The sequence below is a fragment of the Nonomuraea sp. NPDC001699 genome (genome assembly GCF_053596455.1).
Genome location: NZ_JBSFGF010000002.1, coordinates 845,104 through 900,190 on the forward strand (window position 1 = coordinate 845,104; position 55,087 = coordinate 900,190).

Sequence of the window (55,087 nt, forward strand, 5' to 3'; positions counted from 1 at the left end):
AAGACGGCTGCCGCGATGCCGAGCCAGCGCCCGTAGGACAGGCCGCCGAGCGCGCCGTCGACGAGATCCTTGACGGCCCTGGCGATCGCGCCCGCGATCACGATGATCACGATGGCGACCACGGCCTTGGGCAGCCAGCCGACCACCCCGTTGAGCAGCGCCGAGATCGGGTTGGGCCCGAAGACGCTGAAGGCGATCTGCAGGGTGATCAGCAGGATCGCGTAGTAGACGAGCTTGGCGAGCAGGCCGCTGGCGTCGTACCGGCTGCTTTCGAGCCAGCGCTGCACGCCGCTGCGCTGCACGGCCCGCTCGAACCCCACGCGGTCGAGGAGCTTGTCCACGAGCTTCTGCAGCGCCTTCGCCACGATCCACCCGATGATCAGAATCACCAGGAACGCGACCAGCCTGGGCACGAACGTCGCCACCTGTCGCCAGGCGTCCGTCAGGCCTTGGCCAATATTGATGTCCACGGTTTCCTCCAGGACGAGGAGCCAATGGAGTCGCGCTACCCGCCTGAACTGGGACTATGCACTCAAAGCAACCGAATTTTGCAGACTGTTACATTTGTACAAGTGTGCGCGGGCGTCAGCGGAGCCGGCGCAGGTCCATCTGGAAGTTCTGGTGCCAGGTCTGCCCGCCGTCCACGGTGGTCTCGCCGATCTCGTGCCAGGTCGTGGCGGTGAACGTCAGCGTGTAGCGGCTGGTGTAGGCGGGTGTCTGGAGGCTCCACCGGAAGGTGTTGTCGCCGACCTCCGGCACGACCGTGGTGACGTAGCCGCGGGAGAACGCCTCCCACCGGTACTGGCCGGTCGCCTCGTTGTAGTTGATCACGGCCAGGGCGCTGTCCGCGATCGTACGCGGGTCGGCCTTGTCGCGGCCCTGCCCTTCGACCGAGATCACCAGGTCGCCCGCCTGCCAACGCACCCGCTCGGTCTGCAGGAACTCCTGCCGCGTCCCGGACGGGGTGACGGTCCAGCCCGGCCCCGCCCAGGTCCCGATCATGAACGAGAGCCGCCGCATGGCCTCCGCCTGCCCGACGAGTGCCTGCCCGACGGATGCCTGCCCGCTGAGCGCCGGGGAGGGCGTCCGGGCGGCCGTCGCCGGGCCGGGGGAGAGCAGGGCCGCGAGCAGGGCGAGCGGCAGGAGCAGGCGGACCAGTGACTTCATCAAGGCGTCCTCGTCAGTGAGCGGCTGATGCCGAGCCGGGGGTGAGCGGTCAGGTAGAGGCCGGTGGCGGCGTCGTACAGGTCGTTGGCGTCCATGCGCATGGGGGCCATGGTGCTGCCGGCGGGCGTGACGTTGCGCAGGGCGCGCAGCCCCGCGTCGTGGGCGGCGGTCACCAGCTCGCTCATCGGCGCGGTGCCGCCGGCGGTGGTGGCGTCGGTCAGGTCCGACAGCCCGGCCGTGATCGCGGCGAACGCGTGGTCGGACCTCTCGCCCCTGACCAGGTGCTGGGCCAGCCAGAAGTAGCTGGCCCGGCCGCGGTACTGCCGGTAGACCGAGGAGACCATGGTCAGCAGCCGCTGGTAGGCGTTGCGGTAGAGCGACTCGTAGAACCCCTGGGCCTCCTGCTCGCTCACCTCGCCGCGGTCGGTGGCGGTGATCGAGGCCGCGGCCAGCAGGGCGCTGTACATGGCCAGGTGCACGCCGGTCGACAGCAGCGGGTCGAGGAAGCAGGCGGCGTCCCCGGCGATGTGGTAGCCGGGGCCGCAGAAGGAGTCGGCCACGTACGAGAAGTCCTGTTCGATCCGGACCGGACCGGTGAACCTGCCGACCAGCCCCGCCACGGTCGGCGAGTCGGCCACCACCGCGTGGAACATCTCCTCCGGCGACCCGTAGTGGGGACGCCGCTCCAGGAAGCGCGTCTGGTGGGTGACGAAGCCGACGCTGAACACCTCGCCGCGCAACGGGATCACCCAGTACCACCCTTCCGGCGAGGAGATGACGTTGATGCCGCCGCCCGGCGTGTCCGGAAGCAGGTCGCCGCCCTGGTAGTAGCCCCAGATCGCGACGTTCCTGAAGACGTCGTGCGGTCGTCGGTCACGGAAGTGCCGCGCCGACAGTACCCCGGCGCGTCCGGAGGCGTCGACCAGGTGATCGAAGCGCTCGACGCCGCGGTCCCACTCGGCGGCGCACGCGCGGCCGTCCTCGAACAGCACGCGCCGGACCCTGGCCTGCTGGATCACCTCGACGCCCTGGGAGGCGGCGTGGTCCAGCAGCACCTGGTCGAAGTCGTCCCGGTCGACCTGCCAGGAGCGCACGTCGGGGCCGAACGTGGCCGCCCAGTTCACCGTCCAGTCGCGTTCGGCGCCCCAGCGCAGCAGCAGGCCCTCCTTGACCGGGTAGCCGCGTTCCTCGACCTTGTCGTGCGCCCCGGCGTAGTCGATGATCGTCCGGCACGACGGGGACACCGACTCGCCGATGTGGTAACGCGGGAAACGTTCGCGTTCCAGCAGCCTCACGTCCATTCCGTTGCGGGCCAGCAGCGTGGCGGCGATCGAGCCCGCCGGGCCGCCGCCGATCACTAATACCTTGGTCATCGCGAGCCCTTCCGATAATCGATGCGTATTACGCAGTCGCGGGCCCGGCAAGCGGGGCCCAATACGTAGGCCGATACGTATATTCCGGCGTTATTCTGGACCGCCGGCCCGGCCTGGTCGATGATGCGTCTGAGTTCCGTTCCGTCTTTCTTCAAGGAGCGCGCATGGGATTGAACCTCCGGCTGGTCGTTCCCCTGGTCTACGCCGTCGCGGTGGTCGTGGCCTTTCTGATCGGCAAGACGGTCGGCTCGGTGGTCGTCATCGCCGGCGCCGTCCTCGTGGCCCTGTTCTTCGTCCTGTCCGGCCGGTCACGTCAGCGCGAATAGGGCCCCCCACGGGTCGCGCACGATCGTCGCCCGGGGATGCCCGGGGGCGGTCGTGGCGCCCAGCCGGGCCGCCGTCGCCGCCGCCGCGGCGCGGTCCGCGGTCGCGAAGAACGTCATCCACTGCGGGCGAGCCCCCGTCCCCTCGCGGGCCACGGGCGCGGCGCCGAGCAGGTCCCGGTAGAACGCGGTCCCGGCCGACCACAGCTCGTGCCCGCACCACGTCCCCGGCTCGCCGGCCAGCACGATCCCGGCCGGACGGTGTCCCTCCCAGAAGCCGACCGCCGCCCCCGCCGGGTCGGTCGCGAACAGCACGCGCCCGTCCTGGCCGGCCGCCATCGGGCCGAAGACGACGCCGCCGCCCAGCTCCTTCACCCCCACGGCCACCGCGTCCACGTCCGGAGCCGCCAGGTAGGTGTTCCAGGAGGCGGGCAGGCCCGGCGGCACCCGGCCGAAACCGGCCACGACCTGGCCGCCGAGCTCGACGAAGGAGTAGCCGCCCTCCTCGCGGAAGGTCCAGCCGAACAGCTCTCCGTAGAAGGCCCGCGCGCCGGCTGGGTCGAGCGCCCCGTAGTCCACCCAGCACGGCTCGCCCGGCTCATAGTGCTCGTGAATCGGCACGCCCGGCCTCCTCGTCCGCTTCGAGGGCCGACAGCCGCAGGTGCCCGGCGATGAGCGGCGCCACGACCTCGGGCCGTTCGATCATGCACAGGTGCCCGGCGCCGGGTACGGTGACCGTACGGCACAGCGGGACCGAGCCGCCCAGCAGCGCGGCGCCGGCCCGGAACGTCGGCATGTCCCGGTCGCCCACGACGACCAGCGTGCGCGCCCGGATGCCGCGGAGGTCCTCGACCGTGTGGACGTGCCTGCTCAGCCCGTGCATCGCGCCGTCGCGCAGCTCCCGCCACGAATGCCCGGCCACGATCGCGCGCAGCCTGGCGCGCAGCTCGGGGTGGTCCTCGGTGCCGCGGAAGATGTCCGGCGGCGAGGACATCCACAGGTCGGCGAGCTGCTCGCCCCCCGCGCCCATCCGAGCCAGCCCGGCCAGCGCCCGGTACCGCCCGGCGGTGCCCGGCTCGGGGGGCGCGCCCGCGATGGTCGGGGAGCCGACGATCAGCCCGCGCACGTCACGCGGATGGTCGATGGCCAGTTGCAGGGCGATCATCGAGCCGATCGACTCGGCCACCACCAGCGCGGCCGACTCGGCCCCGGCCAGCCCGGCCAGCTCGGCCGCCAGCGCGGGCAGCGACGTGCCCGGCCGCAGCGGCCCGGAACGCCCGTGGCCCGGCAGGTCCACGCCGACGTGCCGCCAGCCGGGCAGCAGGTTCCACAGCGGTTCCCACACCGAGGCGTCCATCGTGTAGCCGTGGATCCACAACACGGCCCGGCCCTGGCCGGTCGAGCGCACGTACAGGCTCATGAGGACGCTCCGGGGACGGCGGCGAAACCCTGACAGAAGCGGCGGAAGGCGATGACCGGGGTGTCGCCGGCGTCCAGCCGCTGCGGGGCGTCCGTGTCGAGGTGGTCCCAGACGACGCGGTCCTGGTCGAAGGCGTAGCGGGCGCCGTGCACGAGGGCGGGCAGCGAGTCCGTCCGGTCCGGCCGCACACCGATGGCCACCCGTCCCACGCAGCCCGTCCCGTCCGGCACCGCGCCGGTGACGATCGTGTACGGCGCCTCCGGCGTGCCCAGCTCGGTCACCACGAGATGCGGGCTGTAGGCGCGGGCCACGAAGCGGGAGGCGAAGTCGAGCCGCCGCTCCTTCTCCCACGGCGGCGCCTTGGTACGGAACTCGCCCTCGATCACCAGCTCGTCGTGCTCGCCCATCCTGACCCGCATGCCGCGCACCGAGGGCACCAGGTGGACGGTGCTGAAGTGCTGGGCGTCGAAGGCGTTCTCGACGACGTACTCGGCCGGGACCGTCACCGGCCGGTTCACCGCCGCCACGATCACCAGGTCCTCGGCCGCCTGCTTGATCGCCTGCTCGAAGCCCCGGTCGTCGCCGGGGTCGCCGGCCAGCCGGGCGAACAGCGCCGCCCCGGCGCGCAGCGTGCGCAGCTCGTCCACCGCCCAGCGGCGGCCGGACCCGCCCAGCGAGATGCGTTTGCCGTGGAAGGGGCAGATCACGCAGTCGCCGTCCAGCTTGCCGCCGTAGGCCAGGTGGGCGCCCCGGTGCGGGCAGGTGGCCTCGAACACCCGGATCCGCTCGCCGTCGCGCACGGCCATCAGGCGCGTACCGCCCAGCCGCAGCGGCGTGATCCCCGGGCCGATCTCGTCGTCGAGGGCGAGCAGGAACCACCCGCCGTGGAGCTCCCCGTTGCCAGCCGTCATCTCTCCAGCGCCCCAATCACCTCTGTGGCCGCGCGCTCCCCGCTGGCCATCGCCATGTGCGCCATGGGCGGGCCGGACAGGCCGACGGTGGCCTCCCCGGCGAAGAAGACCGTCCCGCCCAGCGGCTCGGCCCAGGCCGGGGACGCCCACAGCGCCCCCACGCCCGGGTACGTGTAGGCCCCGCCCGTCCACGGGTCGGCGCCCCAGTCGCACACCACCACCTCCGCCGGGTTCAGCCCTCGCGTCCACGGCAGGGCCCCGGCCAGCAGCGCGACCAGCCCGCCCGGCTCGGCCCAGGCGCTCCTGGCCGCCGCGGCGGCGCGGGCCTTGGCCATCACCAGCACCTCGGGCCGCCCGGCCGTCGTGCTGACGAACCCCAGACGGCCCCCGGCGTCGAAGACCACGACGGACTCGGGCGCCTGTTCGGGATAGGCGACCAGCCCGCACCAGGCGTCCCCGGGCCGCAGCTCGTACGCCGCCGCCTGCTTGCGCACGGGCAGGTCGTCCACCACGAGCCGCCCCTCGGCGACCACCGGCGGCGGCACGGTGACCACGGCGGCGGCGGCGCTCTCCACGTGCCCGGCGGCGGTCAGCACCCGCACCTGGCCGCGCGTCCAGGACAGGCGGACGACCGCGTCGCCGAGCCGCACCCGCAGCCCCTCGGCCAGCCGCGCGGGCAGCCGGTCGAAGCCGCCGGGCAGCGCGAACTCGCCCCGTCCCGCCGGGTCGGCGCGCCGCAGCGCGGCCAGCGCGGGCGCGCTCAGCGCCTCGGGCTCGGCCGCCCAGTTCTGCCTGAACCACTCCGCGGCCGGCTCCAGCGCCTGCGGGCTGTCGGCGGTCTCCTCCTTGAGCCACGCCGCGACCGGTACGTCCCAGGGGCTCGCCCCCGCCAGGCGGCGCAGCGGCTCCCGGGCCGCGCCCGACGTCAGCCGATCCTCCAGCAGCGGCGGCGTGGGCCGCAGCGCGATCAGTGGACGCGGCCCGCCGGGCAGCAGCACCCGCGCCGCGCGCCGCGGCACCGGCACCGGCGCCTCCAGACCGGGCAGCGCCGCGATCGGGTTGCGGTCACCGTGGATCACCTGCGCGCCCAGCTCCAGCAGGGACGGCCGGTGGGTGCGGATCCGGCCGCCCACCCGCTCCCCGGCCTCCAGCACCGCGACCGCCAGGCCCGCGCCGGCCAGGCGCGCGGCCGCCGCCAGCCCGCTCACCCCGGCGCCGATCACGACGACGTCAAGCTCTGCCACCGGCACATCCTCTGTAGTAGTTTGTCCTCGGCCTGATCACGAGGAGACGCGATGACGGCACCCCGCACGCTGCCCGGCCACTTAGCGCACCCGTTCTCTCCTCGCGGGCGGCTCGACCCGTATCCGGCGTACCGCTGGCTGCGCGAGAACGACCCCGTGCACTTCGACGTCACCTCGCGCATGTGGCTGCTGACCACGCACGCCGACTGCGCGCTCGCGCTGCGCGACCCGCGCTTCTCGGCCGCGCTCGGGCAGCGGGAACGGGTCAGGGACGACGAGCTGCCGCCGTCGATGCTGACCACCGATCCCCCCGAGCACCAGCGCCTGCGCTCGCCCGGCGCGCTGCTGATGGGCCCGGCCGCCATCCGCGGCGTCGCGGGCGACATCGAGGCCGGGATCGGCGCGGTGCTCGACGCGCTGGCCGGCCGCGACGAGATCGAGGCCACCGCCGACATCGGCGAGCCGCTGGCCACCGGCGTGCTGGCCAGGCTGTTCGGGCTGCCGGCCGCCGCCGTGCCGGTCTTCGCCGGGCTGGCCGCCCGCGTGTCGGTCAACCTCGACCCGCTGGCCGGGCCCCAGGCCGCCGCGGCCGGGCGGGCCGCGATGGGCGAGCTCACCCGCTTCCTCGGCGAGCGCGCCGACGCCGCCACCGCCGCCGCCGGGAACGGGCCGGGCGGCTCGCCCTTCGGCCGGCTGGCCGCCGACGACCGGCTGACCAGGGCCGAGATGCTCGGCATCGCCGCGCTCACGGTCGTCGGCGGATGGAAGCCGCTGGCCGAGATGGTGGGCAACGCGCTCCACTGGCTGCTGCCGCGCCACGAGGCCGCCGACCGGATCAGGAACGGCGGCCGGGAGGTGGCCGAGTCGGCCGTGGACGAGCTGCTGCGGCTGGAATCGCCGATCCCGTTCACCGCCAGGGTGACCACCGAGGCGGTCCCGCTGGACGGCGGCGTGATCCCGGCGGGGGCGAGGGTGCTGGCCCTGGTCGGGGCGGCCAATCGCGATCCGGCCGTGTTCGACCGGCCCGACGAGCTGCTGGTCACCCGCTCGCCCAACCCCCATCTGGCCTTCGGCGCGGGCACCCACCTCTGCCTGGGCGCGCCGCTGGTCAGGCAGGCCGGCGGGCTGCTGCTGAGCGGGCTGCTGGAGCGGTATCCCGGGCTGCGCCGGACGGGGAAGCCGCCCGCGTGGGCCCCGGGCCTGGTGCCCAGGAGGCTGACCGGCTTCACCCTCGCCATCTGAGCCCCTCCCCGGCTAGCGGACGTTGGCGCCGCGCCAGCGGAAGGTCAGCAGGCTCAGCAGCAGCGCCGCCACGCACCAGGCGCCCAGCACCGCGGCCGTCCTGCCCAGCTCCCACGTGCCGGCGGGCTCCACCACCGCGAAGTCGGCCGGCAGGAACACCGAGCGCAGGCCCTGTGTCATCCACTTCAGCGGGAAGAACGCCGCCAGGCTCTGCATCCAGGCGGGCAGCTCGCTGTAGGGGAAGAACACCCCGGAGATGAACTGCAGCACCAGGAACGGCAGCGTGACGATCGCCGCGGCCGAGCGGGCGTTCGGGATGATCGCGCTGAAGGCCACCGCCAGCAGCGAGCAGGACGTCGCCCCGAGCAGCAGCACCCAGGCGAACGTGAGCCAGTGGGCGGCGTCCGGCGGCATCGGCAGGCGGAACAGCGCGACGCCGACGGCCAGCAGGATCGCCGCCTCCAGCAAGCCGGTCACCACCACCCGGACGATCTTGCCGACGAAGTACGCCGTCTTCGGCATCGGCGAGGAGGCCAGGCGGCGGATCATGCCGTTGTCCCGCTCGATCGCGATGTTGATCGCCAGGCCGTTGAAGCTGACGCTCATGATGCCGCAGGCGATGATCCCGGCCACGAACATCTGCTTGAAGTCGGTGTGCGTGCCGGGGACCGTGCCGGAGAAGATCGAGCCGAGCACCAGCAGCAGCACGATCGGCAGCAGCAGCGTGAAGAACAGCGACTGGCGGTTGCGGAAGAACGACTTCAGCTCCACCGACGAACGGGCCGCCGACGCCCGCCAGAGCCCCGACCCGCCGCCCCGCGCGCGCACGGGACGGCCCTGCTCGGCCACGATCGCGTTCGAGCTGGTCATGACTGGGCCCCCTGGTTCTCGCGGATCAGCTTGAGGTAGACGTCCTCCAGCGTCGGCCGGTGGACGCGCAGGTCGGGCAGCTCGTCGGCGCCCGCGCGCGCGGCCCAGGGCAGCAGCGCGGCCAGGGCCCGCGTGGGCGTGTGGGTGAGCAGCGTGAGCGTGCCGCCGGGCACGCCGGGCGCGCAGGACGGGTCGAGCGCGGTGCCCGGAGGCAGGTCCGGCAGTTCGGCCGCGCTCAGCTCGGGCGTGAGGGTGAAGCTCACCGCGGCGGGCGTGTCACGCCGGCCGCCCAGCTCGCTCACCGGCCCGGTCTCGACGATCCGGCCGGCCACGATCACCGCCGCGCGTTGCGCCAGCGCCTCCACCTCGTCGAGGTAGTGGGTGGTCAGCACGGTCGTCTTGCCCTGGTCGGCGAAGAAGCGGACCAGGTCCCACGCCTCCATCCGGGCCTCCGGGTCCAGCCCGGTGGTCGGCTCGTCCAGGAAGATCAGGTCGGGGTCGCCGACGACGCCGACGGCCACGTCCAGGCGGCGCAGCTGGCCGCCCGAGAGCGTCTGGGCCTGCTTGCGCTCCTTCGCGCCGAGGCCCACCATGTCGATGACCTGCGCCGCGGGCAGCGGCGCGGGGTAGAAGGCGGCGAAGTGCTCGACGACCTCGCGGACGGTCAGGTCCGCGTAGGCGCCCGTCGTCTGCGGCACGATGCCGAGCCGCGCCCGCCACTGCGGGGCGTCCTCGGCCGGGTCGCGGCCGAGGACACGCACGTCGCCGCCCGAACGCCGGCGCACGCCTTCGAGGATCTCGACCGTGGTCGTCTTGCCCGCGCCGTTGGGGCCGAGTAAGGCGAACACCTCTCCGGGACGAACATCCAGGTCCACACCCTGCAGGATGAGAGCGGGACCGTACTGCTTGCGCAGCCCCCGTACGTGGATGGGGTTCGCCTGGTCGTCGGACATGATCTCCTCTTCCTCCTCTTGGCGTGCGTGGCTCCCGGCGTCAGGTGCAGCAGCAGCAGGGGCAGCAGCAGCAGTTGACGTCGACGCCGGCCGCGATCGAGTCGAGGTCGCCCTCGCTCAGCTCGGCCATGTCGATCTGCGGCGTCTCGGGGATGTGGAACTCGAACGTCCCCGTCTCCAGACCGCGCTCCCACAGCGAGACCTGCACGTCGAGGTTCGTGTCGTGGTGGCCGTCGGGCACGTTGCGCACGAGGGTGATCTGGGCGCCCGCGGGAACCTCGAGGCCGGCCTCGGCCAGCGCCTCGCGCGGGTTGCTGTCCAGCTTCGCCGAGAATTCCTCGCTCGACCACGCGGTGATCAGGACTCGGGTGTAGGCGTTGACGAATTCGGTCCGCTCTCTGGGGTTCAGGGCCATTGCGTCCTCCTGGAGCTTTTCCCCTTCGGCGCGGTGCGCCGTCTCGGAACGGAGTCTTACACAGCCGAATTCGAGGTGCCTAGACTTAATTTCCGGGGCTCCGGATTAAGTATTGAGAGCCCTCTGCTTAAAAGGTACTCTGCAAATACGCCGACCGGAACAATACGAAGCGATATACGTATTCGGTGGCCGGAAATGCGTATCGGAATATTCGTTTGCGTAAGCCATCGGGAGAACCCATGTCCGGGACGTACGTATCCCCCCGGGTGCCGCCGGGACCGGCCGGAACCCAGAGCCTGAGGGCCATGCGCGACGCGCCGCTGGAGTTCGTCACCGCCATGGCGGCCCTCGGCGACGTCACCCGCCACGACGCGGACGGCGAGCCGGTCTACATGCTCAACCGCCCCGACCTGGCCAGGCACGTGCTGAAGGAGAACGGCGCCGCCTACACCAAGGAACGCACGCCGGACGACGACATGCTCCGCCCCCTGCTCGGCAACGGCCTGCTGACCAGCGACGGCGCCGAGTGGGCGGCCCAGCGCAGGATGTGCGCGCCCGCGTTCAGGCCCGCCGAGGTGGGCCGGTTCGACCAGGTCATCGTCGAGGCCGCCGAGCACCTGGTGACGCACTGGGCCGGCGACCGGCCCGTACGCGTCGACCACGACCTGACCTCGCTCACCCTCGGCGTGATCGTCAAGGCCATGCTGGGCACCGACATCGGCGTCGCCGGCGAGGGCTTCGGCCGCGCCGTGGACGCCGTCAACCGCTTCATCGGCCACTACGTACCCAGCGACGACCCCGACCCGGCCGACACCGCCGCGCGGCACGCCGGCTTCCTGCGGGCGCGGGCCTTCCTGGACCGGGTCACCAGGCTCATCATCGCCGCCCGCCGGGCCGGCGGCGCGGGCGACGACCTGCTCGGCGCGATGCTGGCCGAAGGGCACGCGATGTCCGACGCCGACCTGCGCGACCAGGTGCTGACCATCGTCATGGCCGGGCACGAGACCACCGCCAAGTCGCTGACCTGGACGCTCTACCTGCTCGACCGGCACCCGGAGGCGGCCGAGGCCGTGCACGCCGAAATCGACGAGGTGCTGGCCGGCCGGTCGCCCACCGCCGCCGACCTGCCCAGGCTGCGCCGCTGCCGGCAGGCCGTCCAGGAGGCCATGCGGCTCTACCCGCCGGTCTGGCTGATCTCCCGCCGCGGCACGGCCGACGACGTGCTGGACGGCTACGACGTACCGGCCGGGTCGCTGGTGTGCGTCAGCCCGTGGGTGCTGCACCGCGACCCGAGGTACTGGGAGGAGCCGGATGCGTACCGGCCGGAGAGGTTCGACCCCGACCGGGCCGCCCGGCTGCTCAGCCACCAGTACCTGCCCTTCGGCGGCGGCCCGCGCATCTGCGTCGGACGGCACTTCGCGCTGGCGGAGGCCACGCTCGTGCTCGCGGTGATCCTGCGCGGGCTGCGCATGGAACTGGTGGAGGGCTTCCCCGTCGAGCCCGAGGCGCTGGTCACGCTGCGGCCCAGGCACGGTCTGATGATGACCCCGAGGCCCCGATGAGCGCGGCGCCGGCGGCCCCACGTGGTGGTGGCGGCTCCTACGACGCCGCCACCACCACGTGGGGCGGCGTGACCGGCGAGCTGGCCCGGCTGGAGGCCCAGGCGGCGCTCTCCTTCGAGGAGGAGCTGCGCATCATGCGCGACCTCGGGCTGACCCGCGAGGGCCCGCTGCTGGAGCTGGGCGCCGGCTCGGGCGCGGTCACCCGCCGGCTGCGCGCCGCCGAGCCGGGGCTGCCCGTCATCGCGCTCGACGTGGACGCCTCCCTGCTGCGCAACGCGGGCGGCTGCGGCGCCCCGCTGGTCACCGCCGACGGCGCCCGGCTGCCGTTGCGTACCGGCAGCGTGGGCGGCGTACTGCTGCGGTACGTACTGCAGCACGTGGGCGATCCGGCGCCGATGCTGGCCGAGGCGCTGCGCGTGCTGCGTCCCGGCGGCCGGATCGTGGTCGTCGAGGTGGACAGCATGTTGTGGGGGCTGGCCGACCCGATGTACCCCGAGCTGGCCTCCGTCCACGCCACGATGGCCCAGGCCCAGCGCGGCGCCGGAGGGGACCGGCAGATCGGCAGGAAGCTCACCCGGCTGCTGCGCGGCGGCGGGTTCGCCGACGTGGTGCTGCGCCCGTTCGCCACCACCAACGACACCCATCCCACCGCGGCCTTCGCCCCGCACCTGGGGCCCGAACGCCTGGCGCCGCTCGTCGCCTCGGGCGCGCTGCCGATGGCGGGGCTCGCCCTGGCCGCCGACCGCTGGCGGCGTTTCCTGGCCGACCCGGACGCCTGGGTCATGCTGCTCGGCTTCGTCGTCGCCGGGACCGCACCGTACGGACCGGCTCAGCACTCATCGGAAGGAAGCACGTCATGAGTCCGTTCTGGAAGATCTTCATCGCGATCTTCAGCTACATCAGCGCGATCGTCGGCCTCGGGCTGGCCGTCGTGAACGCCAGCGAGAAGCCACCCGCGACCTCGCTGGCCATCGTGTACGGCGCCGCCGGCCTGCTGTTCCTGGCCGTGGGCGTGCTGCTCAGCCGCAGAGCCCGCTACTGAGGGCGCTCCCGGGGCCCGGCCGTCAGGAGGCCGGGTCGCAGGGGCGCACCTCGACGATGTCACCGGGCGCGTAGGGCATCTTGCGCGCCCACGACTCGGCCTCCTCGGCCGACTGGACCTCGATGACCCAGATGCCGCCGATCTGCTCCCGCCCGACCGCGTACGGGCCGTCGACGGCGGGCCCGTCGGGTCTGACCAGTTTGCCCTCCCCGGACCTGGTCAGCCCCGCGCCGTACTTGACCTTGACCCCCGCCATCGCCATCGCCCGGCCGAACTGGCGGTGGGCCTCGGCCATCCGCTCCCGCTCGCTCTCGCTGAAGGCGTCCCAGAGCATCTCGTCGCCGTGGATCAGCAGCACGAAGTCCATGAGTCGTCTACCTCCCTGTGGGTTCTGCCCCAAAGGCGTGGTGGGGCGCGGGCAGAGCCCCGGTTGGCACTATCGTGACATCCTTCCACGGTCGCAGCGCCGTAACTCGACCCGGTCGCCCGGCCCGGACGGCAGGCGCCCGGCCCACTCCAGGGCCGCCTCCTCCGACGGCAGGTCGAGGATCCACATGCCGCCCAGCTCCGGACGGCCGTCCTCGCGCGGCTCCCCCTCGGCCGCGTCCGGGCGGGCCAGCCGGGCGCCGAACACCACCGTGACGCCCGCCTCCCGCAGCTCCCGCCCGAAGGCGAGGTAGGCGGAGAACAGCGCGGAGCGGTCCTGCTCCGACAGCTCCGCCCAGGCCCGTTCCGGCCCGTGGATCAGCAGCGCGAACTCCATGACGGCTCCTTCCGTGCGCTCACATCTGCCGCCGCGCCAGCCGCGCGAACAGCCCCTGCTCCTCGGTGAGCAACTCGTCGTAGGTGCCCTGCTGGACGATGCGGCCGCCGTCGAGCACCAGGATCTTGTCGGCGTCCCGGACGGTGGACAGCCGGTGGGCGATGACCACCCGGGTGGCGTTGAGCCGGCGGGTGCTCTCGGCGATGACGTTCTGGGCGGGGTTGTCCAGGGCGCTGGTCGCCTCGTCGAAGAAGACGATGCGGGGCCGCGAGACCAGCGCCCTGGCGATCATGATGCGCTGCCGCTGGCCGCCGGAGAGCGTGTTCGTGCCCTCCGACAGGACGGTGTTCATGCCCATCGGCATGGCCGTGATGTCGTCGGAGATGCCGGCCATCGCCGCCGCCTCCCAGGCGTCGTCGACGGTGTGGTTCGTGCTGCCGACGATGTTCTGCCGGATGTCGCCGGCCAGCAGGGCGCCGTTCTGCAGTACCACGCCGCACTGCCGGCGCACCGCGCCGAGGTCCAGCTCGCCCAGGTCCTGGCCGTCGTACAGGACCGAGCCGACGTCGGGCTGCTCGAAGCCGAGCAGCAGGCGCAGGATCGTGGACTTGCCGCTGCCGGTCGGGCCCACGATCGCGACGAACTCGCCGGGCTCGATCGACAGGTCGATGTCGGTGAGCACCGCGGGGCCGTCCCCGCCGTAGCGGAAGGAGACCCGGGACAGGCTGACGCGGCCCGACAGGTCGCCCGGGTCGGCCTTGCCCGCGTGGTCCTCCGGCTCGGCCTCCAGCACCGGGGCCAGCTTCTCCAGCATCGGCACCACGCCCATGGCGGTGATGGCCGCGCCGGTGAACTGCAGCACCGAGGCGATGAGCAGGTTGAACGCGGCGAAGAAGGCCAGGAACGCGCTGATCGGCAACTGCCCGCGCAGCGGCCCGGCCGCCACGGCGAAGATCACCACCGAGCAGACCAGCGGGAACCCGGCGTTGAAGGTGGTGACCACGTTCTGCAGCCGCCGGGCGGCGGCCGAGGTGGTCCTGGTCGCCATGAAGTCGCGCGTCCACACGCCGAACGCCTGGTCCTCCGCGGCCGCCACGCGCAGCTTGGGCACCGCCGACAGGAGCTGGAACACCCGCGACGACAGCCGCTGCTCCTGCTCGTACAGGCGGCGTTGCAGGCGTACCTCGAAGAAGCCGGCGACCGCGCACACCAGCACGCCGGCCAGCACCAGCAGGGTCGCCAGCAGCGCCAGGCCGACGTCGTAGACGTACACCAGCGCCAGGTTGGCCAGCCCGCCGAACAGCCCGAGCGTCGCGGTCGCCATCACGCCCGACAACGTCTCCTGCGCCGCGCTCACGCCCAGCACGGTCGTGCCCAGCTCGCCGGTGGAGTAGCGGCCGAAGAACGTGACGGGCAGCGACAGCAGCCGCGTCCACGCGCCCGCCTGCACCCGGGCCGACGAGCGGCCCTCGATGCGCAGGGCCGCGACGTTCTGCACGATCGACAGCGCCCCCGCCACCAGCGCGCCGCCGATCACCAGCGCCGCGCCCTGCACGATGAGGTCGCGCTCGGCCCGCTGCACGAACGTCCCCAGCACCAGCCCGGTCATCGCGGGCACCAGCAGGCCGATGACCGCCACCAGCGTGCCCAGGGAGGCCAGCACCCAGAGGTCGCGGCCGTTGCGGGCCAGGCCGAAGCGCAGCAGCCCGGCCACGGTCCGCACCTCGCGCGGCAGCGGCTGGTACAGCACCTCGGCCTTGCCGGTCAGCGTGGCGGCCACCGCCTTGGTGACGGGCGTGACCCGGCTGTGGCCGGGCTGGGCGACCACGTACCGCGAGCCGATCGGCAGCAGGGCCACCGGCGTCCCGTCGTCGGCCCGGTAGCCCACCATGGGCCCGATGTCGTGTTTCCACCAGCCGTCGTCCAGCCGGACCGACCGGGTGCGCACCCCGGAGGCCAGCGCGACGGCCTGGAGCGGGTCGGCCCCGCGGGCCTGGCCCGGCGGCGGCGCGGTCACGGTGAACCCGCCGTGCGAGGCCACCAGCCTGGCCGCGGCCAGCGCCGGCGGGTCGGCGGTGACGTCGGCCACGCGCACCTTGGCCTCGGTGTCGCTGACCAGCGTGTCGAAGCCGCGGCGGGCCGCCCGCGTCGTGCCGGCCTCGCGCTCCCTGCGCCGCCGCAGCGCCTCCAGCTCCTGCGCCCGCCGCCGCTCGACCCGGCGGTCCACCGTGTAGAGGAAGCGGATGGCGTGCTCGACCCAGCGGGCCCAGATCGTCTCGTCGGCCAGCAACTGCCACGTCGAACGGGCGCGCAGCCGGGCGGGGGCGTCGGCGACCATCCAGTCCCGCTCGGTCACGGCCAGCTCGGCGCCCGCGGTTAGCACGCCGGCCACGCCGTCGGGCATCTCGACCGCGCCCTCCTCGACGGTCATCCACCGCACGCCGTCCACCGACCGGGCGGCGCGGCCGGCCGGCAGCTCGGTCACCGCGTCGGGCAGCAGCGGGACGAACTCGCGCGGCGGCAACGCGTCGCGCAGCGCGGTGGCCAGCGCGATCATCCCGCCCTCCAGCCCGCGGACGAACTGCCGCACGGCCAGCCCGTACTCGGCGGTGGACATCGTGGCCGACCGGTTGGTGCCCGACAGCTCGCCCAGCCTGGCCAGCGGCAGGCGCGAGACCCGCGTGCCGAGCACCGGACGGCCCACGATGCCATGCCTGGGCCCCTTGGGCGAGCCCGGCAGCAACGTGCCCTGCCGGACCCGGCACAGGTAGTGCCACCGGCCGACCGGACGGCCGCCCTCCAGGCGCACCGCGAACAGGTCGACCGCGCCCTCCTCCACCAGCAGCACCTCGCGCACGCCCGACAGCACGAACAGGTTCTCCGCCGAGTAGTCCACCGGCGTGGCGGCGTCGGTGAAGAACGGGGAGAAACCAGCCACTTTCAGCACTGCGTCATCCTCCGTCGCCGTTCTTGCGTGAGCTCCTGAGCAGCGCGGCGTAGTGACCGTCGAGCGCCAGCAACTCGGCGTGCCTGCCGCGCTCGACCACCTCGCCGCGGTCGAGCACGATGATCTCGTCCGCGTCGCGCACCGTGGACAGCCGGTGCGCGATGATCAGGCAGCCGCAGCCGCGCCTGCGCAGGTTGTCGGCGATGATCCGTTCCGTCTCCGGGTCCAGGGCGCTGGTCGCCTCGTCCAGGATCAGCAGCGTCGGCTGGATCGACAGGGCCCGCGCCAGCTCCAGGCGCTGCCGCTGGCCGCCGCTGAGGTTCCTGCCGCCCTCCAGCACCCGGCTGTTGAGGCCGCCGGGCCGGGCCGCGATCAGGTCGAACAGCGCCGCGTCCCGCAGCGCCGAGACCGCCACCTCGTCGGGCACGTCGTCGCTCCACAACGTCAGGTTGTCGCGCACGGTGCCCTCGAACAGGGTGATGTCCTGGTCCACGTACGCGACCGAGGCGGCCACGACGGCCCGCGGCAGGTCGTCCCGCGGCCGGCCGTCCAGCAGCACCCGGCCGGAGGTCGGCGCGTACAGGCCGGCGGCCAGCTTGCCCGCGGTCGACTTGCCGCTGCCGGAGTTGCCGACGATCGCCACCCGGCGGCCCGGCACCACGGTGAACGACAGGTTCCTGACGACGGGCGTGGCGAGCGCGTTGTAGCCGAAGGTCACGTCGGCGAACTCCAGCCGCCCGTCCAGGCGCCCGCTCGGTCCGGCCTCCTCCTCGGCTCGCGCGGACCGCTCGAACGTCCGGGCCATCGGGTACTTCTCGACGTCGTACAGGCGGCAGATGTCGGCCGAGATGTCCTGCAACTGGCCGCCCAGGTTGGTGAGCTGGGTGACCGGCCTGGACAGCGCGTTCAGCAACGTCTGGAAGGCCACCAGCATGCCGACGCTGATCGCCCCGTCCACCACCCGCAGCCCGCCGATCAGCAGGATCAGGCCGCTGTTGACCGCGGCCAGCAGCGGCGGCACGACGGTCAGCGTCGCCGTGGCCACGCCCAGCCGCTGCTTGGCGGTGACCGCCTTGGCCAGGAACCCGGCCCAGCGCTGGAACGCCGTCGGCTCGGCCCCCGTCGCCTTGACGGTCTCCACGAGTTGCAGCGTGTTGAACGTGGTGGAGGTCAGGTTGCCCAGGTCGGCCCGCAGCGCCGCCACCGCGTCCGTACGCGCCCGCGACACCTGGCGCAGCACCAGGATGTTCAGCAGCGCCATCGACACCCCGACGAGCCCGAGCAGCAGGTCGTAGCGGATGAGCACGGCCGCGTAGAACAGCACCAGGACCAGGTTCACCAGCGTGACGGCCAGGTCGCGGGACAGGATCTCGGCCACGCCGTCGTTGGCCTGCACCCGCTTGGCCACCTCGGCCGGACGCCGCTGGAGGAAGAACTCCACCGGCAGCCGCAGCAGATGGCGGAAGAAGCGGGCCGAGCTGACCAGGCTGAGCCGGATCTCCAGCCGCAGCAGGTAGTGCCGCTGCACCGAGGTCAGCACGAACACCACGACCGCGGTGACCCCCATCGCGAACAGCAGCGGCACCAGGTAGCCGGGGTCGCGCCCGGTCAGGATCCGGTCGATGAACACCCGGCTGAACGCGGGCCCGATGATGCCCGGCACCACCAGCAGCAGGCTGGCCAGCAGCACCAGCGGCAGGGCGCGGCCCGACGGCATCCGCCGCGCCAGCAGGGCCTGCCCGACGCGGGTGGGCCGCCCGCCGGGCCGGAAGTCCGGTCCCCGCTCGAACGTCAGCACCACGCCGGTGAAGCCGGAGTCGAAGTCGTCCCAGTCGATCATCCGGGGACCGCCCGCCGGGTCGTTGACCGCGACGGCCTTCCTGCCGAACCGGCTGCGCACCCCCTCCAGGACCATGAAGTGCTGGAACGCCCAGAACACGATGGCCGGCCCGGTCAGCGAGCGCAGGTCGTCGGCCTCCATCTGGAAGCCCCTGGCGATCAGCCCGTAGCGGCGGGCCGCGGCCACCACGCTGGAGGCCTTCGCGCCGTCGCGGGAGACTCCGCAGGCCGAACGCAGCTCCTCCAGCGGCACGAACTTGCCGTGGTAGCCCAGGATCATCGCCAGCGAGGCCGCCCCGCACTCCACGGCCTCCATCTGGATCACCGTCGGCGTGCGCCGCCGCCATCTCCACCGCCGCCGCCGCGCCGGGGCCGCCGGGGTCGCCGGGGGAGCGGGCGCGGCGCCCTTCCCGGTGTCCTTCGCGGGTGCCTGGTCCACATGCCCCTGGTCGGGGACGCCGGTGGTGGTCACACGTCCCTCCCGGGGGCGCTGGTCGTGGTCACGCATCCCTCCTTCGGCGTGGGAGCGGGGGCGGTCACGCGGCTCACCTCAGCGCCCGAGCAGCAGGTCGAACAGCGTCTGGCTGCCCAGCCCGATCGCGCCGCTGACGGAGACCTGCGACTGCAGGCCCACCGGCGGCCCCTTCACGGTCGACCAGGCGTAGCCGGACGGCGTGGCGGGATCGCGCACCAGGTCCACGATCACCAGCCTGGACGGCGTGTTCCGCAGGTAGCCGCGCGCCGGGTCCTCGCCGCCCACCAGGTCGGCGGCCTGCTCGGTCATCACGGGGTAGTCGCTGACCGACTCGACCCGGCCGCGCAGCAGCCCGTACGCGCCGGGCGGCGCCGAGGAGACCGACAGATCGACCGGCTTGCCCGGCACCACGCCCATCGCCCGGTCGACCGGCACGAACAACATCGCCACCAGCCGGTCGCGCGGCGCGTCCGTACGCTCGATGAGCAGCAGTTCCTCGCCCTCCCTGACCACGTGGCCGGGCACGGCGGAACCGGCGACCACCCGCCCGCTGAACGGGCTGCGCACCACCTGCTCCGCCCCGTCGTCGGCGGCGATGACCGCCACCGCCTGGCCCTCGCGCACCGCTTCGGCCGGCTGGACGAGCATCGAGCGCACCGTCCCCCCGTACGGGCTCTGCAGCCGAGCCGTGCCGCCCGGATGGGTCAGCAGCCCCACGGCGGGCACCGTGACCGGCAGCCGCCCGGCGAAGAACCACACTCCCGCGGCCACCACGATGATCAGCACCACGAACGTGGCGATCCACCCGCGCGGCGAGGCCAGCAGCGTCGGCGAGTCGAGCTCGTCGGGCTCCCGCATCCGCTGCAACGCCTTGAACCGGAACTTCATCGCGCCGTCCCCCGAACGCGGCCCTCGGCCCGCCGTCGTGCCGTCATGTGCCCATCACCGCCGGCTGCCGACGATCAGCTCGCCGACGCTGCCCTCGGTCAGGTAGTCGAGGCCGCTGGCGAGCGCGAAGTCGGCGGCGTCCCCGCCGCCCAGCGCGCACACGGCCAGGTCCATGGCCGTGCCGGCCAGGTAGAGCGTCTGGTACAGCACGCCCACGTGCTTGAGGACCAGCGAGTAGCCGATCGTCTCGTACTTCCACATCACCCGGCCGAAGCGCGCGGTGACGGTCAGCACCACCTGGGGGTCGGCGGTGAGCTGGGCCGCCGACTTGGCCCGCTCGACCAGCGCCCGCACGGCGGGCGTGGGCGGCGAGACCAGCTCCAGGGCGTGGCCGGCGGTGTCGTAGTGCCACAGTCCCGGTTCGGCCCCCTGGCAGGACACGATCAGCGGATAGATCTCCAGCTCGTGGACCGAGCCGCCGGAGGGGTAGGGCCGGTCGGTCAGCTCCTGCCCGTCGGGCGAGGTGAACGTCGCCCGCCGCCGCATCGACCGGTAGAGCAGCTCGCCGAGCTGGGCCAGCGTGATGGGCGCGTCCGGGTCGTGCTCGCGCAGGGAGCGGCGGCGTTCCAGCGTGTCGGTCAGGCTCGGGTCGGTCTTGGCCAGCAGCTCCAGGTCGGGCCGGGGCAGCTCGATCCGCTCGCCGGTGAACGGCGGCGGATCGGCGGGCACCGGGTCGAAGCGGGAGGTGAAGGCGTACGTGCCGCCGTAGCGGCCGGTGTAGCGGGGGCCGCGGCTGTGGGCGTGCAGCCACAGGTCGCGCGGGTGCCACTGGGCCGTCGCCAGGTCGTCGTCCTCGGGGCCGGTGGCGAGCACGCCCGCCGCCGCGAGGAACCGCAGCGCCGGCCCCCACTCCTGGTCCCGCGCCCGGCCGCCGTCCGCCAGGTTCGCCGGGGTGGTCCAGGACGCCAGCGCGCCGAGCAGCCCGCAGGCGGCCGGCGACAGCTCCACCACCGCCGGGCTGCGCGGCGAGCGCACGGTCAGCACACCGTCCCCGGCGGTCACGACGGCGAAGCGCGACAGCCTGATCGGCGTGTCCGCCGGCGGCGTGGGGGCGGGCTCCACGCCGCCGGCGCCGACCGGGCGCAGCCGGGCCCCGGCCGCGGTGAACTCCAGCAGGCCGGCCCTGGCCAGGCGGCGGACCAGCAGGTTCCAGCGCAGCAGTCCGGCCTCGCCCACGGTCGCCGCCAGGGCGGTCTCGCCCGCGTCGCCGCCGGCCAGGATCCGCAGGGCGGCCGCGGTCCCGGCGTCGAGCCCGCGCAGGCCGAGCGAGCCGGCGGGCGTGGAGATGCGCGCCTCGCCGTCCGCCTGGCCGTCCGCCTCGGTCAGCTCCGCGTCCCGCCGCAGCCGCAGCTTGGTCTCGTCCATGGCCCGCTCCTCTCCGTCACCCAGGGGCCCGCGAACCGGTCAGAAGAAAACGCTGGTCGGGTTGAGCTCGTCCTCGGCCACGGGCTCGGTGACCCAGCCGAGCGAGACCGGCACGTCGTACAGCCGGCCGGGGCCGAGCCGCCGCCAGAAGTGCCGCATGCCGGGCGCGATCACCCGGACCACGCTGAGCTCCAGGTCGGGACGGCTCTGGTCGAGCGCGATGACCTCGATCCCGGCCGCGGCGGCCCTGGCCACGCACGTCTGCACGTCACCGGCCAGGTCGCCGCCGTCCGAGCGGGCGTAGTCGGACAGGGTGCGGGCGCGTACGGCGGGGTCGGGCACCAGCCACGGCTGCTCGGCCAGCCTGGTCTCCTTCCACCAGGCCAGCGTGGCGACGTCGTCGTCCAGGTAGAGCGTCTCGCCGTGCTCGTCGCGCCGCTCCACCGAGGGCAGGAACTGGTTGACCTCGGTGAGCGTCCTGATGGCGGCGATCCGCGGGTCGAGGTGCGCGCCGAACCCGACGATGACGTCCTCCACCGGGTGCCCGGTGCGGTGCGAGACCCCCACGAACGCCGGGATGCCGAGGTCGGTCGTGAGGTCGAGCAGCCACAGGTCGCGGTCCATGCCGCGGTAGAACTCGCGCACGGTGTCGACGTACGGGTCGCGCAGCGAGTCCAGGTCGAAGGCCGGCCGCCGGGCCCGGTTGTACCACCACAGGGCCACCGCATCCCGTTCGACCAGCTCGCAGAAGCCCTGCAGGACGGCCTCCTCGATCGAGTTGCCCGAGGCGTTGCCGTTGGAGTCGCCCACGCAGTAGAAGTGGCGTTCCAGGTCGGGATGGCCGTACCAGGCGTAACCCGAGGGCACCAGCCGTTCCCGCTCCTCGGTCAGCGACCAGGCGGGCGACCAGTCGACCGGCAGGTCCGTACGGAACCGCTCGGGCACCAGGTGCAGCCGGTGCGCGGGGTCCTTGTTCCACTCCTCGCGGCCGGCGTACTGGGCGTCGGAGAAGTGCAGCAGCGACTCAGGATGGACGGCCACCGCCGGGTCGAGGTCGGCGTAGGCGGCCTCGGTGACCGGCTCGTCGCCGCGCCACACGCCCGAGTAGCGTTCGATGGCCTCGCACAGCGCGCTCACCCTGGCCTGCACCTCGGTACGGCCCTTGCCGCCGCTCTGCCCGCGCAGGTTGCGCCGCAGCAGGTCCATGTTGTCGCCGATCATGGCGAAGTTGTGGCCCGCGGTGAAGCTGTAGGTGACGCCGTTGTCCTCGTCGGCGAAGGTGTGCAGCCGGGTGACCGCCCCGATCAGGGGGCTGATGTGCTTCTCCAGCCTGGCGTACGTACGCGCGGGCGGCTCGATGCGGTATCCGCCGTCGGTGACGTGCCGGGCGCTGCGCGCCGACAGCGCGACCTTGGGGCTGCGCTCGCTGATCAGCGTGGGATCGCCGCAGGCCGGGCACTGCGGCAGCCGGACCAGGGTGTGCTCCATGACCCCGAGGGTGCGCAGGTCGACGGTGGTCATGCGGCCCTCCAGCCGCGAGGAGGCCGCCCCCGCGGCGATCCGCGCCAGCTCCACGGCCAGCAGCCCGCCCGCCACGGCCGGACCGGCGGGCGCCGACTCCCGCGCCGGGTGGTACGGCACGCCGCCGCCGCGCTTGCCCGCCAGGTACCGCTCGACCTGCCGGTTCCCGGCCAGCCGCTGTGCCAGGCAGGCCCAGCAGCCGGTGCGTCCAGGCTGGAGCACCGGGCCGACCCAGAGCGTGATCCCGCCCGGTTTCACCAGCGCCCACGGGTGCCCGGCGGCCAGATAGGCGGCGTTGAGCCGGTCGAGCGCCGGATCGAGGTAGTCGCCGGCCACCACGACCGCCATCGTCCCCTCGGGCCCGGCGGCCTCCTCCGCCACGCTCCTCGTACGTATACGCAACCCGTGCTCGGCCAGCACCGGGACCACCGCGGCGGCGTCGGCCCCCTCGCAGGCCACGACGGTGAATTCGGCGCGGGAGAGCGCGTCGTGCGCGTGCACCGGGTCAATTCCCTGCGCGTCCCAGAATGCCAGCGTGCTGTCCGGCCAATCGGGGCGGCCATTGGCGAGATGGCCGAATGCGGCGAATTTACGAATGGCGATGAGTGTCTGCGGGAGCGGCAGTTCGTCGATCAGCGCGCTCGCGATCTCGGCTACGGTACGCCGTCCGTCCAGGTAGGGAAGGAGTTTCCCGGCCCCCGCCGACTGGACGAGGTAGTGCTGACCCTCGGCCAGGAGAAACACCTTCGACCCGTCGATCACCTGCGGTGTGAAGTGCGCCTTGAGACGTGGGCGGTCCATGACCCTCCCCGTATCGGGTCCATATTGGTTGATCGCAGAGTCGCACCGGGCCGGATCCGGTGTAAAGACGTAATTCCGGCGTACGCATTTCACCGGTACGGTGGGCGAAAATACGTATTGGTCCGGCGGGAATGCGCATGCGCCCCGGTGTGGGCGCGCTGTTGAACCGGGTGCCAATAGTCCGGATTAGTCGGATTTGCGTGCCCAGGTATTGACAGCCCGCCCGCCCGAGGCGGCATGATCCTGGTGGACAGTTTCAGGGGGGCCGAACTGTGGGGAGTGGCGATGTCTTCGGGACAGCCGCTGCTACACCGTGACATCGAGACCGCGGCGATGCGGGAGGCGCTGTCGAGGGTCCGTGCCGGCGGGCCCTCCGTCCTCCTGATCCAGGGGTCCCGGGGCATGGGCAAGACCACCTTGCTGAACGCCGCGCTGGCGGCCAGAGGTGAGGCGGGGGCGCTGCTGCTGATGGCGCGGGGGCACCCCACCGAGCGCGACCACCCGTTCGGCGTGGTCCGCCAGCTCTTCGAGCCGCTCATGACCGCCGGCCGCGCGCCGCCACCCGGCGAGGGTGCCGTCGTCGGTCCCGACCTGGGCGGCGGGCTCGACCGGAGCCATCCCGTCACGCCCGACCTGCTGCACGGCCTCTACCGGGCCACCCGCTCCTTCACCGGCGACCGGCCGCTGATCATCGCCGTCGACGACGTGCACCACACCGATCCGCAGTCCTCCCAGTGGTGCTCCTACATCGCCCGGCGGCTCGACGGCCTGCCCATCGCGATGATCCTCACCACCGCCGACACCGGCGGCCCCGACGACCTGGCCAGAGACCTGGCCACGCTGCCGTACACGCGGCTGCTGCGGCCCGCCCCCCTGTGCGCCCAATGCGCGGGACGGCTCATGGAGTCCGTGCTCGGCGTGGAGGAGGAGATCGGCGAGGAGGTCGCCGCCGCCTGCCACCGGCTCACCCAGGGCAACCCGCTGCTGCTGCGGGAGCTGGCCGTGCGGCTGGCCAGGTCCGGCGTGCGCCCGGTGGGCGCCGAGCTGTCCCGGGTGCTGGAGATCGGCGCGCTGGCGCTGACCGAGACCGCGCTCGGCTGGCTGTCCGGCAGCGGGTCGGGCGTGGACGCCGCGGGCGTCGACCTGCTGCGCAGCCTGGCCATCGTCGCACCCGAGGACGGCATGGAGGTCGCCTCCATGATCGCCGGGCACGGCCAGGACACCGCCAGGGCGGCGGGGGAGACGCTGCGCCGCGCCGGGCTGGTCACCGGCACGCCGCCCGACCGCTTCGCCCATCCGCGCATCCAGCAGGCCGTGCTGGCCGGCATGGACCCGGGCGAGCGCGACCGGCTGCACCGCCGTACCGCGTCGCTGCTGTACCGGCTCGGCGCGCCGCTGAGACGCTCGGCCCGCCACCTGATGTCGGCCGGCCCGACCGGCGACCCGCTCACGGTCACCGTGCTGCGCGAGGCCGCGGGCGAGGCCGCCGCCAAGCACTCGTGGGCGGACGCGACCGGCTACCTGCACCGCGCGCTGGCCGAGACCGACGACCGGGACACCGTCCTGGAGGTCACCGCCGAGCTGGGCGCCGTGGAGAAGCACCGCGACCTGCCCGCCTGCCTGCGCCACCTGCGCACCGTCTACGGCCGGGTCAGGACGGCCCCGCACGCCCTGATGTCGCTGGCACCGTTCGCCGACATCCTGGTCACCGCGAACTCCGCCGAGGCCGCCGAGGTCTTCGCCGGCGCGGCCGAGGCCGCCGCCGCCACGCCGCAGTTCGGCGGAACGGACCTGTTGCTGGTGTTCGCCGCCCAGGCGCTGCTGTGGGGCCGCTCGGCCGGCCGGCTCGGCCTGCGCCGCCTGGGACGCTCCCTCGGCACGCTGGTCAGCCCGGCGGCCAGGGAGTTCGTCAGCGTGCTCGCCCTGGCCACCGGCGCGCGCGGCCGCAGCCTGCCGCGCATGCTCGCCCAGACCCGCCGCTGCCTCGACGGCCAGGGCCCTGTGCCGGTGGCCGCCGTCCTGCCGCTGGTGTGGGGCGACCGCCTCGACGAGGCCTCCTACTGGGCCGAACGGCTGGTCACCGAGACCCAGGACGCCGGCTCCGGCACCGGCCTGGCGCTGGCGCTGCTGACCAGGGCCGAGGTGCGCTACCAGCTCGGCAGCCTGGAGGCGGGGCTGGCCGACGCCGAGGCCGCCGTCGTCAGCTCGCGCGAGTGCCAGGCCGAGGGCTTCCACGTGGCCGCCGCGGCCTGCGCCGCCCGGGTGCTGGTGGAGTACGGCGACCTGGAGGCCGCGGAGGCGGCGCTGAAGTCCGTGGCCCCGTACGGCGACTGGCACCCGATGATCTCCGGGCAGGCCCTCGACGCGCTGGGCCGCCTCCGGCTCGCGCAGGGCCGTCCGCGCGACGGCCTGCTCACCCTGCTGGAATGCGGCCGCCGCCTGACCGCCGCCGGCATCATGAACCCGGCCTGCGTGCCCTGGGGGACGAACTCGATCCTGGCGTACGTCCTGTCCGGTGAGCGTTCGGCGGCCCGCATCGTGGCCGAACGGGAGCTGGAGCTGGCCCGCGCGTGGGGCGCGCCCACCGTCGTCGCCCGCGCGCTGAGCGCGGCCAGCATCGCCCACGAGGGTCAGGTCCGGCTCGACATGCTGCACGAGGCCGTCGCCCTGCTGGGCAACCGGGGCGCCCGGCTCGAACACGCCAGGGCCCTGCTGCGCCTGGGCATCGCCCAACGGCAGGCGGGCGACGACGGCAAGGCCCACGAGACCCTGGCCCTGGCGCTGCGGCTGGCCGCCGACTGCGGCGCGGCCCGCCTGGCCGCCCTGGCCGACAAGCACCGCGCCGCCACCGCCCCGGCGCGCGCCGCCACGCTCGTTCCCGGCCAGGACGACCATGTGCTGACCGTCGGCGAACGCCGGGTCACCGACCTGGTGCTGCGCGGGATGAGCAACCTGGAGGTGGCCACGACGCTGTCCATCAGCAAGCGCACCGTGGACACCCATCTGGCCCGCATCTACCGCAAACTCGGCATCCACACCCGCGCCGAACTCGCCGTCATCCTCACCGGCCTGTCCGACGACGACCACCCCACCCCGCCCCGGACCGAGCCCGTCCCCACAGGCCTCCACGAATACCTGTAACGGCGGGGGCGTGCAGCTCAGGACCCCGCTGCTGCCGACATCGCCTCATCGGGCGCCGTCATCGTGCTCCCTCAGCCGAGCCGGTACAGTTCACCGCCGCCCGTGTCGGACGTGCCGCCGTACGTGCTCGCGGGAACCCTCGTACCGTTCTTCCGCACCCATTGGGCGACGGCGGGGTCGCCGCTCATCGGGCCGCTCTCACCCGACCCGTTGATCACGATGTGACGCAGCTCGCCCCTGCGGACGTACTCCTGCAGCCCGGCCACCGTCATCGCCGGGTCCTGCCCGGTGAAGCCGCCCATCGCGATCACCGGCTCGCCGGTCGACAGGATGATCGACGACGCCTGCTGGGCACTGACCACGGCGACCAGCCAGCGCGCACCGCCCCGGTTCCTGAGCAGGTAGTCGACCATGTCGTCGCTCAACTCACCGGCCGGTCCGCCGACCACCAGCATGCCGCCCCGCCCCTGGGGCGGCGCCTGACCGTTCTGGGCCTGACCGTTCTGGGCCTGCGCCGCGTACGGCCCCGCCAGCGCGTTGCCGCTGGTGTTGCCGCCGCCGAACGCGGTCACCGCCGCGTACGCGCCCGGCCCTGCCAGGGCTGCGACCAGCGTGAACGTCATCGACGCGACGACGATGCCGGGGCCCGGCGCCCACCGCGGCCGCGCGGCCACCAGCGCGAGCACCGCCAGCACGGTCGCCGCCACGATCACCCAGCGCAGCCATGGATTCCAGTCGGGCGTCCGGTTCAGCAGCGCGAACGACCACGCACCTGTGACCGCGACGCCCACGGGCAGCACCCACGACCACCGGACCGACCCCTGGTGAGCGCTGTACAGCAGTACCCCGCCCACTCCGACCAGTACGGCGATCGCGGGGGCCAGTGATGTGGTGTAGTACGGGTGGAACACGCCCTTGGCGAAGCTGAACGCCACGTAGTACGTCGCCAGCCAGCCGCCCCACAGCACCAGCCCAGCCCGTGCCAGGTCGGTGCGCGGCCGCTTCCACAGCAGCACCATCCCCGCAATCAGCGCGAGCACCGCGAACGGCAGCAGCCAGGAGATCTGACCGCCGACCATGTCGTTGAACATCCGTCCCACGCCCGCGGCGCCACCGAACCCCCCGCCGCCACGGCCGCCGCCGTGCGTCTCCAGGCCGAAGATCCGGCCCAGGCCGTTGAAGCCGATGACGAGGTCACGCACGGTGCCGTCGGTGCTGCCTCCGATGAACGGGCGATTCCCGGATGGGGTCAAGTCGACCACCACCATCCACCAGAAACTCGACACCACCAGCGCCGCACCCGCCGCCAGCAGATGCCACACCCGGCGCAGCGCGCCCGGCCTGGCCGCCACCAGGTAGGCCAGCGCCAGCGCCGGGACGACCACGAACGCCTGCAGCATCTTGGTGTCGAACCCGCACCCCACGAACGCGGCCGAGGCCAGCAGCCAGCGCAGGCGTCCCGACTCGATCGCGCGCTGACACGACCACGCAGCCAGCACCAGCCACAGCACCAGCAGCGTGTCAGGATTGTTGTCGCGGTTGATGGCCACCGTGATCGGGGTCAGCGCCAGCACCCCGGCAGCGATCAGCGCCGCCGGAAACCCGGCCGCGCGCCGTACCGTGGCGTGCAGCACCGCGACGGCGGCCACCCCGGCCAGCACCTGCGGCAACATCAGGCTCCACGTCCCGAACCCCAGGACGCGGGCGAGCAGCCCCATCGCCCACAGTGCCATCGGAGGCTTGTCCACGGTGATGAACGACTCGGAGTCCAGGGCCCCGAAGAAGAACGCCTTCCAGCTCTCGGTGCCGCTCTTGACCGCCGCCGAGTAGTAGGAGTTGGCGTAGCCGGCCGACCACAGGTTCCACGCGTACAGCACGAGAGCCGCCGACAGCACGCACCAGAGCCCGGGACGCGACCAGCGCGGATCTTCAGGCCCGCCCAAGGCCAGTCGGCGCAGCCACCCCGATCCGGCATCCGAGCGGCGACTCCCGCCGGGCCTGTCAGGCAGGCCCGGCGGATCGGAGGGCGTCTGTGAACGACGTACGCGGATGGTCATGCGACCTCGTCCTTCCGGGCCGTGTCGATGGTCGGATCGGCCGGGGGCGACCGGTGCCCAAGGCGCCGTGGATGGAAGATCCAGGTGCGCATCAGAAGGAACCGCACCAGCGTCGCGACCCCGTTGGCGGTCACCAACGCGGCGACCTCGACGGCCCGTGGCGGCTCGGGCGCCAGTGCGTGGAGCAGGGCCAAGCAGCCGGTGCTCAGGACCAGTCCGAGCAGGAACGCCAGACCGCCTTCCAACTGCTGCCTGAACGCCCGTTCACGGCCCGTCACCCCAAAGGTGAAACGGCGGTTGGCGGCGGTGTTGCCGACAGTGGTGATCAACAGCGAGACCGCGTTCGCCCACAGTGGCCCCATCACCATGCGCAGCAGCACGAACAGCAGCAGCTGAGCGATCGTGCTGAACACCCCGATGATCGCGAAAGTCGGCAGTTGCCGGGCCATCCCCGCCGGCAGCCGCGGCCTCGGCCGGCTCTCCACCGGGGCGTCGAACGCGCCCGTCAGCATGCGCCGCGCCACCCGGGCCATGCCCTTCACATCATCCAGCGCGGTTCGCAGCACGTCCACGCGGCTGTCGGGGTCGTCGACCCAGTCCACCGGCACCTCGTGGATGCGCAGCCCGTTGCACTCGGCCAGCAGCAACAACTCGGTGTCGAAGAACCACTTGTCGTCCTGCACCGACGGCAGCAACGCCCTCGCGATCACGGTCCGCGCGGCCTTGAAACCACACTGGGCGTCGGTGAAGCGGGCCGACAGCGTCGTGCGCAACAACACGTTGTAACCCCGGGAGATCAGCTCCCTTTTCGGGCCGCGCACCACCGCCGACCCGCGAGTCAGCCGAGTCCCGATGGCCAGATCGCTGTGCCCGGAGATCAGCGGCGCCACCAGCGGAAAGAACGCGTCCAGATCGGTGGACAGATCCACGTCCATGTAGGCGACCACGTCGGCGTCGCTGTGGCTCCACACATGCCGCAGCGCCCGTCCCCGGCCCTTCTGCTCCAGCCGCACTGCCCGGACCCCTTGCAGTTCGGTCTCCAACTCCCGCGCAACCTGCCACGTTCCGTCGACGCTGGCGTTGTCGGCGATCGTGATCCGAAACCGGTAGGGGAATGTCTCTTCCAGATAGGCGTGCAGTCTGCGCACGCTGCACGCCAGCACATGCTGCTCGTTGTAGACCGGAATGGCGATCTCCACCATGCGATCCATGACCAACTCCTCGCTCGCTCGAAGGCCTCTCAAAGGTGTGGCCGCGGAGCCGATGACCTGGCGGCGACGTCCGCCGCGCCAAGCCGGGACGCACGCGGAAGGACTGCGACCGGCTGACATCGGGCTGCGGTGGCCACGGGAGACGTCAGGAGATCCGTTCTCTTCGTGTCGACCGCCGGACCACCTCAGCCACCCCCGCCGCCGCCCGGCGAGCCTCCGGTGACAGCCTGTACCTCCCGCTCGTTCAGCTCCTGCAGCGTCCCGCCGTCGGTGTTGCTGAGGATGACACCGACCCAGCCGGTGTACGGGTAGATGTTCCAGCTGGCGCCGACACCAGGGTTGGCACCGGCCCGCCCGTGCACCCACTGACCGCTGACGATGCGGACCGGCATCTGGTAAGCCCCGAACGACTGCGGTCCGTGGGGGGACCTGGGCGCGGTGAGCACCTCGGCGTAGGGCCGTTCCAGCACCGTGCCTTCGCTCAGGGCGTGCGCGAACCGGACCAGGTCCGGTGCGGTGGCGAAGCCACCGTCCCCTGGGACGTCGATGAAGCTGCGGCCCGGGTTCTTGCCCGGCGTGGACTGGTTGGAGCTGCTCTTGTCCAGGTGGCGGACGGCGTCCACCACGCTGCCGTCAGCCAACCTCATGTAAGGGTGCGCGATATGCGCATCGGTGAGCCACTGCGGCCTCGTGCGGAACGCCGAGCCGGTCATGCCGCAGCGCTTGAAGATGTTCTCCTCGACGTAGTCCCAGTACGTCCTGCCGGTCACCGCCTCCACGATCAGCGCCGGGATGACGACCTCGGCACCGGCGTGTTCGGTGGGAGTGCCGGGGGCGGCCACCAGCTTCGCCTTCCGGGCCCACTGCTCGTAGAACTCGTGCACCTCCTCCCGGCTCCGGAAGATGCGCCGCAGATCCTCCTCCGGGGTGTTCAGCCCGGAGGTGCCGGAGAGCAGGTGGTGGACGGTCACCCGTTCGGCGATGTCCCTGGCATAGCCCTTGAGGTGGGTGCCCACCGTGTCCGACAGCTTCACCTTGCCCTGCTGCACCAGCTGCAAGATGGCCACCGCGCCGAACGGCTTGCCCGCCGAACTGAGGCTGAACGCGATGCCCTCGTGGTTGCGGATCCCCTTCTCCTTGTCCGCCATGCCGTAGCTGCGGGACAGCACCGTCCTGCCCCGGTGCGACAACAGCACCACGCCGGAGAACCTGCCCTCTGCGGCCAGCTTCGCCACGTACCGGTCGTAGGCTCCGCCGGGACGGGTGTCCGGCGGGATGCCGGGGCCGGTCGCGGCCGGACGGTGCCCTCGCGGGCCGGGCCGCCTGCCCACCAGCGGCGCACCGGCCGCCACCACGCCGGCAGCCGCCACCCCGCTCCACCCGAGCAGCCGCCGACGGCCGATGCCACCTACAGAATCCGAGTCCATGATCACGGTCCTTTCCTGACGACGAACCGACCGTTGCAGGTCTGACGGCGACCGCCGTCGGCAACCGATCACCCACCACGCGGCCGGTGCCTCAACTGAAGACGGAGGACTGTTGCGGTGGCGTATGCGCTTTTCGATACGCCCGCGATACACCGAGATCCCCGGCATCAAGGAACGGGCGCAGGCCGGCAGCGCGATGGTCCTGCCGCCCGCGATGAACGCCGACGCCGCAGCCCGGGGACAGGCCGAACGCGACCTGGCCGGCGACATGGGAACGAACGACGCCGGCACCGGTTCCGGCTGAAGGCGGCCGAGCCGGGCCGCTCGCGGGGCGGGGTGACCAGCGGGGTGCGTCTGGCGGCTGATGGTCGGTGCCGTCCGCTGTCCTCCGGCCTGACCGCCGGGCAGGCCGGAGGAACGGGGGGCCTTGCCAGGGGAGGCGGGGCCCGGCCCTCGAAACGAAGAAGCCCCAGTCGTCCGGCATGTGCCGGTCGCTGGGGCTTGACTGGTGTCCGGACCGGGCCGAAACCCGGTCTGACCGCCGACGAGCAGAGGTGGACGATACTGGGATTGAACCAGTGACCTCTTCCGTGTCAGGGAAGCGCTCTCCCGCTGAGCTAATCGTCCTTGTTGAGTTGTCACTCAGAGCGGAAGACGGGATTCGAACCCGCGACCCTCACCTTGGCAAGGTGATGCTCTACCACTGAGCCACTTCCGCGTGCGCACTTAACTTTACCGGACCCAGAAGAGTCCGTTGTACCACCGAGGTGGAGACGGGATTTGAACCCGTGTAGACGGCTTTGCAGGCCGCTGCCTCGCCTCTCGGCCACTCCACCAGGAGTTTGACTCCGAGCGGAAGACGGGATTCGAACCCGCGACCCTCACCTTGGCAAGGTGATGCTCTACCACTGAGCCACTTCCGCGTGAATCCCCCGCGAACTCGCGGGGCCACGGGAAAACCATATCGTCTTCGCGGAGTGCCCGTGCGCAGCCCGAGCCCTGTGGGGCGAAATTCACCGGATGACGCGCACATCCTTGGCCTGGACGAACGCGACACGATGCCCGAGCTGGATCTGGTGGTACCGGACCGACCCCGTGACCCGTACGTGCCGGGCCGGGTTGAAGGCGCTCGCCGAGTAGAAGGACCCGGTGACCGTGCCGCCCAGCGAGTACGACTGCCCCGGCCCGATCCGGTACTTCAGCGGCGTCAACGGCTGCGCCCCGCCGCCCCGGTACGCCGACCGCTCCGGGTAGGCGCGCCCGTACACCTTGGTGCCCGCGGCCAGCGGCGTGACCAGGGCGCCCTTCGCCGGCACCGCAGTCGGATCCGACTCGGGGTTGAGGAACCAGGCCCGCTGCCCGAGGTACCAGATCGCCGTCCAGTCCCCCTCCCGCCCGGCCACCGCGTACCGCTGCCCGGTCGAGGCGCGGGCGCTGTGGTCGTAGACGCTGTACGTGCTCGGCTTGGGCCCCGGGTGCTTGCCGAGGTCGGTGACCAGCGGGGCGGTCGAGCTCGGCCCGGTGTGCAGCCACACGCTGGCCGATCCGTGCTCCGGGCACCGCCGGCCGGGCCTGGTGCTGGCGCAGCCGGTGAAGTACGGGCGGTTGGCGTCGTAGGAGGGACGGATGATCACCGACGAGCCCGTCCCGTCGCCTTTGATCGGGTGGTTCATCAGCTCGAAGTAGTGGGCCCAGTCCCAGTAGGGGCCGGGGTCCTCGTGCATGCCCGCGACCGCGTCGGCCGTGGCGCCCGGCACGTTGTCGTGGCCGAGGATGTGGGCGCGGTCGAGCGGGATGCCGTACCGGCCGGCGAGGTAGCGCACCAGCCGGGCCGACGACCGGTACATGGCCTCGGTGTACCAGGCGCCCTTGGCCAGGTAGCCCTCGTGCTCGATGCCGATCGAGCGGGCGTTGACGTCCCAGTTGCCGGCGTGCCAGGCGATGTCCTTCGTCGGCACGTGCTGGGCGACATGTCCGTCGCGGGAGCGGATCGTGTAGTGCCAGCTCACGTACTTCGGGTTGCGGATCATCGACGGGATGCCCTGGTAGCCGCCCTCGGTGTCGTGGATGACGATGTAGTCGACCTGCCTGCGGCCCTCGACCCGGTCGTGGTTGCCGTAGTCGTGGTCCTTCCTCTTGCCGTACCTCTTGTACGCGGCCGGCATCCACTCGCACCTGAGGCTGCTCGGGCACTCCACGGACGTGTCGGCGGCGGTCAGCGGCATCTCGTCCTGCGCGGGCACGTCCCAGTCGGACTCGTCGGCCGCCTCGGAGTCGTCGTCGCCCTCGGGTTCCATGTCGGAGAAGAAGAACGGGTCGTCGTCGTCCTCGTCGTAGTCGTCGTCGGCCCCGCTCTTCGGCGGCGTCGTGGGCGGGCGCAGGCCGGGCACGGCGTCCAGGCGCACGTCGAAGCCGTCGTCGGTGCGCCGCGCGACGCCCTCGCCCATCACCGCGTACACCTCGTCGGCGAAGGACCGCGCGGCGAGCGGGTCGCTGCTGCCCGAGTAGCGGGCGACCGCCTCGTACCAGCCGGCCGGGTCGGAGGTGGGACGCCGCTGGTAGGAGGCGAGCAGGGCGGCCCCGCCCCTGATGTTGGCGCGCGGGTCCGTGCGCAGGGTGCGCGGCGCGATCCCGGCCAGGCGGCCGGCCAGGGCGAGGGTCGCGTCCGGGATCGCCGCGGTGCGGGAGGAGCCCGCCGGCCGGGCCGCCGGCCGCGTCGCCGATCGGGGCAGCGGGCGGGTGTCGTCGCCTCTGGCGTCGCCCATGGCGTCGGCGAGCGGCTGCCCGGCGGGGACGACGTCCACCAGCGCGTCCACCAGGTGCATCGGGCCGTAGCCCCCGGCCGTGCTGGGACGGCCGCGGTTGGCGTCCCACCTCGACTCCAGGTACGACACCCCGAGCAGCACGCTCACCGGCACCCCGAACTCCGCGGCGGCGGCCGCGAAGTCGGCCTGCCGCCCCTGCTCCCGGACGCCCGTGACGGCGGGGACGGCGGGGGCGGCCGGACCGCCGACGGCGGCGATCACGCTGGCGACCAGGACGGCAAGCCGGAGCTGCATGACATCTCCCCACGGAACGGCACTACTCGATCACTGAGCGTAACCATTCCCAGAAAGGGATGTGTCAGACGGGTCGGATGATACGGATGAGAACCGCGGGATCCGCCGCCAATCCGCCTACCAGCTCATCGGCGAGCGATGGGGAGAAGCGGAAGCGCGTTGGAGTTAAATCCTGCCCGATTCCGGGCAGGATGTTGGCGTGTCCCGCTCCAGATGCGTAATGTCCTCGTCTGTGTCCACGGCGCGGCATCCCTATGAAGACCTCATCGCCCACCTCACCAGGACGAGCGCGCTCGACCCTGGAGAGGCGGCCCGCGTGGTCGCCGACGTTCTGTCGTACTTCTCCGAGACGGTCGAGGAGTTCGTACGGCGCCGGCACGGCGAGCTCAAGGCCCGCGGCCTGACCAACGACGAGATCTTCCCCCGGATCGCCGCCGAGTTACCCGCACGCCGGGTAGCGGCACCAGAGCTGTCGCTGCGGCAGCTCCGCAGGATCGTCTACGGATAAGAGGAGAGCTCGATGTGCGGAATCGTGGCCTACGTCGGCCCCAAGGACGCGGCGCCCATCCTGCTGGAAGGGCTGCAGCGGCTTGAGTACCGGGGCTACGACTCCGCCGGGGTCGTGGTGTCGAACAAGGGCCTCAAGGTACGCAAGGTCAAGGGCCGGGTCGCCGACCTGGCCAAGGTCGTCCCGGTGCGGTTCAAGGGCAACCACGGCATCGGCCACACCCGATGGGCCACCCACGGCGTGCCCAGCGACGAGAACGCCCACCCGCACCTGTCGTCCGACCAGCGCATCGCGGTCGTGCACAACGGCATCATCGAGAACGCGGGCGAGCTGCGCGCCAAGCTGGTGGCCGACGGCGTCGAGTTCCTGTCCGACACCGACACCGAGGTCCTCGCCCACCTGATCGCCCGCGCCGCCGACGAGAACGACACGCTGGAGGAGGCGGTCAGGAAGACGCTCAAGGCCATCGTCGGCACGTACGGCATCGCGGTGATCGACGCCGAGCGGCCCGGCGAGGTGGTCGTGGCGCGCAACGGCAGCCCGATCGTGATCGGCATCGGCGAGAAGGAGATGTTCGCCGCCTCCGACGTCGCCGCCCTGGTCCGCTACACCCGCCAGGTCGTGCACCTGGAGGACGGCGAGCTGGCCGTGCTCAAGGCCGACGGCTTCCACACCTTCACCGGCGACGCCCGCGAGACCGCCAAGGAGCCGCTGACCGTCGACTGGGACGCCGGCCACTACGACACCGGCGGCTACGAGCACTACCTGCTCAAGGAGATCTCCGAGCAGCCCGAGACGATCACCCGCACGATGAGCGGCCGCCTGGACGAGCGTTTCCACGTGGCCCACCTCGGCGGCCTGAACATGGACGCCCGCGAGACGCGCTCGTTCCGCCGGGTGAAGATCATCGGCTGCGGGTCGGCGTACTACTCCGGGCAGATCGGCGCGCAGCTCATCGAGGAGCTGGCGCGCATCCCCGCCGACGCCGAGCCGGCCAGCGAGTTCCGCTACCGCAACCCCGTCGTCGACCCCGACACCCTCTACGTCGCGATCAGTCAGTCGGGGGAGACCTACGACACCCTCGCCGCCGTCCAGGAGCTCAAGCGCAAGGGCGGTCGGGTGATCGGCATCGTCAACGCCGTGGGCAGCGCCATCGCCCGCGAGGTCGACGGCGGAATCTACCTGCACGCCGGGCCCGAGGTGTCGGTCGCCTCGACCAAGGCGTTCACCTCGACCTCGGTCGCCTTCGCGCTGCTGGCGCTGCACCTGGGCCGGGTGCGCGACCTTTCGCCCGCCGACGGGCGGCGCATCGTGGAGGGCCTGCGCCGGCTCCCCGGCCAGATCGAGGAGATCCTCGCCCAAGGCGACAAGATCGCCGAGCTGGCGCAGAAGTACGCCAAGCACCCGAGCATGATGTTCGTCGGCCGGGTCCGGGGCTACCCGGTGGCCCGCGAGGGCGCGCAGAAGCTCAAGGAGATCTCCTACGTGCACGCCGAGGCGTACCCGGCCAGCGAGCTCAAGCACGGGCCGCTCGCGCTGATCGGTCCCGACATGCCGACGGTGGCGGTCGTCCCCGACGACGAGCTGCTCGACAAGAACCTCACCACGCTCGGCGAGATCCGCGCCCGCGGCGGCCAGGTGCTCATGGTCGGCCACCGCGAGCCCGGCGCCAAGCTGGCCGACGACGTGATCGTGATCCCGAAGAACGAGATCGAGCTCGACCCGATGCTGCTGACGATCCCGCTCCAGCTGCTGGCCTACCACGCGGCGGTCGCCCTCGGCAGGGACGTCGACAAGCCTCGCAATCTCGCCAAGAGCGTGACTGTCGAATAAATTCAGCCACAATCCGTGCGGGGTAGTGTTTATCCGGCTGCGGACCACCTAAATTCAGTACTGTGCGGCAGTTCGACCCACACACGCCCAATCTCGCACGCATGTACGACTACATGCTCGGCGGGAAGGACAACTTCGCGGTCGACCGCCTGGCCATCGAGCAGCTCGCCGAGCTGGTCCCGGAGGCGGTCCCGCTGGCCCGGGCGAACCGGGCCTTCCTGCAGCGTGCCGTGCGCTACGTCAGTGCCGCGGGGGTCACCCAGTTCATCGACCTGGGCAGCGGGCTGCCGACGCAGGGCAGCGTGCACGAGGTCGCGCCGGAGGCCAGGGTCGTCTACGTCGACCACGACCCGGTCGTCGCCGCGCACGCCAGGGCCCTGCTGGCCGGGTCGGGCAGGGCCGCCTTCCTCGAAGCCGACCTGCTCGACCACGAAGAGGTGCTGGCCCGGGCCGGCCGGTTCCTGGACCTGTCGCGGCCGGTCGCGATCGTGCTGGTGTCGATCCTGCACTTCCTGCCCGACGCGGCCGATCCGCAGGGCGCGGTGGCGGCGATGCGCGAGGCGGTCGCGCCCGGCAGCCGCCTCGTGATCTCCCACGCCACCTCGATGGGACGCCTGTCCGACGACGAGGGGGACGCCCGGGGCGTCCGGCGCGGCTCGTCGAGCTCGGGCGGTGGCGACCGCAGTCCGGCCGAGATCCGCGCCTTCTTCGGCGGCTTCGCGTTCGACCCGCCGGGCCTGGTGCAGGCCGTGGACTGGCGGCCGGACCGGCCCAAGCTGGTGGGCGACTGGTCGCTGCCGTCGTCCCTGATGGCCGGGGTGGCCGCGAAGCCGGAGTGACCCCGCTATACGCCGAAATATCGGTTAACCGTATCCCGATGTGTAACAGCGAGTGAAGCGTCAATAACCTGAGGTAAGGGCGGACTCGCGAAGGTCGGGGGAGGGCGGATGCGTCGTCGGCGATTCTTGGCATGGACCCTGGGCGCGGCGGCGTGCGCGGCCGGGTGCGGGACGGGACGCGTCGGCGGCGGCCCGGCCGACGCGGGCGGCCGGTTCTCCATCGTGGCCGGGGGCCGCCGCTGGGCCCGCGTCGGCGAGGCGTTCGCCGCCGCCGCCCGCGCCTCCGGCGTCGGCACGTCGTCCACCGGCACGCCGATCACCGTGACCGGTCTGCCCGCGCTGGCCGCCTCCGAGCTGAACAACGGGCAGACGCTGCTCGACACCTCGACCCCGCTGTCCAGGCTCACCGGCGACGTCGAGGTCGTCGTCGTGCCCGTCAACTCCCGTTTCAAGGACTTCGACGACTTCGGCGTCCACCTGCGCACCGACCCGAGCGGGACGATGCTGGCCGGTGGGCCGCAGGGCGAACCCGACCACCTGCTGTTCGGCCTGATCGCCAAGGGGCTGGGCGCCGACACCAGGCAGATCGACTACACCGGTTACCCGGGCAGCCACGAGGCCGTGTCCGCCCTGCTCGGCGGCAAGGCGGCGGCCGCGGCGGGCCTGCTCGGCGACTGGCGGGCGGTCATCGACGGCGGCGGGGTCAGGGCGCTGGCCGTCTCGTGCGCCCGCCGGGTGCCGGGGCTCGACGTCCCGACCCTGCTGGAGTGCGGCGTACGGGTGGACTTCGCGGACTGGGCCGCGGCCGTCGGGCCCGACGACATGCCGGACAACGGCCGGGAGTCGGCCGTCCGGATGTGCGACGAGGTGACCTCCTCGCCCTCGTGGCGGCGGGCGTGCCGCAAGGCGGGGTGGATCTCGATCCCGCTCAGCGGGGACGACTTCCGGCTCTGGCTCACCTCCGAGGTCGAGCGCACGCAGGCCGTGCTGCGCGACCTCGGCCTGCTGGCCAGCACCCGGGCCACGACCTGCTGGGGCAGCTGCGGGAACGGCCACTGAACGGCCACTGACCGCTCACTGAGTGGTCACTGAGCGGTCACCGAACGGCCGCTCCGGGCGTCGTCGCCGGTTCGCCTCCTTCGGCTTCCGGCGGCGTGTCCGCGCGTATGAAGTGGCGGTTGAGGGCAATGTGACCTTGAAGCGACGTTCTACAACATAGGGGGCGCAAAACGTGCAGTCGCCGGAAGCCTGGCCGATCCTCGTCATCTCGGTGGTCGGAGCGGTGCTCCTGGTGGAGGTGGTCCGCCGGGTGCTGATCAGGGTCGGACGAAAATGGGCCCTGGCCCGGCACCTGGTCGAACACTGCACCTGGCCGGCGTTCTTCGTGGCCGCCACGGTGGCCTGCAACCTGGTCTTCGCCCCCGGCAGCTTCGGCGACACCCCCACGGCCCAGTCGATCGACCGGATCATCGGCCTGCTCACCATCGGCACGGTCACCTGGCTGATCATCCAGGCGACGTACGCGCTGACGGACGTCGTTCTCGACCGGCTGGTGCTCGTCGAGGGCGAGCGCAACCGGCGGGCGCGGCGGATCAGGACGCAGATCGCGCTGGTGCGCCGCATCGCCGCCGCCGTCATCATCGTCATCGCGCTCGGCGCCATGCTGTTCTCCTTCCCGCAGGTGCGGGCGCTCGGCGCCGGGCTGCTGGCCTCGGCCGGCATCGCCGGCGCCATCGTCGGCATCGCGGCCCAGCCGACCATCGGCAACATGCTGGCCGGGCTGCAGCTCGCCTTCAGCGACGCGCTGCGGCTGGACGACGTGGTCGTCGTGGAGAAGGAGTGGGGCAGGATCGAGGAGCTCACGCTCACGTACGTGGTGCTGCGCCTGTGGGACGAGCGGCGGCTGGTGCTGCCCGTCTCCTACTTCACCCAGAACCCGTTCGAGAACTGGACCAGGCACGGCAGCCGGGTGCTCGCCGTGGTGTTCCTGCGCGTGGACTGGGCGGTGCCGGTGCCCAAACTGCGCGAGGCCCTGTACGAGTTCCTCCAGGGCAACCCGCTGTGGGACCAGAAGGACTGGACGCTCCAGGTCACCGACGTGCTGCCCAACGGCCTGGTCGAACTGCGCGCCCTGATGAGCGCCGCCGACTCGCCCTCCTCCTGGGACCTCAAGTGCGACGTCCGCGAATTCCTCGTCAATTTCGTCCGCGACAATTACCCGGACGCCCTTCCCCGGTTCCGCGTCGAGGCGCCCGAAACGCGCGCCGGCGTGGCCTGGACGAACGACCGTGACCGCGACCGGCGATAAATGCCTGGCATGTCAGGCTGCCGCCGGTCTACCGTGGAGCACGCCGGGAACGACATTTCCGGAACGACGAGAAAGGCGGTGGCCATGCGCGGACCCCGATGCGCCAGGCCGTCTGCCGACCGGCCTGAGCTGCGGCCAAGGCTTTCCCGGTGATTCCACGGAGAATCCACCAGGAAAGCCGTCCCGGGCCTCGGCCGGGGGCGGCTTCTTTGATTTCATGACCGAGTGTGGGGCAGTTTGGTCAGCCCGCCTGCCTTGGGTGCAGGAGCATCGCAGGTTCGAATCCTGCCACTCGGACGTACGGCCCTGAAAGAAAAGGGCCGTGGGCTTCGGCCTGGCCGACGGGAATGGCGCCCCCCGGCCGGACACGGGCCCCCGCCCCGGGCGCGGCCTACGCCGGGCCGACCCGGGGCCCACCTTCTCACCCCTCAGCCTCACCTCTCAGCGAGCGGCCACACGGAACAGCAGCTCCTCCTGCCCGGGACGGCCGACGAGCTGCAGCCCGACCGGCAGGCCGTCCACCGAGCCCACCGGCACGGTCAGCGCGGGCAGGCCGAGCACGTTCCACGGGCTGGTCAGGGCCAGCAGCGCGGCCCGGACGGCGACGGCCCGGCCGTCCAGCTCGGTCCCGCGCTCGCCCAGCGGCGGCGCGACGAGCGGTACGGTGGGCAGCGCCAGCACGTCGTGGTCGTCGAACAACGCCTGCGCCGCGGCGGCCAGTGCGGGCCGCTCGTCCAGGGCCTTGACGTACGCCCAGGCGGGCAGGTCCATGGCCGCGCCCAGCCGGTCGAGCACCTCGGGGTCGAACAGTCCGGGCGCCGCGGCCATCCGGTCGGCGTGCACGGCGGCGGCCTCCGCGCCCTGGACCGTCGCGTACGTCTCCCGCAGCTCCTCGGCCAGCTCCCTGGACAACCGCGCCTCGCCCGTCCCGGCCCCGGCGGCCGCCCGCGCGACCTGCACGACGCGCGGGTCGCACGGCGACAGGACCGTGGGATCGATCCACCCGACCCGGACGGCCGCCGCCGCTCCGGAGCCGCCCCGGGCGGCGGGCGGCTCGCCGGCCGCCAGCTGCCGGTAGGCGATCAGGCAGTCCAGCGGCTCGGCGGCCAGCACACCGACGTGGTCGAAGCTTCTCGACAGGGGGAACATCCCGGCGGTGGGGATCGCGTGGTAGGCGGGCTTGAACCCGGCGATCCCGCACAGAGCAGCCGGGATGCGGACCGACCCGCCCGTGTCGGTGCCGAGCGCGAGCGGCACGATGCCCGCCGCCACGGCCGCCGCGCTGCCGCCGCTCGACCCGCCCGACATGCGGCCGGGGTCGTGCGGGTTGCGCGAGGGGCCGTTGGCCGAGCGGTCGCCGGTGGGGCCGTACGCGAACTCGTGGGTCGTGGTCTTGCCGACGATCACCGCCCCCGCCTGGCGCAGCAGCGTCACGCAGGCGGCGTCGGCGTCGGCGACATGGCCGGCGAAGTGCCGCGACCCCATGGTGCAGGGCAGGCCGGCGACGTCGATGAGGTCCTTCACGGCGACCGGCACGCCGTGCAGCGGGCCGCGGTCGCTCCCCGCGGCCAGCTCCTGGTCCGCCCGCCGGGCGGCGGCCAGGGCGCCCTCCCGGTCCACGGTGACGAAGGCGCCGAGCGCCGGACCCAGCGCGGCGGCCGCGTCGAGCGCCAGCCGGGCCAGCTCGGCGGCGGTGGTGCGGCCGGCGCGCAGGTCCCGGGCCAGGTCGGTGACGGAGCGGCCGGTGAACGGGCCGGGCGGTGTGGGCGGCATGGGGTCCTTTCCTGGCAGGTCACGGCGCCCCCGCCGGGCAAGGGAAGGGCGGGGACGGGCGTCCGGAGCAGACTAGTCGAACCCCCCTCCCGGCCTCCTGCGGCGTGCCGGGACGCGGCGGGCTTCCGGAGTGCCAGGAGAAGGCGGGACATCGGCCGGAAGCACCGGAAAGCGGTGAGTCGCTTCCTGGCGTGGCGTTACACGGCGGTACGAAGGCGATTACGTACAGTGATCAACGATGTCACTTCGTGATCCAGGGGGATTCATGAAAGCCAAGCTCATCGTGGCGGGCGGCTTCGCTGTCGCCGCGCTGTTCGGTATGGCGGGGACGGCCAGTGCCAGCGGCTACGGCCACTCGGAGAGGTGCGACCTGAGCACCGACGACGACTCCACCGCGCTGCGCATCACGCCATGGGGCGTGTTCGCCGGACACCGTGACGCCGAGGCCTGCGAGCACCGCAGGGACTACGGGCGTCCCCACGACGGCGACAACTGGGGCTTCTGGCCGGGCCGCGGCTACTGGCCCGGCGGGTGGGCCTACGGCATGGGCGTCGGCATGGGCGTCGGCCTCTGAGATCGCGTCATCCGATCCCGGGCCGCGCCGCGCGTGGCCCGGGATCACGCGTTGCCGGCGGCCGGTGACGGCCGCCCCGCACCCCCGCCGGCGCCGGCTGAGCGGCGCCGTCGTGGCCGCGCCTTCCATGAGGGGATCGCGCCCGCTCGCCGCCGCGCGGCGTTCTCCGGCCGACGGGCTGCCCGGCCGGCCCCGAGCGCGTTCGCGGACCGGCCGCCCCGGCCCTAACGGTCGACGATCTCGTTCTTGCCGATGACCACGACCCCGCCGCGGGTCAGCGCGAAGCGGGTGCGGTCGTAGTCGAGGTCGAAGCCGATGCGCGCGCCGTCGGGGATCACCACGTTCTTGTCGATGATCGCCTTGCGCACGATCGCGCCCCGGCCGACCTTGACGTTCTCCATCAGCACGGAGTCCTCCACCAGCGAGTGCGAGTGGAGCACGACCTTCGGCGACAGGATCGAGCGCATCGCCATGCCGCCCGAGACGATCACGCCGGGGGAGACCAGCGAGTCGATCGCCCGGCCCACCCGGTCGCCGTCGTTGTGCACGAACTTGGCCGGGGGCAGCGGGTCGTGCCCGGTGAAGATCGGCCACTTGTCGTTGTACAGGTTGAAGATCGGGTGGGCGGAGATGAGGTCCATGTGGGCCTCGTAGTAGGCGTCGAGAGTCCCGACGTCGCGCCAGTAGCCGCGGTCGCGCTCGCTGGAGCCGGGGACGATGTTGTTCTTGAAGTCGTAGACGTCCGCGCCGCCGGACTTGACCAGCATCGGGATGATGTTGCCGCCCAGGTCGTGCTTGCTGGTCGGGTCGAGCGCGTCCTCGCGCAGCGCGTCGATCATGGCCTGGGTCTTGAAGACGTAGTTGCCCATCGAGGCGTAGACCTCGTCGGGGGAGTCGGCCAGGCCCACGGCATCCTTCGGCTTCTCCCTGAAGGCCACGATGCGGCGGCCCTCGGGATCGGTCTCGATCACGCCGAACTGGTCGGCCAGCGACAGCGGCTGGCGGATCGCCGCCACCGTCACGTCCGCGCCCGAGTCCTCGTGCTGCTCGACCATCTGCCGCGGATCCATGCGGTAGATGTGGTCGGCGCCGAACACGATCACGTGCTCCGGCATCTCGTCGTAGATCAGGTTCAGGTTCTGGAACAGCGCGTCCGCGGAGCCGGAGAACCAGCGCGGCCCGAGCCGCTGCTGGGCGGGGACGGGGGTCACGTAGTTGCCCAGCATCGCCGACAGCCGCCAGGTACGGGAGACGTGCCTGTCCAGGCTGTGGTTCTTGTACTGGGTCAACACCACGATCTTCAGGAAGCCGCCGTTCGCGAGGTTCGACAGCACGAAGTCGATCAGCCGATACATCCCCCCGAACGGCACCGCCGGTTTGGCCCGATCCGCCGTGAGCGGCATGAGCCTCTTGCCCTCTCCACCTGCCAGCACGACCGCAAGCACCCTTCGGGACCTCATGTCCAGGACGCTACCCGTAAATGGCCGATCTATCGACGAAAGCCCACACTGTGCTGTGCTCCCGTGTCCTGACTTATCCGCCTAGAGCACGGGCCGGACTTACCGACATTGGGCTGTATCGATGTGTTCCCTATGCCTTGCGCCGGTTCACAAGTGCGGCGCCGGAGTTGATGGTCACCGCGAAACTCGCGGCTCGGTAGGGGGCGCCGGGCCCGGCTCGTCGTAAGGTCGTGGGCATGCGTGTTGATCTGCTCAGCAGGGAGTACCCGCCGGAGGTCTACGGCGGCGCCGGGGTGCACATGGAGTACCTGGCCAGGGAGCTGCGCGAGCTGGCCGACGTCCGGGTGCGCTGCTTCGGGGCCGATCGCGAGGAGCCCGGCGTGTCGGCCTACCGGGTGCCCGGCGGCCTGGAGCGGGCCAACGCCGCCCTCCAGGTGCTCGGCGTCGACCTGGAGATGGCCGCCGCCTGCGAGGGCGCGGACGTCGTCCACTCCCATACCTGGTACGCCAACTTCGCCGGGCATGTCGCCAAGATGCTCCACGGCGTGCCGCACGTCGTCACCACCCACAGCCTGGAGCCGCTGCGCCCGTGGAAGGCCGAGCAGCTCGGCGGCGGCTACACGGTCTCGTCCTGGGCCGAGCGCACCGCCCTGGCCGCGGCCGACGCGGTGATCGCGGTCTCCGAGGGCATGCGGCGCGACGTGCTGGCCGCCTACCCCGAGATCCCGCCCGGCAAGGTCACCGTCATCCACAATGGCATCGACACCGCCGAGTACGCCCCCGACCCCGGCCTCGACGTGCTGAAGAAGCACGGCGTCGACCCCGGCCGGCCCTACGTGATCTTCGTCGGCCGCATCACCCGCCAGAAGGGCCTGGTGCACCTCCTGCACGCCGCCCGCTCCTTCGACCCGGCCGCCCAGCTCGTCCTGTGCGCGGGGGCGCCGGACACGCCGGAGATCGCCGCCGAGGTGACCGGGCTGGTGCGCGGCCTCGACCGCGACGGCGTCTTCTGGATCTCGGAGATGCTGCCCAAGCCCGAGGTCATCCAGCTCCTCACGCACGCCTCGGTCTTCGTCTGCCCCTCGGTCTACGAGCCCATGGGCATCGTCAACCTGGAGGCGATGGCCTGCGAGACGCCGGTGGTGGCCACGGCGACCGGCGGCATCCCCGAGGTCGTCGCCGACGGCGAGACGGGCCTGCTGGTGCCGATCGACCAGGGCCCCGACGGCACCCCGCACGACCCCGAGGCGTTCGCCGCCGATCTGGCGAAGCGGGTCAACGAGCTGCTGGCCGACCCGGCGCGGGCGGCCGCGATGGGCCGTGCGGGCCGGGTCAGGGCCGTCGAGCACTTCTCCTGGGAGCGCATCGCCCGGCGCACCCTCGACCTCTACACTTCGCTGCGACGCCCCTGAGCCCGCACCCTCGACTTCTGCGCCTCGCTGCGGCGCCCCTGAGCGCGGGCCCCGGGGCCGGGTCAGCGGGTGAGCCAGAGGGCGGGGCTGGTCAGGGCGCCCTCGGGGCCGGTCCAGCCCGCCGCGTACACCTCGGCCGTGCCGGGGCGGCGGGCCAGGGCGGTGACCGTGCCAGGCACGCTCGTCGTCGTCCAGCGGCCGGTCGTGTAGTGGTGCAGCCGGGAGCGGGTCGAGTCGAGCGCCCACAGGCCCGCCCGGCCGTCGGGCTCGGCCTCGGTGAAGGCCGCGCCCTCCGGGCCCCAGAGGCACCGCCAGGCCGAGCCGTCCCAGTGCAGCGCCAGCGGGCGCCGGCGTTCCAGGGGTTCGCCCTGCGCGTCGTACTCGCCGGGCGGGAACCAGGACATCCCGCCGACCACCCACACGTCGTCCGGGCCGAGCACCGCGACGTCGCCGAGCCCCGTCCGGGCGGACGCCGCGCCCCGGGGCGCGGTCAACGCGGGCAGCTGCACCGCCTGCCACGCGGCGCCGTTCCAGCGGGCGGCGGGGTCGCGGGCGGTCTCGCCCACCGTCCACATGTCCGCGCCCTCGCCGCCGAGGGCCCGCGCCGGGGCGGGCAGCCGGTACGCGCGCCAGGCCGAGCCGTCCCAGCGCAGCGCGTCGTGCCCGGACACCGCCCACGGGCCGCTCGCGGCGGTGCCGTGCAGACCGATGGCGGAGGCGGCCTCCTCGGGCGCCGTGGGGGCGCTCACGGCGCCGTCCGCGACGCCGGCGACCAGGCCGGGACGCTCGTCCTCGCCGGTCCCGAAGGCCCACGCCCGCTCGCCGGAGACCGCTCCGACGGCGGCGACCGTCATCCCGGACGGCAGCGCGTACGTCCGCCAGCGGGCGCCGTCCCATCGGCTGAGCCCGCCGGGCGTCGTCTCTATCCCGGCGGACGTCTCCCGCTGGACGGAACGCACCGCCCACACCGCCCCGTCGGCGGAGACGGCGAGCCGGTCGAGCGTGCCGTGCCCCTCGCCGGCCGGGATCGCCCGCCACGGCGACCGTACGGGCTCGGCCCGCAGGTCGTCGCCGCCGGGCTCGGAGCAGCGCGCCGGGACCGTGGGGCTCGCCGGCGGAGCGGACGCGACGTCTCGCCCAGCAGGCGCGGCGCAGGCCGAGAGCGCCACCAGCATGCCGGCGCCGGCCGCACGGGCACGTACGGAACGCCCCACCTCGCCCCCTTCGCGATCACCGGCAGATTACGCTCACCCTGCCCAGGAGACCGCGCCTGACGCCGATCAGGTCTGCGAAATGTAGTGGAGGATGACGTTGTGCACGTGGTGGGCCTTGTTGTCGCCCCGGAAGTCCACCTCGTAGGTGTGCGTGCCCACGTGGATGGCGATGGCGCCCGAGGAGAAGAACCCGCCGGCCAGGGACTTGTTGCTCACGACGCTCACCGCCGAGATCTTGCCGTACGGGATGCTGGTGATCGCGATGCGCTTGCCCACGAACGACTTGTCCTGGACGATCACCCGCCGGTCCGTGAGCCCCAGGAACCCGGTGCCCGCGCCGATCGCGTCGTAGACGGCGATGATCTGCTCGCCGGGGAGGAGGCCGCTCTCGATCTGCTTCAGCTGCTCTTTACGGTCGTAGGGGATGTCAGCCATGCCTGGCCAACGAACGGGACGGGCCCCCGCGTTCCATGCCCGCCCGGGGATGGGCGGACGGGTCGTGCGGCAGGTCGAGCAGGCAGCGGCACGCCCCCGGCGGCCGTGGCAGCCCGAACAGAACACGCACCTGCACCGAAGGAGGCGGCCCAAGGCGGCCCAGACGGGCCAAGCCGGTCAGGCGGAGCAGACGCGTCAAGCCGGTGGGGCCGGTCAGGCGGGTCAGCAGGTGGGGGATCATGCTCCTCAGCGTCGTGGCGACGCTCACCCCCGGTCCAACACCGGAAATTTCGTGATTGACGCGTTTCTGTGGTTAATGTGGCGTCGTGGATCTGCACCCCCGGCTGCTGCGCGTCTTCGTCGCCGTGGCCGAGGAGCTGCACTTCGGGCGGGCCGCCGCCCGCCTCTTCCTCGCCCAGCAGGCGCTCAGCCGCGACGTGCGCACCCTGGAGACCCGGCTCGGGACGCCGCTGTTCGTCCGGTCCACGCGCCGGGTCGAGCTGACCCCCGCGGGCGTCCGGCTGCTGCCCGGGGCGCGGCGGCTGCTGGCACTGCACGACGAGGTGGTCGCCGACGTCCTCGGCGCCGACCGCCCCCTGCTCGTGGACGTCACCATGCAAGGCCCCGACCTGCCCGAGCCGCTGGTCAGAGCGAGAGAACTGGCTCCCGGCGTCGAGATGCTGGCCCGCTTCCACGGCGGGCTCGCCGCGGGCGCGGCGGCGATGCTGGACGGGCGGCTCGACGTGTCGTTCGGGCGGTTCGCCGGGCTGCCCGCCGACCTGCGCGGCCGGTTGTCGCAGGTCCCGGTGCGCCTGCACCGCCTGGCCGTGCTCGTGCCGGAGGACCATCCGCTGGCCGTGCCGGACGCCGTGCCGCTCGGCCTGCTGGCGGGCTTCCCTCTGGATGTCATGGCCGGGAACGCCGGCACGCGGGAGTGGAGCGACCTGGGGGAACGGCTGGCCGAGGCGTTCGGGCTGCGGCTGGCCCGGCCGCACGCCGCGCCCGTCGGTGCCGCGGAGATGGGGCACTACCTGAGGCGGCATCGCGAGCCGGTGCTGGCCAGCGTGGGGATCGGCGGGATACCGGGCGCGGTGACCAGGCCGCTGGCCGAGCCCGTGCCGTTCGGCCTGGTGAACCTGGTGCATCCCCAGGGGTTGCGTCACCCGGGCCTCGCCGCGCTCCTGGCCGCCGTGGCCGAGCTGGGACGGGCCCACCACTGGCTGCGCCGCCCGCCGGACTCCTGGCTTCCCGAGGCCGACGAGGCCCTGGTGACCGCCTGACGCCTACGTGGCGCGCTGGAGCACGACCACCGGGATCTGGCGGTCGGTCTTCTCCTGGTATTCGTCGTACTGGGGCCAGGTGCGGGTCATCGTCCGCCACATCTCCGGCTTCTCCTCCTCGGACGCGGTGCGGGCGCGGGCCTTGAACCGGTCGCCCTTGACCTGCACCTCGACGTCGGGATGGGCCAGCAGGTTCTTGTACCACTGCGGATGGTCGGGATCGCCGCCCTTGGAGGCGACCACGAGGAAGTCGTCCCCGAACCGCTGGTAGATCAGCGGCGTGGTGTACGACCTGCCGGAGTTGCGGCCCTTGGTGGTGAGGAGGAGGACGGTGGTGTTGTTCCAGTCGTGCCCCTCCGCGCCGTCGGTCGCCTGATAGCGCTGCACGTGTTCTTGACCAAAGAGCATGCCTCTGCACTACCCCCTCGGCGGGGTCTCCTCACCGGGCCGCGCCGACCAGCTCGGCGGCGGGCAGGGTGGCGACCACCAGGGCCGAGTCGGGGGTGCGCTCGCGCACGTCACGGTCGCGGATCGCGAACACGGCGGGCGCCGCGCCCACGTCGCCGTAGCGCTCGGTCACCGCCGCGCCGACCGCCCGCCGCACGTCACGCACGACCTCCCGGACGTCGCGGCCGGGCCCGGCGGGGACGGACACGGCGAGGTGGCCGAGCATCCCGGCGAAGCGCAGCTCGTCGTCGGCGACGGGCTGCTGCCCAGGCAGCACGGGCCGGTCGAGCCAGAACACCTTGCCGGACAGGGACGCCTCGTAGCCGTCGGGGCCGAGCACCCGCGCCGTGCGGGCCAGCAGCTCACCGAACTCGGCCAAGTCCGCGTGCGGCGGGAGGTCGGTGGTGACGAACAGGGGCACGATCAGCGAGTCAGGCATGCGGCTATCCCTCCGTGAGGAGGCTCATCGTAGGACGTGCCACCGACAATTCCGCTCTTCGCCACTCGCCGTCTACCGCTCGGTCCACTCGTCCTGGAGCGCCGCGTGCACGATGGAGTCGCGCCAGCCGTGCGGGGTGTGCACGTGGTGCCGGATCAGCCCCTCCTCGACCATGCCGGCGGTCAGCATGGCGAGCTGGGCGGGCAGGTTGGCGGGAGACCTGGCGCCCCAGACGCGGTGCAGCCCGAGCTGCTTGAAGCCGAACGATAGCAACAGCCGTACGAGGTCGGTGCCGATGCCGCGGCCCCACTGGTCGGGATGGAGGCCGAAGCCGATCTCGGCGCTGTGGGGGAGGTCGGGGTCGATCTTCAGGCGGGCCACGCCGAGCACGTGCCGGCGGTCGGCGTCGACCACGGCCAGCACGTAGAGGTGGCGCGGGTCGGCGGCGGCCGCCTCGACGGCCTGGCCGACCAGGGCGGCGACCTCCTGCACACTGCGCGGCGCGAACGGCATGTACTGCGTGGCCGCCGGATCGCCGTACACGGAGTGCAGCGGGACGACGTCGGCGTCGGTGACGTCACGGAGTCCGATTCGCTCGCCGATGACCATCACGCGCCGCATGCGCAGAAGGTAACGCGACTGTAGTGATCTTTACAAGGGTGTCAAGTCGCGAGCTGACTGCCGTAAGCCCGCGCGACAAGTTCGGCGACGGCGCTGTGGGCGCCGAGCGGCTCGGCGTGACCGGCCTCGACGGCGGTGGCGGCGCGCTCCACGATCTCCGCGGGGGCCTCGTGGCCGATCAGGCAGGGCGCGATGGCCAGCCGTTCGGCCCCGGCGGCGCGCAGGCGCTGGGCGGCGACGTCCACGCCGGGCGCGCTGTCGAGCGAGGCGGCGACGACCGGCAGCGTGAGCCTGGAGGCCAGCAGCACGGCCGTGGCCTGGACGGCGTGCACCGCGCGCTCGCCGCCCACCGTGCCGAGGATGACGGCGTCGACGGGGCTGGAGACGTTGAGCAGGCGGACGCGGTCGGCCCTGGCCAGGCCGCGCTCGGCCAGCCTGATGTGCAGGGCCTCGGCGAGCAGCGGGTGGGGACCGAGCGCCTCGGTGGCGACCGCGCCGGAGCCGCTGGCCGCGATGGCCTTGCCGATCTCGGCCATGACGACCGGGTCGTCCCAGGTGAGCAGGGGCACCACGACGGCGTCACGGCCCGAGGGCAGCGAGTCTGCCAGGTCGGCGACGGCGGTCAGCCGCACCTCGATCTGCGGGTTGTCGACCCGCACCACGGCCGCGATCTCTTCGGCCACGCCGCCGGTGCCGCCGGGGGTGGCCAGCACGAGCATGGGCGCGTCCGGCGGCAGGGACGTGGGCACGGGGCGACGGTGCCGGCCGCCGCCGGGCCGGGGGGAACGTTCACGTACAGGCAGGCTCACAGGCGCGCATTTTATGCCTATTCGGGGGAGGTTGTTCTGCGAATCGGCAGCGAATCCGGCACAACGGGGAAGGGGTGTGATCGAGATCACATCGTGACCGCCGTCGCCGTTGACGAACACCTTGAAAAGGGGAAACTCTGAGGCAACTAGAAACGCGTTCTAGAGCGACCGTCACACACCGTCCCCGGAGGATGGGAATGAAGCCGTTCTATGTCCGCGAGCTGAGCGTGTACCCGGTCGGTCGCCGGCGGATCTTCCTGCTGGCGATAGCCGTGCTGGCGAGCCTGGTGGCCAACTTCGAGACCACGCTCGCCACGATCCTGCCGCTGCTGATGAAGGACCTGGGCATGTCGCTCACGGTCTATGGCCTGCTCGCCGCGGGATCGGTCCTGATCGGCGGCCTGTCGGCCGGCGTCGGAGGCATCCTGTCCGACCGGTGGGGACGCGTCACGCTCCTGGTGCCCACCCTCACCGTCACGGCCGCCTGCAACTTCCTGCTGGCCACCGTGGACACCGTGGCGGGCCTGTTCTGGGTGCGCTGCCTGATGTTGTTCATCGAGGGCGCGGGCATCACCATCACCGCCTCCCTCGTCCGCGACTTCTCCCCGCGTCTCGGCCGGGCCCAGGCGTTCGCGTTCTGGACGTGGGGGCCGGTGGGGGCCTCCTTCCTGGCCTCGTTCATCGCCGGGTTCACGCTGCCGCTGTTCGACAACGCCTGGCAGTCGCAGGCGATCATCATGGGCGTCGTGTCGCTGGCCATGTGCGTGGTCATCGTCTGGAAGATCGCCGAGCCGTCGGCGGCGCTGCGGGCCCAGGTGCTCGACGCCGAGGAGGCCGTCGCCGTCGAGGAGAAGGTCGACGCGGGACGGGTGCGCGAGCTGTTCAGGCATCCCCACCTGTGGGCCCACGTCCTGGGCAACACCGGCTGGCAGGTGCTCTACTGGACCTTCGCGATCTTCGGTCAGACCATCCTGGTGGAGGCGTTCGGCCTGGAGCCGGCGGGGGCCAACCGGGTCGTGGCGCTCGGCATCGTGCTCAACGCGGTCGCCGTCGTGGTCGTCGGACGGGTCTCCGACCGGCTGCGGCTGCGCAAGCCGTTCACGGCCGCCGGCACCGCGCTGACCGTGCTCACCCTGGCCTACTTCATCGGCCTGGTCGGCCCCGGCGTCTCCCCGGGACACGTCACCGCCGTCTTCGCGCTGCTCTTCCTGTTCATGGGCGTCGCGTACGTCCCGTGGATGGCCAACTTCTCCGAGAACGCCGAGGACGTCGAGTCGCGCCTGCAGGGCTCGGCGCTGGGCATCTGGGGCATGGTCGTCCGCGTCATGATCGTGGTGCTGCTGGTCGTCTCGCCCATGGTGGTGGCCGCGGGCGGCTGGGGCACCTGGCTCACCGTGGCGCTGGCCGGGCAGGTCGTGTTCCTGGCCTCGATGGCGGCGTTCAAGGGCGACTGGCGCAGGCGCCGCCGGGTGACCGAGCCCGAGACCGCCGTCTGAGCAGCTCGTCTGAGCAGCTCGTCTGAACGGCCCGCGTGGGCGGCGGTGGCAGCCGCCGCCCACGCCTTCGCGGCGTTCCCGCCTCCCTCCGCCTCAGGCGAAGGGGCCCACCTGGCCGGGCAGCCTCCTGGCGGTGCCGCTCTCGCCGGCGGCGAGGTCCAGGTCGCGGGTTTCCGGGGCGATGGCCAAACCTACGGCGGTGACGGCCAGCGCGACAACCACGTACAGGGACACGGCGAGGGTGGTGCCGTACACGTCGAAGAGCTTGAGCGCGATGAGCGGGGCCAGCGCGCCGCCGACGATCCCGGCCACCTGGTAGCCCATGGAGGCGCCGCTGTAGCGCAGCCGGGTGCTGAACAGCTCGGCGATGAAGGCGGCCTGCGGGCCGTACATGGCGGCGTGGGCGACCAGCGCGACCACCGCCGCCAGCACGATCAGCGGGAACGACTTCGTGTCCAGCAGCGGGAAGAACGCGAACACCCACACGGCCGCCGCCAGCACGCCCGCGAAGTAGACCGGCCGCCGGCCCAGCCGGTCCGACAGCGCGCCGAACAGCGGGATCAGCCCGAGCTGCAGCGCCGAGCCGATCAGCACCGCGTACAGCGCCACCGACCGCTCCACCTTCAGCTGCCCGGTGAGGTAGACGATGATGTACGCGGTGAAGGTGTAGAACGCCACGTCCACGCCGATGCGCGCGGTGAAGGCCGACAGCAGGGCCCGCGGATGCGTGCGCACCACCTCCACCAGCGGCATCCTGGCCGTGCCGCCGTGCCTCTCGACGCGGGAGAACAGCGGCGACTCGGTGATCCGCGTCCGCACCCACAGCCCGACGAACACCAGCACGCCCGACAGCAGGAACGGCACCCGCCATCCCCACGCCTGGAAGGCCGCGTCCGACAGGCTGAAGGACAGGATCGCGAGCAGGCCGGTGGCCAGCACGTACCCGGCCGGGACGCCGACCTGCGGCCAGCTCGCGTTGAAGCCGCGCCGCCTGCTGTCGCCGTGCTCCAGCGACATGATCACCGCGCCGCCCCACTCGCCGCCGAGCCCGAAGCCCTGGACGAAGCGGAGCACGGCCAGCAGGACCGGCGCGGCCACCCCCACGCTCGCGTAGCCGGGAAGCACGCCGATGAGGAACGTCGAGAGGCCCATCAGCAGCAGCGTCACCACCAGCACGGTCTTGCGGCCCGCCCGGTCGCCGAAGTGGCCGAACACCACGCCGCCGAGCGGCCGGGCGACGAACGCGACGGCGTTGGTCGTCAGGGCCGCCAGCGTCGCGTTGAGCGGGTCGAGCGTCGGGAAGAACAGCTTGCCGAAGACCAGCGTCGCGGCGGTGGTGTAGAGGAAGAAGTCGTACCACTCCAGGGACGTGCCGATGAGAGCGGCGAGGATCACCCGGCGGGTCTGGTGCGCGGAGCTTGACATCGAAGGCTCCCAGATGGTCGAGGGGATAGTTTCAACGTAAGGATTGTTGAACAATTCGACAAGAGGTTTGCTCCATGATTCCCTGGCGAACGTGGAAGACGTGGTCGCGGACCTCGCCCGGCACCGGTCGAGACTGAGCCGCAGCAGCACGGCCGAGCGCGTGGCCGACATCCTCCGCGACAACATCATCGAAGGCGCCTTCCCACCGGGTGAGCGGCTGTCGGAGGAGGCCATCTCCGAAGGGCTCGGCGTCTCCCGCAACACGCTGCGCGAGGCGTTCCGCCTGCTCGGCCACGAACGCCTGCTCGACCACCGGCTCAACAGGGGCGTCTTCGTCCGGCTCCCGTCCGTGGAGGACGTCTCCGACCTCTACACGATGCGGCGGGTGCTCGAAGGGGCCGCCGTCCGGCGCGCGGCGTCACGGCAGGCGCTCACGCTCATCGGGGAGGCCGTGCGCGACGCCGAACGGGCCGCCGCCCAGGGCGACTGGCAGGGCGTCGGCACCGCCAACATCCGCTTCCACCAGGCCCTCGTCGGCCTGCACGGCAGCCCGCGCCTCGACGAGGCCATGCGGCAGCTCCTGGCCGAGCTGCGCCTGGTCTTCCACGTGATGGACAACCCGCGCGCCTTCCACGAGCCGTTCATCGGCCGCAACCGCGAGCTGCTCGCCCTGCTGGAGGCCGGCCGCACCGAGGAGGCGGCGGCCTGCCTCGATGACTACTTCGACGAGGCCGAGCGGCTTCTCATCCACGCCTACCAGCCGAACGGGTAGCGTTTTCCGCATGGACCGGATCTTCACCCTGGACGAGGCGCGTGCCCTGCTGCCCGGCATCATCGCCGAGGCGCGGGAGATCGTCGCGGGCCGCGCCGACCTGGCCGAGATCGCCTTCGACCGGGAGGCCGCCGGCGGGTCGCAGCTCGGCGGGCTGCCCGAGATCAAGGCCATCGAGGCGCGCATCCAGGAGACGCTGACCGGCTGGAGCGAACAGGGGATCGAGGTCAAGGGCATCGCGCCGCTGCTGATCGCCTTCCCCTCGGTGCTCGGCGGGGCGTCGGTGCGGCTGTGCTGGATCGAGGGGGAGCCCGAGCTCGCCTGGTACCACCGTACGGATCTGGGCTTCGCGGGGCGCCGTCCGCTGCCCTGAAGCGTGGCCTACATGTGACCAACTCGCCACCGTGCCCATGGGTCTAACCAGGTGAGCGAAAGGATCACCACTCATGAGGCAATCCTCAGCGGCCGTCGCGCTCCTCGCGCCGGCGGTCGTCGGCGGGCTCGGGCTTCCGGCCGCCGCATCCGCGCACACCGGGCCGCCGCAGGCTCGCGCGGCCTGGGTCACCACCTGCGAACTCCCCGTCGAGGGGACGTCCCCGTGCGGCCCCTGGCACCTGCTCTTACGGGACGGCCGCAAGGTCACCGTGAGCGACTCCGCCGCCCGCGCCAAGGGCCGCGCGACCTCGCTGTTCGCCCTCAGCGGCGACGGCCGGACGATCGTCTACCAGCGGGCCCGCGACCACCGCCTCGTCGTACGGGCGGCGGCCGGCGGCCCGGTCAGGGAGCTGCCCAGCTCCTTCCGGCCCGGCGGCGAGGACGGCGCGCTGTTCCTGTCCCCGGCGGGCGACCGGGTCCTCGCCGGCGGCAAGGGACACGTCAAGGTGCTCACCCTGGCCACCGGCCGGATCACCCGCCTGACCGTCAAGGGCGACCCGGCCGGCTTCAGCGGCGACGGGGACGAGGTGCTGGCCACCCGCGACCTGAGCGACGGCACCAAATGGCTCTACTCCCACGGGCTCGACGGCCGCACGCTCAGGAGCGCGGCCCCGCAGTTCGTCGCCAACGCCGTCGCCCTCGCGCTGTCCTCCGACGGGCATACCGTCGCCGCGTTCAGCTCCGGCGACCCCGGCCGCGGGACCCCGCCCAGGACGCGCACCTACGACCTGGAGACCGCGCGGCTCTCCGACGGCGTGAACCTCCCCCTGACCAGCGACACCCCGCCCGACCACGCCCGCTGGGCGCCTGACGGCACGCTCGTCGTCTACTCCTACGACAGCAGCACCACGAAGTCGACGGTGGTACGGGTGCTCACCGTCGACCCCGCTTCCGGCCAGGCCCGCCGTACGGACACCTACAAGGTGGGCCC

Annotated in this window: 50 protein-coding genes and 5 tRNA genes (2 of these 55 running past the window's edge); 20 read left to right on the forward strand and 35 right to left on the reverse strand. The window is 72.5% G+C overall.

Translation table 11 applies throughout. The annotated features are described in order from the left end of the window. From ACWCSU_RS09370 to ACWCSU_RS09380, 3 genes are all read right to left on the reverse strand, one after another. A protein-coding gene (locus ACWCSU_RS09370; protein WP_449934773.1) for a mechanosensitive ion channel family protein crosses the window boundary here: on the reverse strand, positions 1-464 show its 5' portion. It extends 355 nt beyond the left edge of the window; 464 of the gene's 819 nt are visible here — the first part of the coding sequence; the start codon lies at positions 462-464; the stop codon falls past the left edge of the window. A gap of 121 nt (positions 465-585) precedes the next feature. Next, entirely contained in the window at positions 586-1,167 is a 582-nt protein-coding gene (locus tag ACWCSU_RS09375) for a hypothetical protein (RefSeq protein ID WP_449934663.1), read from the reverse strand. Beyond that, positions 1,167-2,540, reverse strand: coding sequence for an NAD(P)/FAD-dependent oxidoreductase (locus tag ACWCSU_RS09380; protein WP_357706743.1), 1,374 nt, complete (start codon positions 2,538-2,540; stop codon positions 1,167-1,169). The genes ACWCSU_RS09375 and ACWCSU_RS09380 overlap by 1 nt, the downstream gene beginning before the upstream one ends. 164 nt (positions 2,541-2,704) lie before the next feature. Between ACWCSU_RS09380 and ACWCSU_RS09385 the strand changes: the two genes are divergently transcribed. After that, on the forward strand, positions 2,705-2,866 hold the full coding sequence (locus tag ACWCSU_RS09385; protein WP_357706742.1) for a hypothetical protein: 162 nt from the start codon (positions 2,705-2,707) through the stop codon (positions 2,864-2,866). Here ACWCSU_RS09385 and ACWCSU_RS09390 read toward each other — a convergent pair. Genes ACWCSU_RS09390 through ACWCSU_RS09405 form a run of 4 tightly spaced genes read right to left on the reverse strand, consistent with a single transcriptional unit; the run spans position 2,849 to position 6,438 of the window. After that, the gene (locus ACWCSU_RS09390) at positions 2,849-3,484 is read right to left on the reverse strand and encodes a VOC family protein (RefSeq protein WP_449934664.1); all 636 of its coding nucleotides are present in this window, start codon (positions 3,482-3,484) and stop codon (positions 2,849-2,851) included. The two genes, ACWCSU_RS09385 and ACWCSU_RS09390, sit on opposite strands and share 18 nt — an antisense overlap. Further along, positions 3,462-4,283: an alpha/beta fold hydrolase gene (locus tag ACWCSU_RS09395; protein WP_357706739.1), complete on the reverse strand. Its 822-nt coding sequence runs from the start codon at positions 4,281-4,283 to the stop codon at positions 3,462-3,464. Before ACWCSU_RS09395 ends, ACWCSU_RS09390 begins: the two co-directional genes overlap by 23 nt. Continuing rightward, positions 4,280-5,194 carry a Rieske 2Fe-2S domain-containing protein gene (locus tag ACWCSU_RS09400; protein ID WP_449934665.1) on the reverse strand — a complete coding sequence of 305 codons (915 nt, stop codon included), beginning with the start codon at positions 5,192-5,194 and terminating at the stop codon, positions 4,280-4,282. The genes ACWCSU_RS09395 and ACWCSU_RS09400 overlap by 4 nt, the downstream gene beginning before the upstream one ends. After that, positions 5,191-6,438 (reverse strand): flavin monoamine oxidase family protein, encoded by a 1,248-nt coding sequence (locus tag ACWCSU_RS09405; RefSeq protein ID WP_449934666.1) that lies wholly within the window; start codon positions 6,436-6,438, stop codon positions 5,191-5,193. The genes ACWCSU_RS09400 and ACWCSU_RS09405 overlap by 4 nt, the downstream gene beginning before the upstream one ends. Positions 6,439-6,489: 51 nt before the next feature. On the opposite strand from ACWCSU_RS09405, the gene ACWCSU_RS09410 reads away from it, so the two are divergent. Continuing rightward, positions 6,490-7,680 carry a cytochrome P450 gene (locus ACWCSU_RS09410; RefSeq protein WP_449934667.1) on the forward strand — a complete coding sequence of 397 codons (1,191 nt, stop codon included), beginning with the start codon at positions 6,490-6,492 and terminating at the stop codon, positions 7,678-7,680. 12 nt (positions 7,681-7,692) lie between these two features. On the opposite strand, the gene ACWCSU_RS09415 is transcribed toward ACWCSU_RS09410, so the two are convergent. Genes ACWCSU_RS09415 through ACWCSU_RS09425 form a run of 3 tightly spaced genes read right to left on the reverse strand, consistent with a single transcriptional unit; the run spans position 7,693 to position 9,918 of the window. Then, the gene (locus ACWCSU_RS09415; RefSeq protein WP_357706734.1) at positions 7,693-8,550 is read right to left on the reverse strand and encodes an ABC transporter permease; all 858 of its coding nucleotides are present in this window, start codon (positions 8,548-8,550) and stop codon (positions 7,693-7,695) included. Further along, a complete protein-coding gene (locus ACWCSU_RS09420) occupies positions 8,547-9,503 on the reverse strand; it encodes an ABC transporter ATP-binding protein (RefSeq protein ID WP_357706733.1) in 957 nt (318 codons plus the stop codon). Before ACWCSU_RS09420 ends, ACWCSU_RS09415 begins: the two co-directional genes overlap by 4 nt. Before the next feature lie 40 nt (positions 9,504-9,543). Then, on the reverse strand, positions 9,544-9,918 hold the full coding sequence (locus ACWCSU_RS09425) for a hypothetical protein (RefSeq protein ID WP_357706732.1): 375 nt from the start codon (positions 9,916-9,918) through the stop codon (positions 9,544-9,546). A gap of 305 nt (positions 9,919-10,223) precedes the next feature. Between ACWCSU_RS09425 and ACWCSU_RS09430 the strand changes: the two genes are divergently transcribed. From ACWCSU_RS09430 to ACWCSU_RS09440, 3 genes are read left to right on the forward strand one after another with little or no spacing between them, the layout of a single operon-like run. Further along, complete coding sequence (locus tag ACWCSU_RS09430; RefSeq protein WP_364096255.1) at positions 10,224-11,480, forward strand: cytochrome P450; 1,257 nt, start codon at positions 10,224-10,226, stop codon at positions 11,478-11,480. After that, the gene (locus ACWCSU_RS09435) at positions 11,477-12,340 is read left to right on the forward strand and encodes a class I SAM-dependent methyltransferase (RefSeq protein ID WP_449934668.1); all 864 of its coding nucleotides are present in this window, start codon (positions 11,477-11,479) and stop codon (positions 12,338-12,340) included. Before ACWCSU_RS09430 ends, ACWCSU_RS09435 begins: the two co-directional genes overlap by 4 nt. Further along, entirely contained in the window at positions 12,337-12,522 is a 186-nt protein-coding gene (locus tag ACWCSU_RS09440) for a hypothetical protein (RefSeq protein ID WP_189646391.1), read from the forward strand. The genes ACWCSU_RS09435 and ACWCSU_RS09440 overlap by 4 nt, the downstream gene beginning before the upstream one ends. Before the next feature lie 22 nt (positions 12,523-12,544). Here ACWCSU_RS09440 and ACWCSU_RS09445 read toward each other — a convergent pair whose 3' ends face one another. The 7 genes from ACWCSU_RS09445 to ACWCSU_RS09475 form a co-directional block, all read right to left on the reverse strand. Continuing rightward, positions 12,545-12,889, reverse strand: a complete 345-nt coding sequence (locus tag ACWCSU_RS09445; RefSeq protein WP_357706729.1) for a YciI family protein — start codon at positions 12,887-12,889, stop codon at positions 12,545-12,547. Positions 12,890-12,958: 69 nt separating this feature from the next. Then, positions 12,959-13,285, reverse strand: a complete 327-nt coding sequence (locus ACWCSU_RS09450) for a YciI family protein (RefSeq protein ID WP_357706727.1) — start codon at positions 13,283-13,285, stop codon at positions 12,959-12,961. Positions 13,286-13,304: 19 nt separating this feature from the next. Then, complete coding sequence (locus ACWCSU_RS09455) at positions 13,305-16,232, reverse strand: NHLP bacteriocin export ABC transporter permease/ATPase subunit (protein ID WP_449934669.1); 2,928 nt, start codon at positions 16,230-16,232, stop codon at positions 13,305-13,307. Positions 16,233-16,236: 4 nt separating this feature from the next. Beyond that, positions 16,237-18,579, reverse strand: a complete 2,343-nt coding sequence (locus ACWCSU_RS09460; RefSeq protein ID WP_449934670.1) for an NHLP family bacteriocin export ABC transporter peptidase/permease/ATPase subunit — start codon at positions 18,577-18,579, stop codon at positions 16,237-16,239. A gap of 42 nt (positions 18,580-18,621) precedes the next feature. Then, complete coding sequence (locus ACWCSU_RS09465) at positions 18,622-19,434, reverse strand: HlyD family efflux transporter periplasmic adaptor subunit (protein ID WP_449934671.1); 813 nt, start codon at positions 19,432-19,434, stop codon at positions 18,622-18,624. Positions 19,435-19,488: 54 nt separating this feature from the next. Further along, on the reverse strand, positions 19,489-20,859 hold the full coding sequence (locus tag ACWCSU_RS09470; protein WP_449934672.1) for a SagB/ThcOx family dehydrogenase: 1,371 nt from the start codon (positions 20,857-20,859) through the stop codon (positions 19,489-19,491). A gap of 39 nt (positions 20,860-20,898) precedes the next feature. Then, positions 20,899-23,181 (reverse strand): TOMM precursor leader peptide-binding protein, encoded by a 2,283-nt coding sequence (locus tag ACWCSU_RS09475; protein ID WP_449934673.1) that lies wholly within the window; start codon positions 23,179-23,181, stop codon positions 20,899-20,901. Positions 23,182-23,466: 285 nt separating this feature from the next. Here ACWCSU_RS09475 and ACWCSU_RS09480 point away from each other — a divergent pair, with 285 nt between their 5' ends. Continuing rightward, positions 23,467-26,322: an ATP-binding protein gene (locus tag ACWCSU_RS09480; RefSeq protein ID WP_449934674.1), complete on the forward strand. Its 2,856-nt coding sequence runs from the start codon at positions 23,467-23,469 to the stop codon at positions 26,320-26,322. 71 nt (positions 26,323-26,393) lie between these two features. Here ACWCSU_RS09480 and ACWCSU_RS09485 read toward each other — a convergent pair whose 3' ends face one another. From ACWCSU_RS09485 to ACWCSU_RS09495, 3 genes are all read right to left on the reverse strand, one after another. Beyond that, complete coding sequence (locus ACWCSU_RS09485) at positions 26,394-28,217, reverse strand: ArnT family glycosyltransferase (RefSeq protein WP_449934675.1); 1,824 nt, start codon at positions 28,215-28,217, stop codon at positions 26,394-26,396. 158 nt (positions 28,218-28,375) lie between these two features. Next, entirely contained in the window at positions 28,376-29,590 is a 1,215-nt protein-coding gene (locus tag ACWCSU_RS09490) for a glycosyltransferase (protein WP_449934676.1), read from the reverse strand. Between the two features lie 185 nt (positions 29,591-29,775). Next, positions 29,776-31,017, reverse strand: coding sequence for a serine hydrolase domain-containing protein (locus ACWCSU_RS09495; protein WP_449934677.1), 1,242 nt, complete (start codon positions 31,015-31,017; stop codon positions 29,776-29,778). A 124-nt stretch (positions 31,018-31,141) separates the two neighbouring features. Between ACWCSU_RS09495 and ACWCSU_RS09500 the strand changes: the two genes are divergently transcribed. Continuing rightward, complete coding sequence (locus tag ACWCSU_RS09500; RefSeq protein WP_449934779.1) at positions 31,142-31,321, forward strand: hypothetical protein; 180 nt, start codon at positions 31,142-31,144, stop codon at positions 31,319-31,321. 251 nt (positions 31,322-31,572) lie between these two features. On the opposite strand, the gene ACWCSU_RS09505 is transcribed toward ACWCSU_RS09500, so the two are convergent. The 5 genes from ACWCSU_RS09505 to ACWCSU_RS09525 all read right to left on the reverse strand — a co-directional run bounded on the left by ACWCSU_RS09505 (position 31,573) and on the right by ACWCSU_RS09525 (position 34,076). Next, a tRNA-Val gene (locus ACWCSU_RS09505) sits at positions 31,573-31,644 on the reverse strand. Between the two features lie 19 nt (positions 31,645-31,663). After that, a tRNA-Gly gene (locus ACWCSU_RS09510) sits at positions 31,664-31,735 on the reverse strand. 47 nt (positions 31,736-31,782) lie between these two features. After that, positions 31,783-31,853 (reverse strand) — tRNA-Cys (locus ACWCSU_RS09515). Positions 31,854-31,868: 15 nt separating this feature from the next. After that, a tRNA-Gly gene (locus tag ACWCSU_RS09520) sits at positions 31,869-31,940 on the reverse strand. A 90-nt stretch (positions 31,941-32,030) separates the two neighbouring features. Continuing rightward, positions 32,031-34,076 (reverse strand): N-acetylmuramoyl-L-alanine amidase, encoded by a 2,046-nt coding sequence (locus ACWCSU_RS09525; protein WP_449934678.1) that lies wholly within the window; start codon positions 34,074-34,076, stop codon positions 32,031-32,033. A 232-nt stretch (positions 34,077-34,308) separates the two neighbouring features. Between ACWCSU_RS09525 and ACWCSU_RS09530 the strand changes: the two genes are divergently transcribed. From ACWCSU_RS09530 to ACWCSU_RS09555, 6 genes are all read left to right on the forward strand, one after another. Then, the gene (locus tag ACWCSU_RS09530; RefSeq protein ID WP_449934679.1) at positions 34,309-34,584 is read left to right on the forward strand and encodes a hypothetical protein; all 276 of its coding nucleotides are present in this window, start codon (positions 34,309-34,311) and stop codon (positions 34,582-34,584) included. A gap of 12 nt (positions 34,585-34,596) precedes the next feature. Further along, positions 34,597-36,417: a glutamine--fructose-6-phosphate transaminase (isomerizing) gene (glmS, locus tag ACWCSU_RS09535; RefSeq protein ID WP_357706705.1), complete on the forward strand. Its 1,821-nt coding sequence runs from the start codon at positions 34,597-34,599 to the stop codon at positions 36,415-36,417. Positions 36,418-36,479: 62 nt separating this feature from the next. Then, positions 36,480-37,256, forward strand: a complete 777-nt coding sequence (locus ACWCSU_RS09540) for an SAM-dependent methyltransferase (RefSeq protein ID WP_449934680.1) — start codon at positions 36,480-36,482, stop codon at positions 37,254-37,256. A 108-nt stretch (positions 37,257-37,364) separates the two neighbouring features. Further along, the gene (locus ACWCSU_RS09545; protein WP_449934681.1) at positions 37,365-38,315 is read left to right on the forward strand and encodes a tripartite tricarboxylate transporter substrate-binding protein; all 951 of its coding nucleotides are present in this window, start codon (positions 37,365-37,367) and stop codon (positions 38,313-38,315) included. 172 nt (positions 38,316-38,487) lie between these two features. Next, positions 38,488-39,564: a mechanosensitive ion channel family protein gene (locus tag ACWCSU_RS09550; protein WP_357706702.1), complete on the forward strand. Its 1,077-nt coding sequence runs from the start codon at positions 38,488-38,490 to the stop codon at positions 39,562-39,564. A 221-nt stretch (positions 39,565-39,785) separates the two neighbouring features. Then, positions 39,786-39,861 (forward strand) — tRNA-Pro (locus ACWCSU_RS09555). Positions 39,862-40,005: 144 nt separating this feature from the next. On the opposite strand, the gene ACWCSU_RS09560 is transcribed toward ACWCSU_RS09555, so the two are convergent. Then, on the reverse strand, positions 40,006-41,337 hold the full coding sequence (locus tag ACWCSU_RS09560) for an amidase (protein WP_449934682.1): 1,332 nt from the start codon (positions 41,335-41,337) through the stop codon (positions 40,006-40,008). A 265-nt stretch (positions 41,338-41,602) separates the two neighbouring features. Here ACWCSU_RS09560 and ACWCSU_RS09565 point away from each other — a divergent pair, with 265 nt between their 5' ends. Further along, positions 41,603-41,911: a hypothetical protein gene (locus ACWCSU_RS09565; protein WP_357706700.1), complete on the forward strand. Its 309-nt coding sequence runs from the start codon at positions 41,603-41,605 to the stop codon at positions 41,909-41,911. 224 nt (positions 41,912-42,135) lie between these two features. Here ACWCSU_RS09565 and glgC read toward each other — a convergent pair whose 3' ends face one another. After that, entirely contained in the window at positions 42,136-43,371 is a 1,236-nt protein-coding gene (gene glgC / locus ACWCSU_RS09570; RefSeq protein ID WP_352329862.1) for a glucose-1-phosphate adenylyltransferase, read from the reverse strand. A gap of 236 nt (positions 43,372-43,607) precedes the next feature. On the opposite strand from glgC, the gene glgA reads away from it, so the two are divergent. Then, on the forward strand, positions 43,608-44,783 hold the full coding sequence (gene glgA, locus ACWCSU_RS09575) for a glycogen synthase (RefSeq protein WP_449934683.1): 1,176 nt from the start codon (positions 43,608-43,610) through the stop codon (positions 44,781-44,783). Positions 44,784-44,845: 62 nt separating this feature from the next. Here glgA and ACWCSU_RS09580 read toward each other — a convergent pair whose 3' ends face one another. The 3 genes from ACWCSU_RS09580 to ACWCSU_RS09590 all read right to left on the reverse strand — a co-directional run bounded on the left by ACWCSU_RS09580 (position 44,846) and on the right by ACWCSU_RS09590 (position 46,673). Next, positions 44,846-45,997, reverse strand: coding sequence for a hypothetical protein (locus ACWCSU_RS09580; protein WP_449934684.1), 1,152 nt, complete (start codon positions 45,995-45,997; stop codon positions 44,846-44,848). Positions 45,998-46,063: 66 nt separating this feature from the next. Continuing rightward, positions 46,064-46,432 carry a PH domain-containing protein gene (locus ACWCSU_RS09585; RefSeq protein WP_357706696.1) on the reverse strand — a complete coding sequence of 123 codons (369 nt, stop codon included), beginning with the start codon at positions 46,430-46,432 and terminating at the stop codon, positions 46,064-46,066. Then, positions 46,425-46,673 carry a hypothetical protein gene (locus tag ACWCSU_RS09590; protein ID WP_449934685.1) on the reverse strand — a complete coding sequence of 83 codons (249 nt, stop codon included), beginning with the start codon at positions 46,671-46,673 and terminating at the stop codon, positions 46,425-46,427. The genes ACWCSU_RS09585 and ACWCSU_RS09590 overlap by 8 nt, the downstream gene beginning before the upstream one ends. Positions 46,674-46,758: 85 nt before the next feature. Here ACWCSU_RS09590 and ACWCSU_RS09595 point away from each other — a divergent pair, with 85 nt between their 5' ends. Continuing rightward, positions 46,759-47,712, forward strand: a complete 954-nt coding sequence (locus tag ACWCSU_RS09595) for a LysR family transcriptional regulator (protein ID WP_449934686.1) — start codon at positions 46,759-46,761, stop codon at positions 47,710-47,712. A gap of 3 nt (positions 47,713-47,715) precedes the next feature. On the opposite strand, the gene ACWCSU_RS09600 is transcribed toward ACWCSU_RS09595, so the two are convergent. The 4 genes from ACWCSU_RS09600 to ACWCSU_RS09615 form a co-directional block, all read right to left on the reverse strand. Beyond that, entirely contained in the window at positions 47,716-48,120 is a 405-nt protein-coding gene (locus ACWCSU_RS09600) for a nitroreductase family deazaflavin-dependent oxidoreductase (protein WP_357706693.1), read from the reverse strand. Positions 48,121-48,151: 31 nt separating this feature from the next. Further along, positions 48,152-48,598: a hypothetical protein gene (locus tag ACWCSU_RS09605; protein ID WP_449934687.1), complete on the reverse strand. Its 447-nt coding sequence runs from the start codon at positions 48,596-48,598 to the stop codon at positions 48,152-48,154. 72 nt (positions 48,599-48,670) lie between these two features. Next, a complete protein-coding gene (locus tag ACWCSU_RS09610) occupies positions 48,671-49,219 on the reverse strand; it encodes a GNAT family N-acetyltransferase (protein WP_357706690.1) in 549 nt (182 codons plus the stop codon). A gap of 41 nt (positions 49,220-49,260) precedes the next feature. Continuing rightward, positions 49,261-49,968, reverse strand: a complete 708-nt coding sequence (locus tag ACWCSU_RS09615; RefSeq protein ID WP_357706689.1) for a sirohydrochlorin chelatase — start codon at positions 49,966-49,968, stop codon at positions 49,261-49,263. Between the two features lie 257 nt (positions 49,969-50,225). On the opposite strand from ACWCSU_RS09615, the gene ACWCSU_RS09620 reads away from it, so the two are divergent. Beyond that, entirely contained in the window at positions 50,226-51,524 is a 1,299-nt protein-coding gene (locus ACWCSU_RS09620; RefSeq protein ID WP_449934688.1) for an MFS transporter, read from the forward strand. A 93-nt stretch (positions 51,525-51,617) separates the two neighbouring features. Here ACWCSU_RS09620 and ACWCSU_RS09625 read toward each other — a convergent pair whose 3' ends face one another. Continuing rightward, on the reverse strand, positions 51,618-52,949 hold the full coding sequence (locus ACWCSU_RS09625) for an MFS transporter (protein WP_449934689.1): 1,332 nt from the start codon (positions 52,947-52,949) through the stop codon (positions 51,618-51,620). Between the two features lie 82 nt (positions 52,950-53,031). On the opposite strand from ACWCSU_RS09625, the gene ACWCSU_RS09630 reads away from it, so the two are divergent. From ACWCSU_RS09630 to ACWCSU_RS09640, 3 genes are all read left to right on the forward strand, one after another. After that, positions 53,032-53,721: a GntR family transcriptional regulator gene (locus ACWCSU_RS09630; protein ID WP_397037338.1), complete on the forward strand. Its 690-nt coding sequence runs from the start codon at positions 53,032-53,034 to the stop codon at positions 53,719-53,721. A 10-nt stretch (positions 53,722-53,731) separates the two neighbouring features. After that, the gene (locus tag ACWCSU_RS09635; protein WP_449934690.1) at positions 53,732-54,094 is read left to right on the forward strand and encodes a DUF2203 family protein; all 363 of its coding nucleotides are present in this window, start codon (positions 53,732-53,734) and stop codon (positions 54,092-54,094) included. Positions 54,095-54,167: 73 nt separating this feature from the next. Beyond that, positions 54,168-55,087: the 5' portion of a TolB family protein gene (locus tag ACWCSU_RS09640; protein WP_449934691.1), read on the forward strand. The gene runs 34 nt beyond the window's last position; only the first 920 of its 954 coding nucleotides appear in the window; it begins with the start codon at positions 54,168-54,170; its stop codon lies off the right edge, out of view.

What these genes read in the sequence shown, in the direction of transcription:
- ACWCSU_RS09375 (WP_449934663.1), bottom strand. Translation starts at nt 1,167, where the DNA reads ATGAAGTCACTGGTCCGCCTGCTCCTGCCGCTCGCCCTGCTCGCGGCC.
- ACWCSU_RS09380 (WP_357706743.1), bottom strand. Translation starts at nt 2,540, where the DNA reads ATGACCAAGGTATTAGTGATCGGCGGCGGCCCGGCGGGCTCGATCGCC.
- ACWCSU_RS09385 (WP_357706742.1), top strand. Translation starts at nt 2,705, where the DNA reads ATGGGATTGAACCTCCGGCTGGTCGTTCCCCTGGTCTACGCCGTCGCG.
- ACWCSU_RS09395 (WP_357706739.1), bottom strand. Translation starts at nt 4,283, where the DNA reads ATGAGCCTGTACGTGCGCTCGACCGGCCAGGGCCGGGCCGTGTTGTGG.
- ACWCSU_RS09400 (WP_449934665.1), bottom strand. Translation starts at nt 5,194, where the DNA reads ATGACGGCTGGCAACGGGGAGCTCCACGGCGGGTGGTTCCTGCTCGCC.
- ACWCSU_RS09410 (WP_449934667.1), top strand. Translation starts at nt 6,490, where the DNA reads ATGACGGCACCCCGCACGCTGCCCGGCCACTTAGCGCACCCGTTCTCT.
- ACWCSU_RS09415 (WP_357706734.1), bottom strand. Translation starts at nt 8,550, where the DNA reads ATGACCAGCTCGAACGCGATCGTGGCCGAGCAGGGCCGTCCCGTGCGC.
- ACWCSU_RS09420 (WP_357706733.1), bottom strand. Translation starts at nt 9,503, where the DNA reads ATGTCCGACGACCAGGCGAACCCCATCCACGTACGGGGGCTGCGCAAG.
- ACWCSU_RS09425 (WP_357706732.1), bottom strand. Translation starts at nt 9,918, where the DNA reads ATGGCCCTGAACCCCAGAGAGCGGACCGAATTCGTCAACGCCTACACC.
- ACWCSU_RS09430 (WP_364096255.1), top strand. Translation starts at nt 10,224, where the DNA reads ATGCGCGACGCGCCGCTGGAGTTCGTCACCGCCATGGCGGCCCTCGGC.
- ACWCSU_RS09435 (WP_449934668.1), top strand. Translation starts at nt 11,477, where the DNA reads ATGAGCGCGGCGCCGGCGGCCCCACGTGGTGGTGGCGGCTCCTACGAC.
- ACWCSU_RS09440 (WP_189646391.1), top strand. Translation starts at nt 12,337, where the DNA reads ATGAGTCCGTTCTGGAAGATCTTCATCGCGATCTTCAGCTACATCAGC.
- ACWCSU_RS09445 (WP_357706729.1), bottom strand. Translation starts at nt 12,889, where the DNA reads ATGGACTTCGTGCTGCTGATCCACGGCGACGAGATGCTCTGGGACGCC.
- ACWCSU_RS09450 (WP_357706727.1), bottom strand. Translation starts at nt 13,285, where the DNA reads ATGGAGTTCGCGCTGCTGATCCACGGGCCGGAACGGGCCTGGGCGGAG.
- ACWCSU_RS09460 (WP_449934670.1), bottom strand. Translation starts at nt 18,579, where the DNA reads ATGCGTGACCACGACCAGCGCCCCCGGGAGGGACGTGTGACCACCACC.
- ACWCSU_RS09465 (WP_449934671.1), bottom strand. Translation starts at nt 19,434, where the DNA reads ATGAAGTTCCGGTTCAAGGCGTTGCAGCGGATGCGGGAGCCCGACGAG.
- ACWCSU_RS09470 (WP_449934672.1), bottom strand. Translation starts at nt 20,859, where the DNA reads ATGGACGAGACCAAGCTGCGGCTGCGGCGGGACGCGGAGCTGACCGAG.
- ACWCSU_RS09475 (WP_449934673.1), bottom strand. Translation starts at nt 23,181, where the DNA reads ATGGACCGCCCACGTCTCAAGGCGCACTTCACACCGCAGGTGATCGAC.
- ACWCSU_RS09480 (WP_449934674.1), top strand. Translation starts at nt 23,467, where the DNA reads ATGTCTTCGGGACAGCCGCTGCTACACCGTGACATCGAGACCGCGGCG.
- ACWCSU_RS09490 (WP_449934676.1), bottom strand. Translation starts at nt 29,590, where the DNA reads ATGGATCGCATGGTGGAGATCGCCATTCCGGTCTACAACGAGCAGCAT.
- ACWCSU_RS09495 (WP_449934677.1), bottom strand. Translation starts at nt 31,017, where the DNA reads ATGGACTCGGATTCTGTAGGTGGCATCGGCCGTCGGCGGCTGCTCGGG.
- ACWCSU_RS09500 (WP_449934779.1), top strand. Translation starts at nt 31,142, where the DNA reads ATGCGCTTTTCGATACGCCCGCGATACACCGAGATCCCCGGCATCAAG.
- ACWCSU_RS09525 (WP_449934678.1), bottom strand. Translation starts at nt 34,076, where the DNA reads ATGCAGCTCCGGCTTGCCGTCCTGGTCGCCAGCGTGATCGCCGCCGTC.
- glmS (WP_357706705.1), top strand. Translation starts at nt 34,597, where the DNA reads ATGTGCGGAATCGTGGCCTACGTCGGCCCCAAGGACGCGGCGCCCATC.
- ACWCSU_RS09545 (WP_449934681.1), top strand. Translation starts at nt 37,365, where the DNA reads ATGCGTCGTCGGCGATTCTTGGCATGGACCCTGGGCGCGGCGGCGTGC.
- ACWCSU_RS09560 (WP_449934682.1), bottom strand. Translation starts at nt 41,337, where the DNA reads ATGCCGCCCACACCGCCCGGCCCGTTCACCGGCCGCTCCGTCACCGAC.
- ACWCSU_RS09565 (WP_357706700.1), top strand. Translation starts at nt 41,603, where the DNA reads ATGAAAGCCAAGCTCATCGTGGCGGGCGGCTTCGCTGTCGCCGCGCTG.
- glgC (WP_352329862.1), bottom strand. Translation starts at nt 43,371, where the DNA reads ATGAGGTCCCGAAGGGTGCTTGCGGTCGTGCTGGCAGGTGGAGAGGGC.
- glgA (WP_449934683.1), top strand. Translation starts at nt 43,608, where the DNA reads ATGCGTGTTGATCTGCTCAGCAGGGAGTACCCGCCGGAGGTCTACGGC.
- ACWCSU_RS09585 (WP_357706696.1), bottom strand. Translation starts at nt 46,432, where the DNA reads ATGGCTGACATCCCCTACGACCGTAAAGAGCAGCTGAAGCAGATCGAG.
- ACWCSU_RS09590 (WP_449934685.1), bottom strand. Translation starts at nt 46,673, where the DNA reads ATGATCCCCCACCTGCTGACCCGCCTGACCGGCCCCACCGGCTTGACG.
- ACWCSU_RS09600 (WP_357706693.1), bottom strand. Translation starts at nt 48,120, where the DNA reads ATGCTCTTTGGTCAAGAACACGTGCAGCGCTATCAGGCGACCGACGGC.
- ACWCSU_RS09605 (WP_449934687.1), bottom strand. Translation starts at nt 48,598, where the DNA reads ATGCCTGACTCGCTGATCGTGCCCCTGTTCGTCACCACCGACCTCCCG.
- ACWCSU_RS09610 (WP_357706690.1), bottom strand. Translation starts at nt 49,219, where the DNA reads ATGCGGCGCGTGATGGTCATCGGCGAGCGAATCGGACTCCGTGACGTC.
- ACWCSU_RS09620 (WP_449934688.1), top strand. Translation starts at nt 50,226, where the DNA reads ATGAAGCCGTTCTATGTCCGCGAGCTGAGCGTGTACCCGGTCGGTCGC.
- ACWCSU_RS09625 (WP_449934689.1), bottom strand. Translation starts at nt 52,949, where the DNA reads ATGTCAAGCTCCGCGCACCAGACCCGCCGGGTGATCCTCGCCGCTCTC.
- ACWCSU_RS09635 (WP_449934690.1), top strand. Translation starts at nt 53,732, where the DNA reads ATGGACCGGATCTTCACCCTGGACGAGGCGCGTGCCCTGCTGCCCGGC.